This window comes from Acetobacterium sp. UBA5834 (assembly GCF_002435675.1).
GTDB classification, from domain to species: domain Bacteria; phylum Bacillota; class Clostridia; order Eubacteriales; family Eubacteriaceae; genus Acetobacterium; species Acetobacterium wieringae.
The window spans coordinates 1-55781 of sequence record NZ_DJGY01000048.1 but is presented as its reverse complement, the minus strand read 5'-3'; the positions used below and the strand labels follow the sequence as shown (position 1 = coordinate 55781).

The 55781-nt window shown below is 42.9% G+C and carries 69 protein-coding genes, 1 tRNA gene, 2 riboswitches and 1 other annotated feature (1 of these 73 running past the window's edge); of the genes, 12 read left to right on the top strand and 58 right to left on the bottom strand.

The window, feature by feature from the left end; translation table 11 throughout:
• Together B3F51_RS09980 and B3F51_RS09975 are read left to right on the top strand one after the other, a co-directional pair.
• Positions 1–80, top strand: partial view of a Holliday junction resolvase RecU gene (locus tag B3F51_RS09980; protein ID WP_070372492.1) — the final stretch only. The gene continues 457 nt to the left of window position 1, outside the view; the window shows 80 of its 537 coding nt (coding positions 458–537); the start codon falls outside the window, past its left edge; its stop codon occupies positions 78–80.
• A gap of 2 nt (positions 81–82) precedes the next feature.
• On the top strand, positions 83–562 hold the full coding sequence (locus B3F51_RS09975) for an S-ribosylhomocysteine lyase (RefSeq protein ID WP_286946850.1): 480 nt from the start codon (positions 83–85) through the stop codon (positions 560–562).
• A 194-nt stretch (positions 563–756) separates the two neighbouring features.
• On the opposite strand, the gene B3F51_RS09970 is transcribed toward B3F51_RS09975, so the two are convergent.
• Entirely contained in the window at positions 757–1620 is an 864-nt protein-coding gene (locus tag B3F51_RS09970) for a hypothetical protein (RefSeq protein WP_070372490.1), read from the bottom strand.
• Positions 1621–1682: 62 nt separating this feature from the next.
• Positions 1683–2453 carry an FAD-dependent thymidylate synthase gene (gene thyX, locus B3F51_RS09965; RefSeq protein WP_228882642.1) on the bottom strand — a complete coding sequence of 257 codons (771 nt, stop codon included), beginning with the start codon at positions 2451–2453 and terminating at the stop codon, positions 1683–1685.
• Positions 2454–2688: 235 nt separating this feature from the next.
• Between thyX and B3F51_RS09960 the strand changes: the two genes are divergently transcribed.
• Entirely contained in the window at positions 2689–3222 is a 534-nt protein-coding gene (locus B3F51_RS09960) for a M48 family metallopeptidase (protein ID WP_070372488.1), read from the top strand.
• A gap of 54 nt (positions 3223–3276) precedes the next feature.
• On the opposite strand, the gene B3F51_RS09955 is transcribed toward B3F51_RS09960, so the two are convergent.
• From B3F51_RS09955 to B3F51_RS09930, 6 genes are all read right to left on the bottom strand, one after another.
• The gene (locus tag B3F51_RS09955) at positions 3277–4500 is read right to left on the bottom strand and encodes an L-lactate MFS transporter (protein WP_286946847.1); all 1224 of its coding nucleotides are present in this window, start codon (positions 4498–4500) and stop codon (positions 3277–3279) included.
• Positions 4501–4521: 21 nt separating this feature from the next.
• The gene (locus tag B3F51_RS09950) at positions 4522–5175 is read right to left on the bottom strand and encodes a 3-oxoacid CoA-transferase subunit B (protein ID WP_263992683.1); all 654 of its coding nucleotides are present in this window, start codon (positions 5173–5175) and stop codon (positions 4522–4524) included.
• 11 nt (positions 5176–5186) lie between these two features.
• Complete coding sequence (locus B3F51_RS09945) at positions 5187–5897, bottom strand: CoA transferase subunit A (RefSeq protein ID WP_286946846.1); 711 nt, start codon at positions 5895–5897, stop codon at positions 5187–5189.
• A 490-nt stretch (positions 5898–6387) separates the two neighbouring features.
• Positions 6388–7107 (bottom strand): hypothetical protein, encoded by a 720-nt coding sequence (locus B3F51_RS09940; protein WP_286946844.1) that lies wholly within the window; start codon positions 7105–7107, stop codon positions 6388–6390.
• Between the two features lie 4 nt (positions 7108–7111).
• Positions 7112–8407, bottom strand: coding sequence for a hypothetical protein (locus B3F51_RS09935; RefSeq protein ID WP_286946842.1), 1296 nt, complete (start codon positions 8405–8407; stop codon positions 7112–7114).
• A gap of 2 nt (positions 8408–8409) precedes the next feature.
• Positions 8410–8712, bottom strand: a complete 303-nt coding sequence (locus B3F51_RS09930) for a hypothetical protein (protein WP_263992688.1) — start codon at positions 8710–8712, stop codon at positions 8410–8412.
• 368 nt (positions 8713–9080) lie between these two features.
• A riboswitch (THF riboswitch) is annotated at positions 9081–9173 on the top strand.
• 138 nt (positions 9174–9311) lie between these two features.
• Between B3F51_RS09930 and folE the strand changes: the two genes are divergently transcribed.
• The 4 genes from folE to folK are packed head-to-tail and all read left to right on the top strand — an operon-like array spanning position 9312 to position 12000.
• On the top strand, positions 9312–9869 hold the full coding sequence (gene folE, locus B3F51_RS09925; RefSeq protein WP_175440967.1) for a GTP cyclohydrolase I FolE: 558 nt from the start codon (positions 9312–9314) through the stop codon (positions 9867–9869).
• Positions 9870–9879: 10 nt separating this feature from the next.
• Entirely contained in the window at positions 9880–10362 is a 483-nt protein-coding gene (locus tag B3F51_RS09920) for an HD domain-containing protein (protein WP_070372480.1), read from the top strand.
• Between the two features lie 10 nt (positions 10363–10372).
• Complete coding sequence (folP, locus tag B3F51_RS09915) at positions 10373–11200, top strand: dihydropteroate synthase (RefSeq protein ID WP_070372479.1); 828 nt, start codon at positions 10373–10375, stop codon at positions 11198–11200.
• Positions 11182–12000 (top strand): 2-amino-4-hydroxy-6-hydroxymethyldihydropteridine diphosphokinase, encoded by an 819-nt coding sequence (gene folK / locus B3F51_RS09910; protein WP_286946839.1) that lies wholly within the window; start codon positions 11182–11184, stop codon positions 11998–12000. The genes folP and folK overlap by 19 nt, the downstream gene beginning before the upstream one ends.
• 60 nt (positions 12001–12060) lie before the next feature.
• Here the strand turns inward: folK and B3F51_RS09905 are convergent, their stop codons facing one another.
• From B3F51_RS09905 to B3F51_RS09770, 28 genes are all read right to left on the bottom strand, one after another.
• Positions 12061–12639 (bottom strand): hypothetical protein, encoded by a 579-nt coding sequence (locus B3F51_RS09905; protein WP_228882630.1) that lies wholly within the window; start codon positions 12637–12639, stop codon positions 12061–12063.
• Positions 12640–12658: 19 nt separating this feature from the next.
• Positions 12659–14110, bottom strand: coding sequence for a proline--tRNA ligase (proS, locus tag B3F51_RS09900; protein ID WP_286946836.1), 1452 nt, complete (start codon positions 14108–14110; stop codon positions 12659–12661).
• A gap of 80 nt (positions 14111–14190) precedes the next feature.
• Positions 14191–14574 (bottom strand): 50S ribosomal protein L7/L12, encoded by a 384-nt coding sequence (rplL, locus tag B3F51_RS09895; protein WP_228882626.1) that lies wholly within the window; start codon positions 14572–14574, stop codon positions 14191–14193.
• Positions 14575–14621: 47 nt separating this feature from the next.
• Positions 14622–15143, bottom strand: coding sequence for a 50S ribosomal protein L10 (rplJ, locus tag B3F51_RS09890; protein ID WP_286946834.1), 522 nt, complete (start codon positions 15141–15143; stop codon positions 14622–14624).
• Between the two features lie 24 nt (positions 15144–15167).
• Positions 15168–15288, bottom strand: a sequence feature (ribosomal protein L10 leader region).
• 75 nt (positions 15289–15363) lie between these two features.
• The gene (gene rplA / locus B3F51_RS09885) at positions 15364–16053 is read right to left on the bottom strand and encodes a 50S ribosomal protein L1 (RefSeq protein WP_070372473.1); all 690 of its coding nucleotides are present in this window, start codon (positions 16051–16053) and stop codon (positions 15364–15366) included.
• Positions 16054–16114: 61 nt separating this feature from the next.
• A complete protein-coding gene (gene rplK, locus B3F51_RS09880; RefSeq protein WP_070372472.1) occupies positions 16115–16540 on the bottom strand; it encodes a 50S ribosomal protein L11 in 426 nt (141 codons plus the stop codon).
• Positions 16541–16610: 70 nt separating this feature from the next.
• Positions 16611–17147 carry a transcription termination/antitermination protein NusG gene (gene nusG / locus B3F51_RS09875; RefSeq protein WP_070372471.1) on the bottom strand — a complete coding sequence of 179 codons (537 nt, stop codon included), beginning with the start codon at positions 17145–17147 and terminating at the stop codon, positions 16611–16613.
• A gap of 13 nt (positions 17148–17160) precedes the next feature.
• A complete protein-coding gene (secE, locus tag B3F51_RS09870; protein ID WP_084633762.1) occupies positions 17161–17538 on the bottom strand; it encodes a preprotein translocase subunit SecE in 378 nt (125 codons plus the stop codon).
• 18 nt (positions 17539–17556) lie between these two features.
• Positions 17557–17706 (bottom strand): 50S ribosomal protein L33, encoded by a 150-nt coding sequence (rpmG, locus tag B3F51_RS09865; protein WP_014355470.1) that lies wholly within the window; start codon positions 17704–17706, stop codon positions 17557–17559.
• Positions 17707–17962: 256 nt separating this feature from the next.
• The gene (locus B3F51_RS09860; protein ID WP_242871638.1) at positions 17963–18460 is read right to left on the bottom strand and encodes a GNAT family N-acetyltransferase; all 498 of its coding nucleotides are present in this window, start codon (positions 18458–18460) and stop codon (positions 17963–17965) included.
• Between the two features lie 76 nt (positions 18461–18536).
• Positions 18537–18722, bottom strand: coding sequence for a hypothetical protein (locus B3F51_RS09855; protein ID WP_070372470.1), 186 nt, complete (start codon positions 18720–18722; stop codon positions 18537–18539).
• 179 nt (positions 18723–18901) lie between these two features.
• Positions 18902–18978: transfer RNA gene (locus B3F51_RS09850), tRNA-Arg, on the bottom strand.
• 142 nt (positions 18979–19120) lie between these two features.
• Positions 19121–19954 carry a M15 family metallopeptidase gene (locus B3F51_RS09845; RefSeq protein ID WP_139142397.1) on the bottom strand — a complete coding sequence of 278 codons (834 nt, stop codon included), beginning with the start codon at positions 19952–19954 and terminating at the stop codon, positions 19121–19123.
• Positions 19955–20170: 216 nt separating this feature from the next.
• Positions 20171–20389 carry a hypothetical protein gene (locus tag B3F51_RS09840; RefSeq protein WP_286946829.1) on the bottom strand — a complete coding sequence of 73 codons (219 nt, stop codon included), beginning with the start codon at positions 20387–20389 and terminating at the stop codon, positions 20171–20173.
• The gene (locus B3F51_RS09835) at positions 20390–20812 is read right to left on the bottom strand and encodes a DUF3842 family protein (protein WP_070372467.1); all 423 of its coding nucleotides are present in this window, start codon (positions 20810–20812) and stop codon (positions 20390–20392) included.
• 3 nt (positions 20813–20815) lie between these two features.
• Positions 20816–21013, bottom strand: coding sequence for a CooT family nickel-binding protein (locus B3F51_RS09830; RefSeq protein WP_070372466.1), 198 nt, complete (start codon positions 21011–21013; stop codon positions 20816–20818).
• Between the two features lie 157 nt (positions 21014–21170).
• On the bottom strand, positions 21171–21818 hold the full coding sequence (locus tag B3F51_RS09825; protein WP_286946828.1) for a hypothetical protein: 648 nt from the start codon (positions 21816–21818) through the stop codon (positions 21171–21173).
• A gap of 177 nt (positions 21819–21995) precedes the next feature.
• Entirely contained in the window at positions 21996–24164 is a 2169-nt protein-coding gene (gene acsB, locus B3F51_RS09820) for an acetyl-CoA decarbonylase/synthase complex subunit alpha/beta (RefSeq protein WP_286946864.1), read from the bottom strand.
• A gap of 72 nt (positions 24165–24236) precedes the next feature.
• Positions 24237–25022: an AAA family ATPase gene (locus B3F51_RS09815; protein ID WP_148636695.1), complete on the bottom strand. Its 786-nt coding sequence runs from the start codon at positions 25020–25022 to the stop codon at positions 24237–24239.
• Between the two features lie 26 nt (positions 25023–25048).
• Complete coding sequence (cooS, locus tag B3F51_RS09810; RefSeq protein ID WP_286946826.1) at positions 25049–26947, bottom strand: anaerobic carbon-monoxide dehydrogenase catalytic subunit; 1899 nt, start codon at positions 26945–26947, stop codon at positions 25049–25051.
• 284 nt (positions 26948–27231) lie between these two features.
• Complete coding sequence (gene acsE / locus B3F51_RS09805) at positions 27232–28017, bottom strand: carbon monoxide dehydrogenase/acetyl-CoA synthase methytransferase subunit (RefSeq protein ID WP_070372462.1); 786 nt, start codon at positions 28015–28017, stop codon at positions 27232–27234.
• Between the two features lie 73 nt (positions 28018–28090).
• Entirely contained in the window at positions 28091–29431 is a 1341-nt protein-coding gene (gene acsC, locus B3F51_RS09800) for an acetyl-CoA decarbonylase/synthase complex subunit gamma (protein ID WP_286946824.1), read from the bottom strand.
• A 19-nt stretch (positions 29432–29450) separates the two neighbouring features.
• On the bottom strand, positions 29451–30386 hold the full coding sequence (gene acsD, locus B3F51_RS09795) for an acetyl-CoA decarbonylase/synthase complex subunit delta (RefSeq protein WP_250933428.1): 936 nt from the start codon (positions 30384–30386) through the stop codon (positions 29451–29453).
• 185 nt (positions 30387–30571) lie between these two features.
• Positions 30572–31228: a DUF3786 domain-containing protein gene (locus tag B3F51_RS09790; protein WP_286946822.1), complete on the bottom strand. Its 657-nt coding sequence runs from the start codon at positions 31226–31228 to the stop codon at positions 30572–30574.
• Positions 31228–31875 carry a DUF3786 domain-containing protein gene (locus tag B3F51_RS09785; protein WP_286946820.1) on the bottom strand — a complete coding sequence of 216 codons (648 nt, stop codon included), beginning with the start codon at positions 31873–31875 and terminating at the stop codon, positions 31228–31230. The genes B3F51_RS09790 and B3F51_RS09785 overlap by 1 nt, the downstream gene beginning before the upstream one ends.
• 15 nt (positions 31876–31890) lie before the next feature.
• The gene (gene acsV / locus B3F51_RS09780) at positions 31891–33816 is read right to left on the bottom strand and encodes a corrinoid activation/regeneration protein AcsV (protein ID WP_286946818.1); all 1926 of its coding nucleotides are present in this window, start codon (positions 33814–33816) and stop codon (positions 31891–31893) included.
• A gap of 59 nt (positions 33817–33875) precedes the next feature.
• A complete protein-coding gene (locus tag B3F51_RS09775; protein ID WP_026394536.1) occupies positions 33876–34661 on the bottom strand; it encodes an AAA family ATPase in 786 nt (261 codons plus the stop codon).
• A gap of 577 nt (positions 34662–35238) precedes the next feature.
• Positions 35239–36042, bottom strand: coding sequence for an ATP-binding protein (locus B3F51_RS09770; RefSeq protein WP_228882597.1), 804 nt, complete (start codon positions 36040–36042; stop codon positions 35239–35241).
• A gap of 99 nt (positions 36043–36141) precedes the next feature.
• On the opposite strand from B3F51_RS09770, the gene B3F51_RS09765 reads away from it, so the two are divergent.
• On the top strand, positions 36142–36798 hold the full coding sequence (locus B3F51_RS09765; RefSeq protein ID WP_148636679.1) for a Crp/Fnr family transcriptional regulator: 657 nt from the start codon (positions 36142–36144) through the stop codon (positions 36796–36798).
• 26 nt (positions 36799–36824) lie between these two features.
• Here the strand turns inward: B3F51_RS09765 and B3F51_RS09760 are convergent, their stop codons facing one another.
• The 13 genes from B3F51_RS09760 to B3F51_RS09700 all read right to left on the bottom strand — a co-directional run bounded on the left by B3F51_RS09760 (position 36825) and on the right by B3F51_RS09700 (position 47045).
• Positions 36825–38156, bottom strand: a complete 1332-nt coding sequence (locus B3F51_RS09760; RefSeq protein ID WP_286946815.1) for an HdeD family acid-resistance protein — start codon at positions 38154–38156, stop codon at positions 36825–36827.
• A gap of 124 nt (positions 38157–38280) precedes the next feature.
• Positions 38281–39036, bottom strand: coding sequence for an ABC transporter ATP-binding protein (locus tag B3F51_RS09755; RefSeq protein WP_070372452.1), 756 nt, complete (start codon positions 39034–39036; stop codon positions 38281–38283).
• Positions 39023–40105: a FecCD family ABC transporter permease gene (locus B3F51_RS09750; RefSeq protein WP_286946812.1), complete on the bottom strand. Its 1083-nt coding sequence runs from the start codon at positions 40103–40105 to the stop codon at positions 39023–39025. The genes B3F51_RS09755 and B3F51_RS09750 overlap by 14 nt, the downstream gene beginning before the upstream one ends.
• Positions 40105–41202, bottom strand: coding sequence for an ABC transporter substrate-binding protein (locus B3F51_RS09745; RefSeq protein WP_286946810.1), 1098 nt, complete (start codon positions 41200–41202; stop codon positions 40105–40107). Before B3F51_RS09745 ends, B3F51_RS09750 begins: the two co-directional genes overlap by 1 nt.
• Before the next feature lie 47 nt (positions 41203–41249).
• Positions 41250–41774: an FmdE family protein gene (locus tag B3F51_RS09740; protein WP_286946808.1), complete on the bottom strand. Its 525-nt coding sequence runs from the start codon at positions 41772–41774 to the stop codon at positions 41250–41252.
• 350 nt (positions 41775–42124) lie between these two features.
• Positions 42125–43018 carry an Mrp/NBP35 family ATP-binding protein gene (locus B3F51_RS09735; protein ID WP_084633759.1) on the bottom strand — a complete coding sequence of 298 codons (894 nt, stop codon included), beginning with the start codon at positions 43016–43018 and terminating at the stop codon, positions 42125–42127.
• Positions 43019–43117: 99 nt separating this feature from the next.
• Positions 43118–43489 (bottom strand): DUF134 domain-containing protein, encoded by a 372-nt coding sequence (locus B3F51_RS09730; RefSeq protein ID WP_070372441.1) that lies wholly within the window; start codon positions 43487–43489, stop codon positions 43118–43120.
• A 38-nt stretch (positions 43490–43527) separates the two neighbouring features.
• Positions 43528–43896, bottom strand: coding sequence for a NifB/NifX family molybdenum-iron cluster-binding protein (locus tag B3F51_RS09725; protein WP_286946805.1), 369 nt, complete (start codon positions 43894–43896; stop codon positions 43528–43530).
• Positions 43897–44011: 115 nt separating this feature from the next.
• Complete coding sequence (locus B3F51_RS09720; protein ID WP_286946803.1) at positions 44012–44881, bottom strand: ATP-binding protein; 870 nt, start codon at positions 44879–44881, stop codon at positions 44012–44014.
• Positions 44859–45713: an ATP-binding protein gene (locus B3F51_RS09715; RefSeq protein WP_286946801.1), complete on the bottom strand. Its 855-nt coding sequence runs from the start codon at positions 45711–45713 to the stop codon at positions 44859–44861. The genes B3F51_RS09720 and B3F51_RS09715 overlap by 23 nt, the downstream gene beginning before the upstream one ends.
• Complete coding sequence (locus tag B3F51_RS09710; protein ID WP_286946799.1) at positions 45710–46012, bottom strand: BMC domain-containing protein; 303 nt, start codon at positions 46010–46012, stop codon at positions 45710–45712. Before B3F51_RS09710 ends, B3F51_RS09715 begins: the two co-directional genes overlap by 4 nt.
• A gap of 3 nt (positions 46013–46015) precedes the next feature.
• Positions 46016–46384 (bottom strand): NifB/NifX family molybdenum-iron cluster-binding protein, encoded by a 369-nt coding sequence (locus B3F51_RS09705; protein WP_286946796.1) that lies wholly within the window; start codon positions 46382–46384, stop codon positions 46016–46018.
• A gap of 136 nt (positions 46385–46520) precedes the next feature.
• A complete protein-coding gene (locus B3F51_RS09700; protein WP_286946793.1) occupies positions 46521–47045 on the bottom strand; it encodes a C-GCAxxG-C-C family protein in 525 nt (174 codons plus the stop codon).
• A gap of 263 nt (positions 47046–47308) precedes the next feature.
• Between B3F51_RS09700 and B3F51_RS09695 the strand changes: the two genes are divergently transcribed.
• Entirely contained in the window at positions 47309–47683 is a 375-nt protein-coding gene (locus tag B3F51_RS09695; protein WP_286805111.1) for a hypothetical protein, read from the top strand.
• A 155-nt stretch (positions 47684–47838) separates the two neighbouring features.
• On the opposite strand, the gene B3F51_RS09690 is transcribed toward B3F51_RS09695, so the two are convergent.
• The 7 genes from B3F51_RS09690 to B3F51_RS09660 all read right to left on the bottom strand — a co-directional run bounded on the left by B3F51_RS09690 (position 47839) and on the right by B3F51_RS09660 (position 52369).
• Positions 47839–48210 carry a NifB/NifX family molybdenum-iron cluster-binding protein gene (locus tag B3F51_RS09690; RefSeq protein WP_286946791.1) on the bottom strand — a complete coding sequence of 124 codons (372 nt, stop codon included), beginning with the start codon at positions 48208–48210 and terminating at the stop codon, positions 47839–47841.
• A 28-nt stretch (positions 48211–48238) separates the two neighbouring features.
• Positions 48239–48757: a C-GCAxxG-C-C family protein gene (locus B3F51_RS09685; RefSeq protein WP_286946789.1), complete on the bottom strand. Its 519-nt coding sequence runs from the start codon at positions 48755–48757 to the stop codon at positions 48239–48241.
• Between the two features lie 182 nt (positions 48758–48939).
• Complete coding sequence (modD, locus tag B3F51_RS09680; RefSeq protein ID WP_286946787.1) at positions 48940–49782, bottom strand: ModD protein; 843 nt, start codon at positions 49780–49782, stop codon at positions 48940–48942.
• Positions 49783–49797: 15 nt separating this feature from the next.
• Positions 49798–50016, bottom strand: coding sequence for a heavy-metal-associated domain-containing protein (locus B3F51_RS09675; RefSeq protein WP_286946785.1), 219 nt, complete (start codon positions 50014–50016; stop codon positions 49798–49800).
• The gene (locus tag B3F51_RS09670) at positions 50013–50750 is read right to left on the bottom strand and encodes an ATP-binding cassette domain-containing protein (RefSeq protein WP_286946784.1); all 738 of its coding nucleotides are present in this window, start codon (positions 50748–50750) and stop codon (positions 50013–50015) included. The genes B3F51_RS09675 and B3F51_RS09670 overlap by 4 nt, the downstream gene beginning before the upstream one ends.
• The gene (locus B3F51_RS09665; RefSeq protein ID WP_286946782.1) at positions 50744–51568 is read right to left on the bottom strand and encodes an ABC transporter permease; all 825 of its coding nucleotides are present in this window, start codon (positions 51566–51568) and stop codon (positions 50744–50746) included. The genes B3F51_RS09670 and B3F51_RS09665 overlap by 7 nt, the downstream gene beginning before the upstream one ends.
• 9 nt (positions 51569–51577) lie before the next feature.
• Positions 51578–52369: a substrate-binding domain-containing protein gene (locus tag B3F51_RS09660; RefSeq protein ID WP_286946780.1), complete on the bottom strand. Its 792-nt coding sequence runs from the start codon at positions 52367–52369 to the stop codon at positions 51578–51580.
• A 193-nt stretch (positions 52370–52562) separates the two neighbouring features.
• Between B3F51_RS09660 and B3F51_RS09655 the strand changes: the two genes are divergently transcribed.
• From B3F51_RS09655 to B3F51_RS09645, 3 genes are all read left to right on the top strand, one after another.
• Positions 52563–52772: a TOBE domain-containing protein gene (locus B3F51_RS09655; protein ID WP_070372426.1), complete on the top strand. Its 210-nt coding sequence runs from the start codon at positions 52563–52565 to the stop codon at positions 52770–52772.
• A 168-nt stretch (positions 52773–52940) separates the two neighbouring features.
• Positions 52941–53115: riboswitch (cobalamin riboswitch) on the top strand.
• A gap of 174 nt (positions 53116–53289) precedes the next feature.
• The gene (locus tag B3F51_RS09650; RefSeq protein WP_286946778.1) at positions 53290–53937 is read left to right on the top strand and encodes a hypothetical protein; all 648 of its coding nucleotides are present in this window, start codon (positions 53290–53292) and stop codon (positions 53935–53937) included.
• Between the two features lie 12 nt (positions 53938–53949).
• The gene (locus B3F51_RS09645; protein WP_148636633.1) at positions 53950–54411 is read left to right on the top strand and encodes a EutP/PduV family microcompartment system protein; all 462 of its coding nucleotides are present in this window, start codon (positions 53950–53952) and stop codon (positions 54409–54411) included.
• A 254-nt stretch (positions 54412–54665) separates the two neighbouring features.
• On the opposite strand, the gene B3F51_RS09640 is transcribed toward B3F51_RS09645, so the two are convergent.
• Together B3F51_RS09640 and B3F51_RS09635 are read right to left on the bottom strand one after the other, a co-directional pair.
• Complete coding sequence (locus B3F51_RS09640; RefSeq protein ID WP_070372424.1) at positions 54666–54998, bottom strand: energy-coupling factor ABC transporter substrate-binding protein; 333 nt, start codon at positions 54996–54998, stop codon at positions 54666–54668.
• Positions 54998–55762 (bottom strand): energy-coupling factor ABC transporter permease, encoded by a 765-nt coding sequence (locus B3F51_RS09635; RefSeq protein ID WP_286946861.1) that lies wholly within the window; start codon positions 55760–55762, stop codon positions 54998–55000. Before B3F51_RS09635 ends, B3F51_RS09640 begins: the two co-directional genes overlap by 1 nt.
• Positions 55763–55781 lie beyond the last annotated feature (19 nt).

The following is a 55781-nucleotide window of genomic DNA, read 5'->3' as shown; positions in this document are numbered from 1 at the left end:
TGCGGATTTATCCCTACCATAATATTCTCCTTCATTATCTGGAGGCTATTAACCATTATCTTACCAGAAAGGAAAAATAACAATGAAAAAAATTGCCAGCTTCACCATCAACCACCTGGATTTACTACGAGGAGTCTATATCTCCCGAAAAGATTATTGCGGCGACCACTGCATCACCACCTTTGATATCCGGATGAAAGAACCCAACCGCGAACCAGTAATTAACAACGGCGAACTCCATGCTATGGAGCACCTGGGTGCAACCTTTCTGCGCAACGACCCGGTACTCAGTGACGAAATTGTCTATTTTGGACCAATGGGCTGCCGCACCGGCTTTTACCTGCTGATGAAAGGCGAACGAAGCCCAGCTGATATCATGCCCTTGATCATCAAACTCTTTACCTTTATGGCGGATTACCAGGATGAGATTCCCGGTGCCTCACCCCGGGACTGTGGCAACTATCTGGATATGAACCTCCCCATGGCCCGCTATGAAGCCCGGAAGTTTCTTACTGAAATTCTTGAAAAAATCCAACCAGAAAATATGATTTATCCTGAATAGAATCCATAAAAAAAAGCCCGATGGGCTTTTTCAGTTTGTCAAAAAAGATAACCGAGTACCGACAATTGTTACATCATGTTGTACGCATCGGAGCGGACACGGCATCGCCTGTCCGATTCCGCAGCGTACAACAGATTAACAATTGGTCGGTACGGGAGTTTAGCAAGCACCTCAAAAAGCCCGTCGGGCTTTTTTTATTTGCGGGCTTTTGAATCTGTTGCCTTTTCTAATTTTTTGTTGTCATTTTTGCCTTTACCAAGCATTTTTTCAAACAATTTTTCTGATCCTGATTTGCGTTCACTCATTTGCTTTTCATGGAGTCGCGTGAATTTATTGATTCTGCCAACCCAAGTTTTTGCATCTGCAATCATCCTGCTGTCATCAGGATTTGGGATAACGGCAGTCCATTCCTGAAACAGCTTGCCGTTTCGGGTTAAGGCTTCATAATTAATCGCCAGGACCTTGTACATTTTTTCACCGTTGTCATAATTCTTCAGCTTGGCCTGCGCTTTCGTCCATTTATGAAACCGTCCCATAATATAAGCGCTGTCTTCGTGGATAATCGTGACATAGGGTTTAACCAGGGCCCTATATTTAAAGCTCTGCGGAAAGACAATGGTGAACAATACTGACATGGTAGCAAAGAATCCAAAAAAAACAAATCCCAGCCACTTTGATCCTTCAGACAGCATGATTACCAGTAAAACCGAGATAACCAGTTCGATTCCCAATAAAACCCAGATCTTTTTCTTTTCAGAATTTTTCTGAATCTGGTTTAACTCGCCGATAAATCCCTCATATTGAGCTTCATCGTATTCCCAGACCAGCGCTTCGTCTTTTTTTGCCATAAACGTTTCAAACTGGCGATAGCGGCGGTAGAAAAAGATGGCATAACCCAGCGAAAAAACAATAATCACCACACCTACATAGGTAAAGTAAAACTGATAGCTTACCACCGCTTTTATCACAAATGGAACAAAAATAATAGCGATCCCTAAAACAGCGACGATTAAAGCAATAATAATATTCTGTTTTTCAGGATTTTTAATTTCCAACATACCTTTTCACGACCTTTTCAATTTTTAGTTTATTTTTATTGGACAAGACGTATATCGATGTCCTAAATGTGTTTGAATTTTTCTCTGACCTCAACGATTTGGCCACACGTCATACTGCCTTCTGGGCAGGGGCCTTCGACACAGCGGGGTCCGCCATTTTTAAAGAGTAAGGGGGCCACTTTTTTACATTCTTTAAGCATTTGGGTAGCCAGTTCCCGAATTTCCCATTGGGCCCGATTGCAACAACGCTGATTAAAGAAATGCAGCAGTTCCCGGGTATTCATGGTGGTCACAATTTTCGTTTCACAGGCATTGGGCAAAACAAATCGGGCATCTTCGATTCCCTGTTTTTCGGCCGCCATCGCAGCCTGTTTTTCTGAAAGCCCTGCTGCCATCAACTCTATTGTGTATTTTTCAATAAGTCTTTGGGCCAGTGAGTCGTAGGTCTTCTGAGCATTTTCCATTCCTTCCACAAAGATCTTTTCGCCATCCGGCAGAGCTTTAATTTCCGGAGGAATCACATAACTAAACTGACCTTCAGCTACATAGCGTTGCGATTTCTGACTGAAGCTGGCCATCCGATGGCGCACCAGCTGATGGGTTAAGGCCCGGCTAACCCCTTCAATGGCAAAGGTAAAGCTGGCATGTTCGATGGGCGATGCGTGGCCCATGTCCATCAAACGGGTTAAGAAGCGCTCCACATTATCATCGGTCAAGTCATCCATGATCTCACCGGCACCGGCTTTGGAATAACATAGTTTGGCCGCTGCCGCCACTAATTTCTCAGGATCCGGGGTGTGTTGAATCAATGTTACACTTAATCTTGTCTCCATAAGATTCTCCTTTCATTTAAAAACACTTCTGATTATTTTCAACATGTTTGGGAACGATAATATCTCATTATAACATTTTTCCAGTGAAAGTACAGTTCATAAACGGCATCTTAAAAATTTGCAAGTTAATCACCAATTCTTTCCCTATGGTGACAACTATTTCTATTCAGGTTTGGCTTCTTCTTGGATATAATTGTCAAAATGAATTGTTCAACCAGAAGATGGAGGTACCCCTATGTTTGGCAATCTTGATACCGTCCCTGAATTATTAAAAAACTATCAGTACAAAACTGGTGAAAAACATAAATTTCTGGGTGATTATTATCGCCTGATGATTGAAGAATCCCCCACCACCGGAGTGGTGATCAACAACTATAACATGGTTCTTAATGTCCAGGATGTTTCGTCCCTTTCCCATAAAGAATTTGTTCTGGATATGTGGTACCGGGAGCAGGCCCGGGAAATTTTTGTCGAGGCCATGGCCGCTGCCATCATCAAAGCGGCGCCCTATCAAATCCGTTTTCCCGACCTGAAAATCTATCGGCTGGACAACCGCTGGGGCGCCTGTTCACCCAAAAGTCAGCGGGTGATCCTGAATCTGGAGCTGATTAAGACCCCCAAGGAATGTATTGAATACATTGCTCTCCACGAGATGCTTCACTTCCGTTTTCCCAATCATAATCTTTCCTTCTACGGGGCCCTAGGCACACTGATGTCGGACTGGAAAGAACGGGAAGACATGCTCAACCGCAAATATCGCTTAACTTAAACCAAAACAAGATCTGTCTCGTGCGACAGATCTTGTTTTTTTACCTTTTAATTTTTAGTGCTCCGTTGCCAGCATCATTTTGTGTTTGGCATTCATCCGTTTAGCAATCAATACCAGAATAATCGCCGCGATGTTAATGCCCAGGGTGATGATAAAGGCCAGGTTATAACTGCCACCGCTTTTTTCTACAGCGTAGGCCGCAATTTGCGGTCCAATAAAGGCCCCGATTGATAGGCCGGTCATGACCACCCCATAGTTCATACTCAAGTTTTTGATCCCAAAGTTATCAGCGGTAATCGACGGGAATAATCCGAAGACACCGCCATAGCTGGCTGCTATCAAACAGATCCCTACCATAAAAAGCGGTAAGTCTTTGGTAAAATACAAGGCCACCAAACCGGTACCACTTAAAGCAAACATACACATCAGGGTATTGTAGCGTCCAATTTTGTCCGAAATGGTTCCCCAGACAACCCGTCCGGTGGCATTAGCCAAGCCGATAAAACCAACCGCAAAAGCCGCCTGTTCGGGCGATAAGCCAACCATCACCTGACCAATCGGTGACGCCTGACTGATAATCATTAATCCCGAGATACAGCCCAGCACCATTAATCCCCAAATCACATAAAAGTCAACAGTTTTTAACATCTCCCGGGTGGTGACATCACCACTACTCTGATTTGCTGCCGCAGTGGTCGCCTTGTTATCAACCGCCGATGCTGGCGGAGCCGCAATAAAGATCCCCAACACCAGAATCACTCCGGCAAAGATCAATCCCAAAGTCTGGAAGGCCCCCAATACGCCTTGGGCAGCAATAAACTGTACCGCCACCGGAGCAAAAATCAGCGAACCGGCACCAAAACCGCCAGCTGTCAGGCCCCCAGCCAATCCCTTGTGTTCGGGAAACCATTTAACGGTATTGGAAACGGTAATGGAGTAGATCAGTCCAATTCCCGATCCGGCAATTAAGCCATAGGTAATATAGATCTGATAAACGGTGGTGATCATTCCGCTTAAGTAAAGGCCCAAACCGAACAGCACCCCACCTAACAAGACGACCACCCGAACACCGAAACGTTTTACCAGCGGCCCGGCAAAAATCATCGCAATCGGCAAGACAAATAAGTTGATGGTAAAGGCCATTGATGCCTGGGAGGGCGTCCAGCCAAAATCGACCTGTAACGGTTTTGAGAAAACACTCCAGGCGTAGGCAAAGCCGATGCACAAGTTAATCACAATGCTGACAGCCAGGATCAACCATTTTTTATTGTTATTCATATTCTTTCCTCTTCAATCTTTCTAAGTAATTTCGATATGTTCCCATTCGATGATGTTTAAAATTGTCCCTTCGGTGAGTTGCTCAATCTCAGCCGCAGTAACCCCTGGTGCCAGTTCTTCCAGATACAAACCGTCTTCCGCTACCCGAAACACTGCCTTATCGGTGATGATCATATCCACCACCCCAGCGGCGGTTAAGGGCAGGGTGCATTTTTTCCTGATTTTCGGGTTGCCGTGCTTGTCGGTATGGGTCATCGCCACAATCACGCGCTTGCAACCATACAGCAAATCCATGGCGCCACCCATTCCCGTTAACAGCTTCCCGGGAATTTTCCAGCTGGCGATATTACCCGTTTCATCAACTTCCAGAGCTCCGACCACCGTCATATCAATATGTCCACCCCGAATCATCGCAAACGAGGTGGCCACATCAAAGACAGCGCCACCAGGCAGCATGGTAATCGGCTCGGCACCAGCATTGGCAATATCCGGATTGCTTTCGCCCCGTTTTGGTTTGGGCCCAAACATCAGGCCGCCATTTTCAGTCTGGAGAAACACCCGGGTTCCTTCCGGAATATAATTGGCCGATTCCGTCGGAATGCCGATTCCCAAATTGACATACATTCCGTCTTTAAATTCTTTAGCGATTCTTCTGGCTATATAATTTCTAGGCATCTTGGAACCTCCTATAATTTATTTGTGGCAATCCACATTTTTTCATAAATCGTCTTACGTGCTTCATAACGATGTCCTTTAACAATATAATCCACAAAGATTCCCGGTGTCCCAATTTGTTCACAGGCAATCTCGCCAATCTCGACAATCTCATCCACCTCAGCAATGACAATGTCGGCAGCCGTGGCCATAATCGGATTCGTATTACTCATTCCCTGATATTGCAAATTTCCCAAAGGGTCAGCCCGATAGGCTTTAATTATCGCCACATCAGCCCGGATCGGCTTAAATAACAGGTAAGGTTTTCCATCGACGGTAATTTTTTGTGCCATCGCTTCAACCTCTGTTCCCATCCCCACCGGTGTGACAACAGCACCCAATCCGGCACCACCAGCCCGAACCCGTTCCACAAAAGTGCCCATCGGGCTTAACTCCAGCTCGACTTCTTCCCCCACAATCTGTTTGATCAAATTGGGATCAGTGCCCACATGTGATGTCACGTATTTGATAATCTGATGATTCACAACCAATTTGCCGACATCCACACCGCCACCCCGATACCCTGCGCCAATACTGATGACGGTCAGGTCCTTAACGCCAGCTGCTGCTATTTCATCGATCATTTTTAGTGGAACAGCAGCCCCTAAAAATCCTCCGATCATAACAGAAGATTGATCAACAATTTTTTTTACGGCTTCTGCTGTCGTAATTTGCACTGCCATTTCAATGACCTCCTTTGTACGTGATAATTACCCAAATCATTTAAGATGGTTCCTCAATTTAACACGAAACCGCTCAATTGAAACGAGAATTTTTTGACTGATAAATGGAATTTTTCATACTATTTCTCTAGGGTTAAATCCAATATATTTTAAGCGTGTCTTTGAGATATTAATGTTACCCTTATATTCGTATTTGGAGTGTCTTTAATCCACTTCAAGAACTATCTTATAAGTAAGCATTCGCTGAATAATATCTGTTCATTAAGACTTATTAAGTATTTTAAAGATTTAGTTCGATTATTTAAAATTTTATGATTTTTTTACAATTTATATAACGATATTTTACTCATGTATGTCTTATTTAGTCAAAAAAAAGAAGAAGACTGGATAAAATAGCGATGCTATCTTTTCCAGCCTTCTTTTGGGAAACTCTTTATTTTCACTTATTAAAGTCAACATTAATCACATCAATTGACTGATCCGTTACCGATCATACATGCATTTTCTTTTTTAGCATTCTCCGGGTTTTTTCCGGAATCCGATGATAAATCGTCTGGAGCAGGCCAATGATGCAAAGGCCCGAGACCGCTACAATCAATGACCAGGTTAATTGGACTTCCCCCAGTACATTTAAGCTGACAATTCCATCAATGCCGATTGCCAGTACAATCACAAAAAGAATCAGGTTGGTGGGAATAAAAATGAACTGACTTTTATGCCGGGTGTGTTTCAGAATAAAGCGAAACAGGCTGACATCCAGATAAAGCAGGGTGGCAATCGGAAAGGCATAACTTAAAAACCAGTTGGTTTGGCTTCCACCAATCATATAAACAAACAGGCAGGTAATCACCACGGTAATATAGGCTCCCAGAAAATTATAGTTCGGTTTGAGGTAACCCATGGCAAAAAAGACAATGGCAAAAATGCTGAGATCCGCCAGGGCGATATATTTCAGCAAAACATGATTCCAGGGATAAACCAGATAGATGACGCCAATAATCACCATAATGCTGGCCGCAATAATCGTAATCGAAAAAAACGCCTGATTCTTTTTTCCCAGATGATCTTCTTCATAGGTATTGATCGCCTGAGGATATTTACTGTCCTGAGGATAGTTCTCTTCATTGACGTCCGGGATGGGGAAGTCGCAGAGCGGACAGTTTTTTACATCAGCTTCAACCTCAACACCACATTTTGGACAATAAGCCATTTTCTCACCTCTTATTCGTTTCTATTTTTACCGGAATCCCCAGCTGTCTGATTTTTCCAAAAAAGATCTTTTCAATGACCGTTTCTCCAGTGGTTTTGCCAAAACACAGGGCCAGCCGGTTCTCATAACTGACCGTTACCATCTTTAAGCGACTTTCAGCGCTGGGGGATGGGAACACTTCAAAACTCTTCACATAAGGACGCAGCTCTTCCGGAACCGTGACCACCCCCAAATTGGATAAACCACTGGTATAGCCCCGCTCGCCATAACGTTTATAGACAAGAGGCATCAGCAGCTTTTTTACCCACAGGGGAATGATCCGAAGAAAGATCAGTTGTTCATTGCGTACATTACGGGAAATATAGCGGTTAATATGCTTCCGATTCATATATAAACCCATATAGCCTTTGATCTGCTCAATAATCTCCGCCCGGGTATAATAGCCCAGGGCCAGATCAATCTCCGGATTAAGACTGATAAAGAAATTTCGCAGTGTAATCGAAGGAAACATCTTTCGCAAATCGACCGGTACATTGATGGCAATCCGTTGGCGCCGCTTTTTTTTCTCACTGATTGGCAGCTCCATAATATACTCCTGGATACTTTCAAAGTAAAGAGCCAAAATGAACTGGGTCAGGGTACAGCCATGCCGCTTAGCCAGGGCCAATAAAGGTGCCACCGGCACAAAGCCCGTCAACAACAAATACTCCCCCTTATCCAGCAGTTCAAAGGGAAAATGAAAGACCTTTTTACTGCCGGGGGGAGGCGGTACGTTTTCTTCATAATAGACCTTAAAGGAGTCTTCAAACTCTCCCGGATCCACGTCCGAGTGGATATCCATGGCTTTACCCAGATCTTTTGGGACAATCTCCTTTAGCAACTTAAAATACTCGATGATCAGCGTTTGCAGAAAAGCCAATCCACCGCTACCATCACAAATGCTGTGATTAAATTCGACATGGAGGTATTTTTTATAATAGAGCACCCGAAAGGGAAAGGTCTTGCCCTGCCGCTGTCGCATTGTTTTACAGGGATAATAGGTTTCTTCCTCTACCTTTGGTATCGCCTCGGTGTGTTCATAGTAATACCAGAAAAAACCACGTTTTAACGTCACCTGAAAATAGGGAAACCGGTGAATAATCTGTTCCAGTGCATTTTGTAACGTCACTGGTTGGATTTCTTCTGATAACTCCACGGTCATCCGGTATACGGTGGTGATCCGTGATGAGGCAATGGCCGTGTAGAGGACACCCGCGTTATCCAGGGAATAGAAACTCTTCTTGTGATTCTTCTCTTCCATGGTCAACCTCCGCCTCGAAGAAAGTTCTTTCGAAAGCTGCGCAAAAAGTCGTCAAACTGATCCTTTTCCACCACCAGGGTAACATCCACTGCCACCAGTGAACAGACCCCAATACTTTCCTGTCGCTCTGGCGACAAGGTTACCTGCCAGCCCGCACCGGCATAGCAATCTTCCCCAATTGTTTCGGCTTTCTTTCTCAGATAACGGTCAAATTCCCATTTGGGAATCCCCCGCATGTATAACGTTTTTTTGATAACTTGATCGCCACTTGGCACGTTGGCTGTTAGTATATCTGATTCGGTCATCGTTCCACTCATTTCTAACTATATTTCAATTTTCTGATTATTTGGCAGAGTTATTTTACCATATCCGGCTTAAGTAAACGATGTAATTCTTAATTATCACCGCTTTCTGTTATCAACTTTCGCAAATATATTTCATCTTTCAGTGACCGACAAGTAAAAATATTGCCAATCGATTACATCAACTGAGCGACTTTGTTAAAAAAATGGTTAAATTTTTTCTCTTTACTTTTTTTGTTGATTTCACCAACTTTTTTTTGATTTTTTTATCCGCAAATTTCCAGCCAATCGATACTTAGAACGTTTAAGAATACGTTATATTACCCTTGTAACCTGCCCCGTCCCATGTTAAAATACACCCAATTAAATATAACAGAGTAGACAAGATGCGTAAAGTGTTAGAGGATGGGAAGTTGCCTTTAAACGAAATGAACTCATTGCGATATCTTGTTGCTTCCGCTGGACCCCTTAACAACCAATTAAGGGTTGCGGAAGCATTGCTTAAAACATTTTGTTTTATTTAAGTAATGCTTTTTTTATTTGGTTTTAGTAAAAACCATTCCGGATCAAATTGAAGTTGATTCGGCGATAGGAGAAAAATGATTGATCAAAAGAAAATCCAAGAAGCTGTCACAATGATTTTAGAAGCCATCGGCGAAGACCCCACCCGGGAAGGCCTGGTTGAAACCCCTGCCCGGGTTGCCCGGATGTATGCAGAAATTTTTTCAGGTCTGGGCCATACTGCCGAAGTTCACCTGGCCAAAACCTTTGCCGTAAAATCAGATGATATTGTCATTGAACGGGACATTCCCTTTTATTCGATGTGCGAGCATCACCTGTTACCCTTTTACGGTAAGGTTCACATTGCCTATATTCCCAATGGTCGGGTTGCCGGACTGTCTAAACTGGTTCGAACAGTTGATGTTTATGCCAAAAAACCACAGCTTCAGGAAGTATTAACCACCGAAATTGGTGAAGCCGTTATGGAATACCTGCAAGCCCGCGGCGTCATGGTTATCGTTGAAGCCGAACATCTCTGCATGAATATGCGCGGCGTCAAACGTCCCGGCACCCGTACCGTTACTGCGATGCAAGCCGGTATATTTGAGCATAACAAGGAGCTCAAAGACGAAGTCCATAAACTTTTAAGCATCAAATAGGACGTGGTTAATGGATCAGTTAAAAAATACCAACACCCTTTTTCACATGAATGATTATCAGAATTATCTAAAAAAAATAGAAACCTGTGAGGTCAATCGACCGTTTTGTCGTCATGACATCGACCATTTTTTATCAGTCGCCCGCATTGCCAGTATCAAAACCATGGAAGCCGGACTAAACTTCTCCCGGGATCTGATTTATACCACCGCATTGCTCCACGACATTGGTCGTTTTGTTCAATATCAGGACAAAACACCCCATGAAATCGCCTCTCACCAGTTGGCAATTCCCCTGCTGAAAACCCTTGATTATACTGACGATCAGAATAATCTAATCCTCGAGGCAATCCTTAATCATCGTAATCCAAAAGCCCAGGGATTCAGTAAACTAGTTTATCAAAGCGACAAATTATCCCGGGCCTGTTTTTGCTGCCCGGTTGAAACCGAATGTGATTGGTCACGTGAAAAGAAAAACCTGACCATTGTTTATTAAAGGAGTATTCATGCGAATTGGCAATAAAAATTTTGACTTAAGCAATCAGGTCCTCATTATGGGGATCTTAAACGTTACCCCCGATTCATTTTCTGACGGCGGCAAATTCAATAACCTGGATGCCAGCCTGAGGCAGGTAGAAAAAATGATCCTCGATGGTGCTGATATTATTGATCTTGGCGGCGAATCGACCCGTCCCGGTCATACTAAAATCAGTGATGCCGAAGAAATCGAGCGCGTCGTTCCAATGATCGAAGCAATCAACCAGCGCTTTGACATTCCCATTTCCATTGATACCTACAAGGGGCCTGTTGGGGCAGCGGCCTTAGCGGCTGGTGCCGACATGGTCAATGATATCTGGGGCTTTAAATATGATCCGACCCTGGCCGACATTACCGCCCAATACCAGGTTCCCTGCGTCCTGATGCATAACCGCACTAATCAGAATTATCACAACCTGATGACCGATATTAATAGCGATCTTCAGGAATCCATTAATATCGCCTTAAGCGCCGGTATTTCCAGGGATGCCATCATCCTTGACCCCGGCATTGGCTTTGCCAAGGATTACGCCCAGAATATGGAAACAATGCACCATCTGGAAGACCTGCAAACTCTCGGCTACCCGGTTCTTTTGGGTACCTCCCGAAAAGGCTTTATCGGCCTGACCCTGGATCTGCCGGTAACCGAACGGGTGGAGGGCACTGTGGCCACCACGGTTATCGGGATTATGAAAGGCGCCTCGATTATTCGGGTTCATGATGTCCTGGAAAATAAACGGGCGGCACAAATGACCGCCAGTATTCTGAAAGGAGCACCATGGACAAACTCTATATAAAAGACTTTGAGGTCTTTGCCTATCACGGGGTTTTCCCCGAAGAAAAAACCCTGGGCCAGAAATTTCTGATTTCTGTGACTCTATCTCTGGATATGCAGGAAGCAGCCCTTACCGGCGATTTGACAAAATCCGTTCATTATGGCGAACTCTGTCATGCCCTGGAGATCGAATTTAAAAAAGAAAGCTACGACCTGATTGAAACCGCTGGCGAAATGCTGGCGACCTATGTTTTAAAACACTACCCGATGGTTAAACATGTCAGCCTTACCATTAAAAAGCCTTGGGCCCCGATCCTTAAATCGATGGATACCGTCGCCATTGAAATAAACCGCGGTTGGCACCAGGCCTTTATCGGACTGGGCACCAATATGGGCGACCGCAATCTAAATCTAACCGAAGCCATTACTGCCATAAAAAGTACCCCTGGCATTGAAGGACTGATCCAATCCACAATTATCGAAACCGAGCCCTGGGGCTTCACCGACCAGGATGCTTTTCTCAACTGTGTGTTGAAAATTAGAACCACCCTGCCGCCTCCTGTCCTGATGAACCGGCTGCTTGAGATCGAGCTGGAACTTAAACGGGAACGTACGATCCACTGGGGCCCCCGGACTATTGATCTGGATATTTTATTTTACGATAATCTGATCAGTGATGATCCCCATGTGATTCTCCCCCATCCCCGGATTCAGGAACGGACTTTTGTAATGGAATCAATGGCTGAAATTGCGCCGTACTTCGTCCATCCCTTGCTCAATATACGAATGATCGAATTGTTTAACAATTTAAAAAATGCATAAAAAAAGAGGCCATCTAAGGATAACTTAGGGCCTCTTTATACGTTTTATCGATTTAATTGATTAGCCAAAATAAATTGCGTAGGCTGTTCGACTCGGGGTGGTCAGCCCCATCTCAGTGACTGTAACACCAATTTGGTCTTCGACATTTTCAAATAAATCAAATATTTTTTTACCTGATTCCAGACGAAATCCATCTTCACCCGGATAGATACAATCCGTTATCGACACACCATAGCGATTCCTAACATCACGTATCAGCGCTTCTCTGGCAAATTCGCAGGCGAAATTGCAGAGCTCCATGATAATGTACTGATCCAGAACGTTCTCCCGGGAAAGACAATAATTCTCAATTTCCCGACCAGCCGTGACAATATTCGGAAAAACATAGGTAGACTTGGCAATTTTTTCCACTCCAGCTTCACTGACAAATTCAACGCCATCCAGGGTGAAGTGCGTAGCATCAATGATTTTCGCTTCGGATACCCGATAGAGCACCTTTGGCTTCGGAATATTTCTTGCTGACTCAAGAATTCGCTCAATGGGCAGGGCCCGTCTTGATCCTTTTTTCATCCGGATATGTTCATAAAATTCGCCTTCATTCAAGAAAAATCCCAGGTTGGTCATTGCAATGCTGCTCATTTTCACACACTCATGCTTCCTAATAAGCTCGGGCGAAGTAGGCCATTTTTTGTGCCGGCTTACCACAACAGACACATTTGCCTGCGTACAACACTTCCTGTTCATCTTCAAATGGGATACAACGGATCGATGCGCCAGTTTCTTCTTTTATCTGATCTTCACAGCTCCGCTCACCACACCACATCGCTTTTACAAACCCCGGATTTTCTGATAAATTCTTTTTGAACTCATCAATGTTTTCCGCTGTGGAGGTTTTTTCTTCCCGCATTTTCAGCGCTTTATTAAACAGGTTAGCCTGAATTTCGACCAACAAGTCCGCCACAGCCTGGCTGACATTATCCAAACTGACCTGAATTTTTTCACCCGTATCCCGTCGGGCCAGTACACATTGACCATTTTCAATGTCCCGAGGACCAATTTCCAGACGGATTGGCACACCCTTCATTTCCCACTGGTTAAACTTCCAGCCAGGGGAATAGCCATCAAGATCATCAACCTTAACTCTGAAATCTTTCCCAAGGGCTTTGCTGATTTCCCAGGCTTTATCCAACACCCCTTCTTTATGTTGAGCCACCGGAATGACCACCACCTGAATCGGGGCAATTTTCGGAGGCAGAACCAGACCATTATCATCACCATGAACCATGATAATCCCACCGATTAAGCGTGTCGATACCCCCCAGGAAGTATGGAAAGGAAAGGACTGCTCATTATTGCGATCCAGGTAGGTAATTTCAAAGGCCTTGGTAAAATGCTGGCCAAGATTATGAGAAGTCCCTGATTGCAGGGCCTGACCATCGTGCATCAATGCTTCCATGGTATAGGTGGCATCGGCACCGGCAAATTTTTCTTTATCACTTTTTCGACCAACGACCATCGGCATGGCCAGGTGGCTTTCGGCGATTTCCCGGTAGATCCCCAGCATTTGCATGGTTTCTTCCTGAGCTTCTTCCGGAGTTTCATGGAGGGTATGGCCCTCCTGCCATAAAAACTCAGAGGTTCTAAGGAACGGTCGGGTGGTTTTTTCCCACCGCACGACTGAACACCATTGATTATATAAATAAGGCAGCTGGCGATAAGAATTAAGCCACTTGGAGTACATACTGCAGATAATCGTTTCTGATGTGGGGCGCACTGCCAGTTTTTCTGCCAGTTCTTTACCACCACCATGGGTAACCCAGGCAACCTCCGGCGCAAATCCTTCGACATGCTCCGCTTCTTTTGTTAGCAGGCTTTCTGGAATCAAAAGCGGAAAATACATGTTCTCATGACCGGTTTCTTTAAAGCGTTTATCGTAAGCACCCTGGATCAGCTCCCAAATCGCATAACCATAGGGTCGAATCACCATAAATCCTTTTACCGGAGAATAGTCCACCAATTCAGTTTTAGAGATAACATCGGTATACCATTGGGGGAAGTCTACCGCCATGGGGGTGATTTCTTTCACTTGATTTGTCTGTTTTTTTCCCATTGTTCTTCTTTCTCAGACTTCGTCTGTTAAACAAAAAAATCACCTGCGCAAGCAAGTGATTTTTAGTGGTTATCGAGTAATTATTTTACTTCGACGCTTCCGCCAACTTCTTCAATTTTAGCTTTAATATCATCAGCTTCTTCTTTTGTAGCGCCTTCTTTTAATGGTTTTGGAGCTTCGTCAACTAATGCTTTTGCTTCTTTTAAGCCTAAGCCTGTTAATTCACGAACAACTTTGATAACTTTGATTTTTTGATCGCCAGCAGAAGCCAGGATTACATCAAAATCAGTTTTTTCTTCTACTTCTTCAGCAGCACCACCAGCAGCTGGAGCAGCCATCATAGCCATTGGAGCAGCAGCGCTAACGCCGAATTCTTCTTCTAATGCTTTAACCAGTTCAGATAATTCTAATACTGTTAAACCTTTTACGTCTTCAATTAATTGTGTTACTTTTTCACTTGCCATTTTATAAATCCTCCAAATATTCTTTCTTTAATTTAGTTTTTTTCGAATTATGCTTGTTTTTGTTCTGCGATCGCATTTAATGCGACAACCAATCCACGCATGTTTCCGTTAAGTACGTTAACAAAACCTGAAATTGGTGCGTTTAAGCCACCCAGAACCTGGGCAACCAGTACTTCTCGTGGTGGTAATTCGGCTAGCTCTGAGACACCTTTGACATCTAAAACCTTACCATCTACCATACCTGCTTTAATTTCTAAAGCCTTATGTTTTTTTGCAAACTCGCTGATTAGTTTTGCTGGTGCAACTGGATCTGTATCACAGAAAGCAATTGCAGTAGGTCCAACCAAAACATCAAGTAAACCTTCAAAACCGGTTTCTTTTGCAGCGAACCGCATCATTGAATTTTTATATACCTTGTAGTCGATACCTGCTGCTCTCGCCAGGGAACGTAACTCAGTTACTTCTTCAACATTCAAACCACGATAATCAACGAGAACCGCTGTTTGGGCGTTACGAAGTTTTTGAGCAATTTCCTGGACAATCACTTGTTTTTCTTCAATTTTTGGCATGTATTATCTGCACCTCCTTTATAAAATCGTATCAAAAAAGCTCACTCCACAGCGTGAAGAGAGCTTTATTATTCATAAGCGTTTATCTCTTCAACCTCGGTAGGATTTACAAACCTACTGTCTATGGATGAATGCGTCTTTTACAACGACGTTATTGTATCATTTGTCATTTTCTATGTCAAGTCGTTTCAAAGTTTATTATTTATAAAGTAATAAACTTCTAGATTTTTCCTGTATTGACTTTAACTCCAGGACTCATGGTGCTTGCCAGGGTTACACTGCGGAAGTATTGACCTTTGGCAGCAGCTGGTTTTGCTTTTTTAACAGTTTCCAATAATACCATCATGTTTTCTTTTAAAGCTTCTTCGGTAAACGATGCTTTTCCGATGATCACGTGGATGATATTGGTCTTATCCAAACGATACTCAACCTTACCGGCTTTGGTATCGGCTACAGCTTTGGCAATATCCATGGTTACCGTTCCTGATTTAGGATTTGGCATTAACCCTTTAGGTCCCAATACCCGACCTAAACGACCAACCTTACCCATCATGTCTGGAGTAGCAATCATTACATCAAAATCAAACCAGTTTTCTTTTTGAATTTTATCGATCATATCGTCTTCACCAAAGAAATCAGCGCCAGCTTCTTCAGCTTCTTTCAGTTTATCGCCTTTGGCGATAACCAGAACTTTAACTGATTTACCAGTACCATGTGGCAGAACGATTGCTCCACGAACCTGTTGATCTGCATGACGTGAGTCAACACCCAATTTAACATGCAATTCAATGGTTTCATCAAACTTTGCGGTCGCCAGTTTTTTGACTTGTGCAATTGCTGCATCAATTTCAAAAAGCTCTTGCTTGTCAAAGCTTTTTACCAAATCCTGATATTTTTTTCCTTTTTTCATCTTTGCCTCCTTGTGGTAATAGCGGTTTCCCTCCCACTTAAGGTGTTTCTACCTTCTAAAATTATTCTTCGATTGTGATACCCATGCTACGGGCAGTTCCAGCGATCATTCTCATCGCTGCTTCAACAGATGCTGCGTTTAAGTCAGGCATCTTTAATGTTGCAATTTCTCTTAATTGTTCAGTTGTAACCTTAGCTACCTTGGTTTTGTTAGGTACCCCAGATCCAGACTCAATACCAGCAACTTTCTTTAATAGAACCGCAGCTGGCGGTGTTTTTGTAATAAATGAGTAAGATCGATCCTGATAAACAGTGATTACAACAGGAATAATCATCCCTGCTTCATTTGCAGTTTTTGCGTTGAATTCTTTACAGAATCCCATAATATTAACCCCATGTTGACCTAATGCAGGACCAACTGGTGGTGCTGGTGTTGCTTTACCGGCAGGAATTTGTAATTTAATCATACCAATTACTTTTTTTGCCATGATAACACCTCCTTCATTTTATTATAGTTTTTTTTCTCCTAATGGAGTAGCATGAAGAATAGTTTTTTCCTTAAGTGTTTATTTTTTCTATTTGTTCAAATCCCAGTTCAGCGAGGGTATCTCGACCAAACATGGAAACATTGACCTTGACCTTTGATTTCTCGGCATGCACTTCTTCAATAACACCGGTGAACCCTTCTAGTGGTCCTTCAATGACCTTCACTTCTTCACCAACGTGCATACTGATTTCCACACGCTGCTGACGAATGCCCATACTCTTAAGTTCTGACTTTGAGAGCGGAACAGGTTTTGAGGCAGGACCAACAAACCCGGTTACACCACGGGTATTTCGGACAACATACCATGAATCATCTGTCATGAACATTTTAATCATGACATAACCTGGAAATAGTTTTTTTTCCTTAACGACTTTTTTGCCGTTTTTACTTTCCACTATTTCTTGTACGGGAACCTGAACCTCAAGGATCACGTCCTCCATATTTCTGTTTTCGACGGTGGCTTCAATGCTTGCCTTCACCTTATTCTCATAACCGGAATAGGTATGCGCAACAAACCATTGGGCCTGTTCCTGTTGATTAGTATCCATGGTTCTCCCTTACCTAAATGTTCATAAATAACGCGGCAAGTGCACCTAATCCTGAATCAACAACCCAAACGAGAAAAGTGAATATCCCAACAATTCCGGCAACAACGCCAGATTTCTTTATCAATTCATCTTTAGTTAACCAAGTAACTTTTCGCAGTTCATGATGAACGCCTTTTAAAAAGCCGACCATCTTCTGAAAAATATTCGGTTCCTTGCTTTTATCGCTTGACTTCTTTGCTGTTTTTTTCTCATTTTTTGCCGTTGACTGAGGCGCTTTCTTTTCCTCTTTTACAAGGTTTGCAGCCTTATCATCGGTTTTTTGTGCCTGTTGTGGGGTGTTATCTTTTCCTTGTTTACTACTGGCATTTTTACTTTTTTTGTTAGTTGCCATGATATTCCTCTTTATCCATTATTTCGTTTCTTTATGTGGTGTATGCTTCTTGCAAAACTTGCAATATTTATCCACTTCTAAACGATCAGGGTTATTCTTCTTGTTTTTCATGGTATCGTAATTTCTTTGCTTGCATTCTGTACATGCTAAAGTAACTTTTACTCTCATTCCAGCACCTCCTACATCCTTATATCAACACCCGCAGGAACATGCAGGCACACGTTCCCTATTTTCATAGTCACTAACATAGAATACCATAAGACCCCGATTTTTGTCAATGAAAACATTGATAATCATCCATGATTTTCTTTATCGGTGACTGCCTGATTAATTACTATTGCGGTTCAAATAAAAAAAGGCATATAGCCTTTTGAACAACATTAAAATTATATCAGCAACGCCGAAAATAATCAAGCAGCATTTACTATTTTTCTATTTTTAATCCCCAATAATCACAGCCGATTAAGTTTCCGTCGATATCAACCGCCTCCGGCATATGCCCCCATAACCTGAACCCATGTTTTTTGACAAGCTTGCGGCTGCTGATATTGGTGTCAAATACGACTGCCACCAGGTTTTTGAATCCGATTTCCCGGGCCGCTTCTATCGCTCGCTGCATTAACATTGAACCAATGCCCTGGCGGTGAAAATGGCTGTCCAGGTAATAACTTATTTCTGAAGTAAAGCGAAACCCCTCTCTGCCAGCGCGAAATTCAGTGAGCGTCACCCAACCAACCACCTTGCCATCGACTTCGGCCACATACATCGGATGTCGTGGCGCCGAATGATGAATGAACCAGTCTTTGCGCATCTCCATGGTTGCCGGCGAAAGCTGGGCCGTAAATTTTCGGGCCGCAATGGATTCGTTCAGAATTTCCAGCACTCTGAGGTAATCTCTTTCTTCTACTAATCGTATTTCCAATGTGTCAATTATCTCCTGTATCATTCAGATTGTTTTTTTGTGTTCGGATGATTTTTTAAAACTCGTTATCAACCGTTTATTTGCGACCAATTTTCCCAAACCAGGCAATTATCACCGTTGCGATAAAAATAATGGCAACGACCCCTACCGTTGTAATCAGCGGAGAGAGGATCACACTGATCCAGGCAATAATGATCGGAGAAATGAGCGCAAACAATAGAAGCAGTCCACAGACAATTAAATACTTTTTATAATTTTCCATCAGCATTCCCCCGCTTTGTGGCATTGCTACCGCTTAATAACTCTAAGAAGTATAAGCCTTGTTGTCACACTTTGCAACCGTTTCTTACTTATTTAATTAATTATTTACATCCATCTGTATTTTAAACACCGATAGTTAATTCCGCCAATAAAAAAACGGCCATCGCCGCCACATTCAAATGGTGCACCCGAGAGGATTCGAACCTCCGGCACGCAGTTTAGGAAACTACTGCTCTATCCACCTGAGCTACGGGCGCACAAAATACTTGCTTATTATATCAGACAATTAATTCTTTGAAAATAGTTTTTTTATCCATTCTGTCTCAGGAAACACACTGAAATTTCACAAAAGGATACCCTAGGATATCCTTTTGTGCATTTATATTTTTTAACCAGACCCTAATTAGTGCCATAGTATTCTTCCATGGTTTTTCCGCTATTGTAAATCGCCGTCGCCACATCCACACCCAAATAGCGCAAATGCCAGGGCTCGTAGGCGTAACCGGTAATATCGGTTTTACCCTGAGGATAACGGACAATAAACCCGTACTTATGGGCGTTATCCTTAATGAATTGTCCTTCAGGTGTTGCACCAAAGCTCTCTAACAGATCAAAACCAACAGTCGCACTGGTAACATCCATGGCTAAGCCCAATTGATGCTCACTCATTCCCGGTCGGGCGCTGACCAGTTCGGCCCCGTCAACCCCATACGTGTCCACATTCCAGGCATACAGCTCGGACTGGGTTTCATATGAACGATAACCCGAGCAGCAGTATAATTCTAAACCAGCGCTCTCTGCCGCTTTAAACAGTTTTGTCAACCCGTCAGCAGCGACACTTCTCAGCTGGGTATCCCGGGTTGATGGTAAGTCAACAGTGACCAGATCGCTGGGGATATAGCTGGCTGAAATACTATGGTTTTTATTAACCAGTGTCGTGATACTATCTGTGCCGGTTCCACTTTCTGCGGCGTTGTTTTTTTCTTCTTCTTTTGTTTCGCTCTGTGCCGGTTGTTCGGTTACAGCCGCCTGATTTGTTGTCACCGGATCAGACTCTGTTTTTGCATTCGTTGTTTGCGCCGTTGATGCCTGTGAATTTTTCTGGTTGGTGGTTTCTGACTGGGTTTCGTTCCGATGCCAAAAACCGAGCGTTAAAACTGCAATAGCCAGAATCAAAATAGCCGCCAGACCACCACATGCAACGATAAAACGTTTTTTATCTTTGATTCGCATTTTTAAACCTTCTTCTTTTTTGATAATTTCATTATACACCAACTTTTAAAAGTTCGCATAATTTTTTATGAAAAAATCCCCGGTCGAACATTATATGCTTCCGGGGATTTGTCACATTAACAGGTTTAATTCGATGCTACAATAAAAAAAACAGAACAAAAAGTCCTGCTTTCAAGCATGGCAATAATCATTATGATGCGATTTATTATTCTGTTATTAAAAGCGCATTTTCGCTTCCATAATCTTCTTTTGAGCTTCTCGCATTTTAGCGATCGCTATTAAAATCTCCTGGGACACATTGTCCTTTGATGTTCCCTGCAATTTATCGGCCCATTCCTGATAGCCTGCAATATGGTCTCCGGTGTGATTAATCCAATGAGCAAGAAACACCTTGAAAATATCGGCTTCTTTATCCATATTTAATTTTTCATCCATCTATACGTCTCCCAAATTGAGTTCTTTTTTAATCAAGGATACTGCTTCACGAATTTGAAGTAGTAATGGTTTTTCCTCCAGTGAAACAATATGGTGATTTTCCGGTAGAATCGGAATATAGATTTTAAATCCATCACTATTTCCAATGGCTTCAACCATTTTCGGAGTGACTTCTCCCATCATCGAGTTTGGAATGGTCATCGCAATTGAACTGATGATAAAATCAGCTTTTTTCACGGTAACAGCAATGGCATTTTCGCCAGTAGCACCTTTATTGGCGCCTTTTTTTAACATCGCCGCAGTGGCCAGCGCATTGGTTCCCAAACCATATATTTCAATATATGGTGGTATTTCATCTTTTAAAATACCGACAATTCGAGAGCCAATGCCTCCTCCCATGCCGTCTAGCACTACTATGTTCATCGTCTAGACCGTTGTTCCTTCAATAATAATTTTGTGGTTAAGAAGCTTGACTTCTTTTAATTTGCCTTGAACAATTTTTGTACCGCCCAATAAATCCGACAGGGTTAAACTGCCATCTTCATTTGGAACGATATCAACAACGTAGTCCATAATTTTAGTTTCTCCTTCAGGAGTGATCATATAAGCTGAAGATTCACACATGTTCTCAGTCTCCTTTCTTCTAATTGAGGTTATTTTAACATAGTCTGCCCCCTAACACAAGTCAGGGGGCAACTGGTTTATTATAAGTTTTTAGACGACTTTCATCGCTATTCGTATCATCCGCACTGGTCGAGTAATGTGCAAATTTTAGAATTGCTTAACCTAACTCTTTTTTTGCTGCCACCAAATGCTTATCGGCTTCGCTCATCAGTGCAATTGCTTCGATTAAGGACTCGGCAACATCATTTTTACCCAAACGATTCATTTTTTCAACCCAGGTGTTGTATTCCATGGCATGATCCTGATTGTGCGCCACCCAGTGATCGAGTAGCAATCCCAGGATTTCAACATCCTTATTTTCGACATCACCACCATGGCAACAACCGGCGCCGTTTTTATTGTGGTGTCCACAATGGCCATCACCGTGAACATGGGGGTGGGGATGATCATGGCCGTGTGTGTGATCGTGTCCATGCGAATGATCATGGCCATGGGCATGGGCTTGACTTTCATGACCATGGGGATGCTCATGTTTATGAGGGTGAGGATGGGCATGCTTATGGGTATGTTCATGCTCGTGCTCAGCTGTATGGGCATGTTCGCTCCCGTGGTCGTGGTCATCGCTATGAGGATGACTATGAGTGTGACCATGTTCGTGATTATGTTCATGAATGTGTTCATGACCTTCATCCCCGGTATGCGGATGCGAATGTTGATGTTCATGTTGGGCTCCGCCTAAATGCGGATGGCCTTCTTCGTGGTCATGATGTTCGCCATGGCTGTGTTGTTCTTTATTGCTACACATATTGTTTCCTCCTGTTGATCTGATTTTTTTATAATTATAGCATCCTTTTCTTAATAAATCGATAGCTATTTTGAATTATTCTAAACTGCATAAATTTATGTTTTGGGTTAAAAAAAGGCAGAACACGTCTGTGTTCTGCCTTCAGGCATGTCTTTATTTTGACGGGGTCAAAATGTATTACATAATTGGATCCATTGCAAGTGCTGGATGTCCTTTTGATTCTAGGAATTCTAAAACTGCTTCAGAATCGCTGGCAATTGTTTCGTCACAAACCATGTCTGCAAAGTTTTCAATGCCGGTCATTTCTTTAACTGCTTTATTTAAACGTTCTGCTACATCATCTTTTAATTCTTTTGGCATCCAAACGATTCGTTGTAAACCGCCTTCAGCTGACATGAATTTTTTAGAACCGATCAGGAATCGACCATGACCCATGAAGCCTGGAGTTTGAACCCCACCACCGGTCATTGAAGCCAATTCACCGAAAGTCATACCAACTGGTGAAGTATCACCGAACTCACGGTTTACAATGATAACACCGTTTGCTTCTGGCATGATACCACAGATACATTCGAAACAACCACATGATGTCATTGGATCTTCAAGGATTGAGTACAGTGTAACTGCTTCAACAGCGCCTTGAGAATCTCTGGCTACTACTTCATTTACAGAATCCCAACGTCCTAAACGTTCGTCAGTAGCTTCGCCTTTAACGATTGGTTGGTTAGGTCCGGTTGGATCCAATTCTTTAGTTGCTTTAGCATCTAACCAGGAAACAGCACCACAAAGACCTAAACGTTCTGGTGTTACAACACAAACGTGGCTTGGAGCAAATGATTGACATAACAGACAGGTATAGAATTCATCAACACTTTCATCTGTCAGAGCGCCCATTCGTTCGTCACGTTCAGCATAGATCGGTTTAACCAGTTCTTCGCCAAGACGTTTTACATCTTCTGCATTGGTGTAAATGGTAACTTCACATTTGTCAACAACTTTATCAAAGTCAGAACGCATTTTTGCATATAAAACTTCACCGATGTGTCTTAAACGGAAGCCTTTTTCAAATGCTTCTTTTGTTAAACGGATCCATGCAATATTTCTTTGACCAACATGCATTGCGCCTTCAATATAGTTTGTGAAGTAATGGATACGTCTTTCCAGTACGGTTTCAAAGTCTTTTTGCATTGCTTTGCCACCAACTTTAACAACAACACCCATTGGCAGACGAACAACGTCTTTACCTTCGAACATAGCGTCATCAATGTCAGGTCCTACCACAGTAATTTTGTGGTCTTCCATTTCAGCAACATCACCAGTTGTTACAAGTTCCCAACATTCCGTTTTGTTTCCACCGAATTCAGCAAACATGGTATCTTTACGAACACGTTCACCTTCGAAGGCTGAAGAAACAGCAACTGGACAGTCGATTTCAGTAACTTTGATTTTGATGTTACGGGCTTCTAAAGAAGTAGCAACAACTTTGCTGTTGTCTGGTTGGTTTAATAATAAGGTTGGTACTTCGTTGATGTATGTTTCAGTTACAGCTGGGAAGCCTAACTCGATAGCAGCAGCTCCGGCAGCAATAATTTTGTTATCCCATGGTCCAAATACGTTAACAAACGCTTTAACACGGTTTTTGGTATAGGTACGGTGAGCCAGGAAGTCGCCAGGAGGTGTCGCACCAAAGATTAAGCTGGCACGAAGCGCTACTGATACAACGTGGATAACAGATTCAATTTCGTATCCCAAAGGAATAACGCGAAGGTCGATACCCATTTTGATTTTTTGTTCGATAGCCTGGTCGATTACTTTACCAACCATGAAGGTTAATAAACCTTTGCCCTGGTAATCTTTAACGATGGTAGCCAGCATTTCAGCATCTTTGCATTCACCGATAATAACAGCAACACCTGGGATGTCGTCGGTAACCAGTGGCACACCGAAGTTACGAACTTCAGCATCAGTGATATGTCCTAAGTAACGAACATCAGTTGTATTTAAATCTTCAACTGCACGACCTGCGTATGGAAGATCTTCATAAACATATTTAACTGCTTCAATGATTTCCGCACACATTGCAGCAGAAGTTCCGGCATCTAAGCCTTGTTGCAGGTAATTTGTACGGTTGATCTTAGCTTTTGCAAGTTCTAAGGCTTCTTCTAATTCACCTACGTTGGTAACTTTTTTACCGGTGATGGCATAGATACAAGGCAGTGCGTAAGCAGTACCGGGGAATTTTACTGGTGTTTCTTTTCCCTTTTCAGCAACGACTTTGGCAACCATTTCTTCAGCACGTTGCTGATACTGGGCTTGACCGTCGTAAACAATATCAAAAAGATTCATATTCATATGGACTTTTTCCTCCTTAGATTCGTTCAATTAACATTAGATTTTTGTTGCTTTATTTAAAACTCGTTATTTCTTTTTTTCCTGTACAATTTCCAGAATCCGCTTACCTAAATTGGCAATGTCTTCTTTCATGACAGGATCGTCATAGGGTGATTTGTTGTTTCGGTCAGATTCTGAAATCGCATCACGGTAGTTTAAGAAACCAATAATGTTTTCAGCTCCGATTTTTTCGGTAAGAAAGGCGATATCTCCATCATTGCGGATTTTATTTCCAATAACATAAACCTGTTTAACACCAATATCCGTAGCCATGGATTTAACTTTATGATAAGTTTGAATACTGCGAACGCCCGGTTCAACGACGACGATAAAGGCATCGACGGCACCAGCGGTTCCACGTCCCAAATGTTCAATGCCGGCTTCCATATCCATGATGACCACATCTTTCTGGTATAAAACCAGATGGCTCATCAGCATTTTTAAAAGCACATGCTCCGGACAGACACAGCCGGATCCACCCGTATCGACCGTCCCCATCGTCAGTAATTTGACACCATTAAATTCCTTGGCATAACGGTCAGGGATATCAGCAACCTCCGGATTCATTTTAAACATTGATCCAAAAGAACCGGTATCGGCAGCAGTACGTTCTTCAATCATGTCTTTCATTTCAGAAATGGGAACAATACTGGCAATCATTTCTTCGCTCATGCCCAGGGCAAGGCCAAGATTGGCGTCGGGGTCAGCATCAACTGTTAACACATTATATCCCTGGTCGGCAAAATATCGGCTCAAACTTGCTGAGATGGTTGTTTTTCCAACCCCGCCTTTTCCTGTTAATGCTATTTTCATTTTATCACCTGTCTATCTTTATATAATTAGATACCTAATGCAACTCGTTTTGCTTCAATATCTTCCATGATTTTATCAACCATGACAATTGGATCTTTTTCGAATACGAAGTGGGCACCGATGAATTCCTGAACATCTTCAGTCATCAGTTTTGTGAAGTTTGGTGAACCCAATACTTGTGGAATAACACCCAGATAAGTATTGATACCAGAACCAACTACGTAGTTAGCGATCGCAACGGCTTTTTCTGACATCCATTCTGGAGCGATACCAACAACTGGTAATAAAGCTGGATCGATTCCTTTTAAATCTGCACACAAGTTTACTAAGTGAAGGATACGGCTGATATCTACACAAGAACCCATATGAAGAACTGGTGGAATGTTTACACGTTCACAAACTTCTAACAGTCCACGACCACATTTTTCTTTTGCTTCTAATGTTAATAAACCAGCTTTTGCAGCAGCTTGAGCAGCACAACCAGTAACAACACAGATGACGTCACGTTTGATCAGTTCTTCCATAACTGTGATATGTGCATAGTCATGTGTTTGTTTAGGATTGTTACAACCAACAACACCAGCAGCTCCACGGATAACACCGGCATAGATAACGTCGGTTAATGGTTTAACTGTTCCCAGACCATCTTCTAACTGAGAGTTAACAACTTTGTCCAGATGATCAATGATGGTTTCTACAGAGTAACCAACCATTGTATCTTGTTTAATGTCTGGAATTTCTACTTTGGAAGCATCTCGATTTGGGAAGTTGTTGATCGCAATTTTTACGATTTCAGCAGCATTTTCTAAACCAGTAGCTTCAGAGAATTCGATGTACATGTCACCAGCGATTTTTGCTTTTTGTGATGTACTGATGAATCGGGTATGGTAAGTTTTAGCCAGTTCTGGAAGAGCTGGGAAGATACATTGAACGTCAACAACAACAGCCTCCATTGCACCAGTAATAACACACATTTCTTGTTGGTAGAAGTTACCAGCAATTTTGATACCATGACGCATGGTCATTTCATTACCAGTACAGCACATCCCGACGATGTTAATGCCTTTAGCACCAACAGATTTAGCCATATCGATCATTGCTGGATCTTGAGCAGCTAATACAATCATTTCTGAAAGGTTAGGATCATGACCATGGATCATGATATTTACCTGTTCAGCATCAATAACACCTAAGTTAGAAGAAGATGCACGAGCGGTTGGTGTTCCGTAAAGAATGTCAGAGAATTCGGTACCGATCATAGATCCGCCCCAACCATCGGCCATACCAGTTCTCATCCCACGTCGGAAGATGCTTTCGTAGTCAGCAGCACAACCCATGTGTGTTGTATGAAGCAGGGTTACAACTTCCTGATCGATTGCTCGTGGTGCAATATCTTCACGTGCCCAGATTTCCTGACGAGCTTTTGGTGCTCTTTTTAAGAAACGTTGAGTTCCAAAAGGTTTACCAAATTCTTCCAGAGCGATTTCAGCCATTTCATGGGCTAATGCGTATGTTTCTTTAGTTTCAGCATCTGCAATTTCCCATTCTTTGGCAATTCGTCGTAATTTAGCTTCATCACGTACTTTAAAAGGACCTTCAGCTTTTGCATGATGCATAGCATGAACGATATCACGGGCATGATCCGAGTGAGCAGATGTACCTGCAGCAACCATTCTGGCAAAGTTTCTGGCTACAATTGTGTCAGCGTTTGCTCCACAAATACCTCTTTCAGCACCTTTTCCAGGAACTGGACTGACTCGACATGGACCCATTGCACAAATTCGGCAACATACCCCTGCTTCCCCAAAACCACATTGGGTTTTTTGTGCAGCACGGCGATCCCACATTGTTTCTGCGCCATCTCTCTGAGCTTTCGCAAGGGAAGCTTCAGCGACCTTATCGTAGTTTAAAATTTCATTGCTCATATTTTTTCTACCTCTCTAAATTTTATAATTTATATCAAAGCACCTGTTTCGTATAATAGATAATTTTTACGGATTTGCAAAAAGTTTTATCATATCGAAAAAAATAATCAAATTACCCTTTACAAACATTGTTAAATGTTATACAATGTAGGTGAGTGATACATTATACATAGTTGTTTGCTCCTGACTTTCATCGTAACTTGTGCGGCAAGTGATGAATTATGGTCGGGGGCTTTTTTTTATGAGTATTTTCAAATACCTGTTATTAATTTATAAAGGTATTTCTAGAACTCAAGTACTGAATCTGCATAAAGGATATTATTTTTGATAATATCGCAGGCAACAATGGTTTCCATTAATCGTTTGTCGCAAGGATTAACGATAGCAGAACTGAATCCACATTGCATTGCCATAGCAACTGTAGCGCTATCTAATAATGGACGGATGTGTTTTGGTGCGCCATTCGATACGTTACTTAAACCACCAGTTGTTAACAGACCCATGTCAGTGATCATTTGAATTGCTTCTAATACATCCCCTAATTGATCTTGCATTCCTTTGATAACAATGAATAATGGGTCAAACAGTAAATCTGTTGGTTCCATTCCTCGTTCCATACCACGTTCTAATAATTCTGAACAGTATGCAATACGTTCGTCATTGCTTCCTGGTACACCTTCTTTAGAGCAAAGAGCGATAACCATTGCATCATTAGCAGCTGCTAAATCAACGTATTCAATACGATCACCTGCATCAGCAGAGTTTACGATTGGTTTACCTTTTGATCGGTTATAAACCTGAATACCAGCTTCAATGGCTTTCATGTTAGCTGTATCAAGTGCGATTGGCACATTATCAAAGTTTTCCTGGAGTAATTTTACACCCCATTGCATTAATTCTTCGCCGCCTTTTTCAGCAGGTCCGATGTTTAAATCAAGATAATCTGCACCAGCATCTAATTGTTCTTTTGCTCTTAAAAGAATTGGCTCTGGATTTCTATCTGCGAATGCCTGACGAATTGCTGGAGAAATACAGTGAATTCTTTCACCAATAACCATGAATTTTGACATATTGTTCCCCTTTCAAATTGAAAAAAATATTTTAGGTGTGCCCGAAGCTATTCCGGGCACAGATTGATATTATTTATGCTTGCATGTCTCTTAAGAACTTAGGTAATTGCATTGCTTCGTTTGGTCCAACGATAACTTCCCAATCTGGCAGTTCTTCCGCTAAATCGCCTTGAAGAACAGCAACCTTACCAGGTAAGATTAACTTACGAGAAGTAGTGATGCTGGCAACGTCTGCTTCTTTAATGAAGTTAGCGATAACGCCAGCGCCAAATTTACCAGCAGCCCAAGCAGTAAGTACTGAGTATCCACCAGCATCTGGAATTGCCAGGTAAGCAGGAACTTTAGATCGTTCGATTTCACCGGCAACAACGAAGTAAGAGAGTGCGAAGTCAACGGTAACAAGAACTGGATCGTTGCCTGTTGGTTTGTTGAATTCATATACCTTCGGTTCAACACGCATTGGTTTTTGAGGATCGGTAAAGATGTTTTGTCTTAAACCAAACAGTGGTAAAGCAGCGTTGAAGTCCATTTCGTCCATAACGATGATTGAACCGTAACGAAGAACGAAAGCTGATGCTAAAGCAATTTGCAGGTTAGTATTAGCTGGTGCCAATTTGTTTGCAAATACAACTGAAGGATATCCGAAAGTACGGTCATTGCCTTTGATTGCTGCTGTACGGATATCAACTGCATTTGCGTAAGCTTCTTTGATTGAAGCTTCGCCAACATTTAATACCAGGTTTTTGTAACCCATTTTTTCGATTTCTTCAACTAAATCGTGTAATGCTTCAATACTGTCTGCAGAAACACCAAGAACAGCATCTGCAGCTTTAGCTACGTCTACCATTGCTGCGGCATTATCTTTGGTTGCACCCATGATAATTGCGCCAGCGCCAGCACCTGCAACCGCTGCTTTTGCTACTTCAGCATCAGTTGTCACGATCATTGGAATTTTGCCACAGTCAGCTACTTTTTTAACAAGTGCTGCAAATTTAGCTGCATCAGCTGCAAAACGGACAGCAACTACTTCAACGAACATCATTTCGCCGATACGATCATAGTTAACTTTCTGTAATGTAGCACAAGCTGCATCCACATCAGCGTCACTCATAGCATCTGATAATTCAACGGCAAACAGGTTTTTGTTAACCAATGTTTTTTCGTGTCTGAATAATACAGTTTCGCCACCAAGAGCTTTTTCAGCATCACCAGAACCAACTTTGATGGTTTTCATTGGAGGAGCTGTAGCTTCTGATAATAATTCTTTAGATTCTTCTGAGATGTATGGACATTTTTCTACAGGTACCCCGCCAGTAGCAGCTTTCATTGAGAAAGCCATACATGTTGGGAAACCACATTCTTTACAGTTTGTTTTTGGTGTGAGTTTAAAGATATCTAAACCTTTTACTGCCATTTGTATTCGCCTTCCTTTCCTAACCTATGATTCCAGCAACTAAAGCTTTAACGGTTTTAGCTGATTCTGGATGTCTTACGATGATAGCGTTTGATCCGCCAACAACACAAGCAGAAGCTGTTGCTACTTCCATACCAATACCACGTGCTTCCTGATCGCCCCATTCTGGTGCATCTTCAATTGTGGAAACCGCTTCTTTTACGCCCCATGCTTCATTAGAAACATTGGTCATAATTGGCATTTGCAGGGATTCATCGTTTTGACCTAAGCCGGCTAAACGAATACGATCCATGGTTGAAGCAACATATTCAAAACCGTAACCGGCTGCTGCTGTTCCAACATCCATGATAATATCTTTGCTCTTAACACCAAGTTGTGTTAATAAGATGTTTAATTGTTTTGCAAGGTTGATATCTACTGCAGATTCAGCTGATACTTTTTGTCCGTAAGCCATTCCGCCAGCAGCACCGATTGTTTTGTAATTGTCTTCTACTGCAGAGAATAAAACGACATTTTTTCCTTCAAGAGCTTTTGCTACTTCTTCTAATAACTTAGCATCTTTTTCGCCGTTTTTACATCCTTCTACTACTAAAGGTACGTCGATTGCAGCTTCTACTGCTACGGCTGTTGCAACACAGCTTTCAACTGATGCATCTGCGCCGTTTGGATCTGCACTTTCAAGTTTAACTAATAGGAAATCAGCACCTGATTTTTCTACTGCTGCTTTTGCTAACGCTGCAGGGTTTTTCAAATCATCTCCGTAAAGTGCTTTGAAGCAATCTGCCCATTCGTCAGTTGTGTCTGAAATTGCGATACCAACCGCAGTTTTAAACCCTTCAGTACCTAAAAATGGTAATGAGTTTTCTCCACCTATGCTGATAGCTGCATCTCCAACACCTATCTCACATACGTTGATCTTGCCACTAAATTTTTGTTCTGCTTTTTTGTATGGCATTCTTTGTTTCCTCCTAACCTGTTACCTTTTTTCAAAATATTTATTTCAAAGTTCAAGACTTTAAAACCAAATTAAAACCATTACATATTCTACAGCTTTTTACCTGTATATATAAGTATACACAGATTGTACTATATTAGTTAAAAGTTTGTCAATTAATTTTCGGCATTTTTCTAAAATTTATCCTATTTTTTTTTAGAGTTTAAAGAGAAAGTAAAGGTTTTCAACGAAATCATCAAAACATCCCCTAAAATTGCCAGATCTTTGATGTTAAAGACGTCTGTTAATTTCTTGTCGAACAAAATTTGAGCTTCAGCTTCGAACTCATCGTCACCAAACCACAAAATCCAGACAATATCCACTCCGGGAGTTACCTTGAACTGCCAGGAAAGATCCCCTTTATTATAGGGAAGCGCTTGCAGTCCATTCATGTATTTTTTTAGTTGCTCCGGCATTTCGTTGCCTATTTGTGCAAAAACTTGAATGCAGCGTTTGTGAAAATTGGAATAATATAAGGGGCCATCCGGAAATTCTTTAAAACTAATCCATTCGTTGGTCGCTTCTTTTCCGTTGGCATTCATTAAATATCTGAGAATAAAAATTTTGATTGAATAATTGTCAAATTCTTCACCGTAAGCGTTTAGCACCACCCCACTGGGATGTTCGACAAAATACGTTTCTCCCAGAACCATTATTTCAAACCGTCCATTTTTCGGATCATAGGGGCAAGAGGCGTTTCTACTCATCTCGCCAGGATCGTGATTTTTAAATAAATCACGATTAATAACATAACTACTCTCCGAAAAATGGGGGTCAATATCCATAAGCTTTGATTGCTTCATTATTTCTTACTGAGTTCTTTAAGTGCCGGAATAAAAATATCGCCCATAACGGCCATATCTTCAGCACTGAAGGCACTGGGGAAATTGGCATCAAACAAGATTTGTGCTTCGGGTGGGAACTCATCATCCCCAATCCATAAAATTACGGTCATGAACATATTGTTAATAACCTCAAAGCGCCACGAGAGATCGCCAATACTTTGGGGTTCTGCGCCCAGAATCGCCATCGCTTTTTTTAACCCCTCAAGATTGTAATTAAAGGTGAAGGCAAACCGTTTTAAACAACGTCCCTCAAAACAGGGATAGTAAATGTTTCCGCCGGAAACATCCCGATAGGCAATGTTTTCGCCGGTAGCCTTGACCCCTTTGGCATTGATCAGATAACGCAGTATCATGGTTTTTAGTTTATAGTTATCAAAATCCTGTCCGTCCATATCCGTCACATCACCCTGAGGATAGGCAACCTTATACGGGGTTCCCATCAGCGTAGCCGTAAAGAAGCGCCCTTCTTCATCATAAGGACAGGTGCTGTTTTTGGCAACAGTCTGGGGATCCAGGTCTTTTAACAAGCTCTTGTAGTGTTCGTAGGGTATTTTATCTTTTCTTTTTTCTTCAATCGCGGTTTCATCCCGTAAGGTATTTTCCATTTAAAATCTCCTGTTTCAGTTTTCCAGAGACGGAAATAAATTCATGTTGGTATGCGGAATAAAGCAAGCTGAGATAAACTCATCCATATAGGTCGGGTGGACGCTCAATTCCATGTAAGTCATATTTTGAGAGATCTCACGGATCTTATCTTTTCCTTCACTGAGGGTCAGAGCCAGATAACATCCCTGCATCGAACTGTTGCCGATATAAAAATATTTTTCCACTGGGATATCTGGCAACATTCCCAAGGCTATGGCATTGGTGATATCCAGGTTAGTACCGATTCCGCCGGCAACATAAATGTTTTCGAGGACGTCAATGGGCATATCCAGGCTTTCCATTAAAATATAAATAGCCGAGAAAACTGCTCCTTTGGCCTTGATAAAGCTATCGATATCAATTTCGGTAATGTAGATATCTTTGGAGCCATTATCCAATTCTTTGGAATAGAGATAGTATTGGCCAATCCCGTATTCATCAAATTTGATCCGGGGATGATCAAGATCCCGCTCCATTCGACCCTTACCATTAATAATACCGGTTCGTTTCATTTCACAAATTAAGTCGATAATCCCGGAGCCGCAGATTCCCACCGGACTGACATGACCAATGGTATTATAAAAAGGTCTTAAATCTTCTTCATTGATCGTGACTTGTTCAATGGCACCTGGTACTGCTCGCGTACCACAGCTGATTTCTCCGCCTTCAAAAGCCGGTCCGGCCGAACAGGCACAGGTCATCAGAAAATCTTTGTTCCCAAAGACAATTTCACCATTAGTACCCAGATCCACCAGCATCGTAAAGTCTTCCCGCATCCATACCGGCACGGCAAAGACGCCGGCAGTGATATCGCCACCAACGTAGCTGGCAACCGATGGGGCCAGATATATTTTTCCTTCCGGATTAACATTGATACCCAACTCAGCACATTTCATTTCGGGAATGTCATTGATGGCTGGGATAAATGGCTCACGCCGTAAATAATCGGGATTTAATCCCAATAACAGGTGGTTCATGGTGGTATTACCAGCGGCACAGACCTCGTAGATGTCTTCTTTTTTAATCCCAACGGTTTTAACCATCTTTTCGATCAGGTTATTGATACTCTCATCGACGATGGCATGACGAAGGTTTTCCAATCCGCCGGGTTTTTCTGAATAAACAATCCGATTGATCACATCAGCCCCGTATTTAACCTGGGCATTGCCCATCGAAGCCTTTGTTAAAATCTCATTGGTATTCATATCCACCAGACAGGCTGATACAGAAGTTGTACCAATATCCAGGGCGATCCCGTACAGCACTGATTTTTCGCTATTGGCCGGTTTGACATCGAGAATTTCAGCTACTTCCCGACGTTTCAAATAAACGACTTCGATTAAAAAATCATTTTTTCTGAAAGCATCCGGCAGTTTTTTCATCACATTCAAACTGATGGTTATATCTTGATAACCAAGATTCTGTTTGAAATAGAGCTTCAGCCGATCTTCATCGGCACAATTGTCTTCAATAGTGGGGCATGGCAACTGAATAATTTCCGACCACAATCGGCTCTGATTAGTCATGCCTTCTTTGATCATTTTTTTTCGAACATACTTGATGTTTTCATTTTCATTGTTTGATAGATCGGTAATCTGCATTTCGTTTACAAAAGAAGACGCCAAATCAGGTACTTCCACCTCGATATCTTCAATGATCGTTGCATTACAGGAAAGAACGATCCCACTGGCCATTTCTTCCTCAGAAATATGTCTGGTTTTTTCGGTTTTAACCTGACCCGATACAATCTTCACCTTGCACTTACCGCAGGTCGCATTCCCGCTACAGGGTGAGTCAATCATGACACCGGCTCTTCTGGCTGCTTCCAGTAAGTTTTCTCCATCGCTTGCAATTAAATCAACCGTTCTTTTTCCTTTAATATTAAATCGTACCTTTTTCATATAACAATCTCCCCTTTTTCTAAAAGGGCTGGATACCAGCCCCGTTTGTTATTTCAGATCTATTTTTTGCCGTTTTTGATGATTTCCAGTTTATTGACAATATCTCTTAAGGCAACCTTGGCTGGTGAATCAGCGGGCAGCTGAACCAGTGGTTTACCATAAGCGTCATATTCAAAAACATTTTGATCCAATGGCACGACACCAATCAGGTCGAGGCCCTGGTTTTTGATTTCTTCGGCGGTTCCTTCGTTTAAGACGCCGTCAGGTGCCCGGTTGACAATCAGTTTGATCACTGGTACTTTTAGTTTCAGTTCACTAACCAGCTCTTTAATTCGGCCAACCGCCTGAATACCACGACGTGAACAGTCACTGACCAGAATCAGCATATCAATTTTGCCAAGAGTACCACGGCTCAGATGTTCCATCCCCGCTTCGTTATCGACGATGATATATTGATAATTTGTTGCCAGCATATCAATTTGCGTTTTCAGAATTCCGTTAACGTAACAGTAACAACCGGCTCCCTGGCTGCGACCCATAACCAGCAGGTCATAACCATTTCCTTCAGCAACTGCCTGATTTAAACGAAGTCTTAAAAAGTCTGTTTTCGTTACACCGGGAGGCAGTGGCACACCTTCCATTTCAGCCCGATTTACTTCTTCTTTGATCTCACCGATGGAAAGATCAACTTCTTCCCCCAGTACTTCGTTAAGGTTTGCATTGGCGTCCGCATCTACTGCTAAAATAGGACCCAGACCTTCTGCAACTAAATATTCAATAAGCATACCGGTAAGACTTGTTTTACCAACGCCACCTTTACCTGCAACTGCAATATTAAAAGCCATAATGTTTTCCTCCATTATCGTTTCTCCGGTCAATTTTCTTTAAACAGTGTATGTTATTATCACTGATTTTTCAACAGGAAAAATTCGTATTTTGTCAACTTGTATATATATGTATCGACAGGGCTATCATATCATAATCATTCTGATTTTACAACAGGACTTTATCACCTAAAGCTCAATTTAAGGCCTTTGTAAAATATTTTTTTCTATTTTCTGCAAAGGTTTACGAAACCTTGAAGACACCTATGTTTTTTTGTGATTAATCATTGCCAATGTATTTAAAACGCATTTGATTTTCATTGCCGGAAAGACCGCTATTTTTGATTTTTTTTTTAAAAAAGCCATATCCCCGGAGATTTGGGATATGGCCCTATTTTTTAGGTAACAAATTTGAGGACAAATTTTTATCGGTAGGTCTGTTTATGGAAATTAATTGTTATTCACATTTTTTAAAACAAACCCTCTCTGAAAGGAAAAATATCAATTAGAACAGCACCGATAGTTCTTTTACTGAAACAGTTGGGCTGATATTTCTACCCTTTCCTGTAATTAAATATTTTTTACGATGTTTTTGTTTTTAGACATTTTCCAATACTTTTCCATCAGTGGTGACGGTTAAGACCTGCCAGGGGATCATTTTTCCTGAATTCTGGAGCGCCGTAGTAACCGCTGCTGTGATGCCTCCGCAACAGGGAACTTCCATCCGCACCACTGTCACACTTTTGATGTCATTAAGCTTTATTATTTCCGTCAGCTTGTCAGCATAGTCAACGGCATCCAGTTTTGGACATCCAATCAATGTGATTTTATTTTTAATAAAGCGATTATGGAAATCCGCATAGGCATAGGCGGTACAATCTGCCGCAATCAGCAGATGTGAACCATTGAAATAGGGGGCATTAACCGGTGCTAATTTAATCTGCACTGGCCATTGTCGCAATTGTGACTCCGGAGCAGCCGATTCCGTTGATTCCGGCGCTGTTGCTGACTCTCGAACAATCGCCTTGGACGAGGAGCCCGGACACCCACAGGCCAGTGGTTCCAAACCATCATCCGCTGCTGCACTTTCCCGGACAATCGTTTTTGCATGCGTTCCGGGGCAACCACCAGCTTTTTTCTCGCCACTGTTTTGAGCCATTTCTTTCTTTTTCATATTTTCCAGCACGGCAGCTTCGTCATAGGCAGCTGCTTCCCGTTCCACAAAGGTAATCGCCCCAGTGGGACAGCTGGGCAGGCAATCCCCCAATCCATCGCAGTAGTCATCGCGCAATAGCTTGGCCACCCCATCCACCATGCCAATGGCACCTTCGTGGCAGGCTTCGGCACATAAGCCACAACCATTACATTTTTGTTCATCTATCGAAATTATTTTTCGGATCATCTTTTTTTCCTCCTTGAAATATCATGTATTGATTTCTTGAGCTAATCATAATATAATCTACCCAAAACTACCGTTGCATATGCAACACAAAGGGAAAATATGGATAAAAATATCGAAGTCTTAAGAAAAGTTAAACTATTTGATGGCATTGATGAAAATCTCGAAGCCATGCTGCAGTGTCTCGGCGGTGAGGTAAAAACCTACGATCGGGGTGAAATCATCCTGTTGACCGGCCAGCCAGTTCCCGCAGTCGGGGTTATTTTATCGGGAGAAGTCCAGGTTATTCAAGAGGATTATTATGGCAATCGCTCGATTCTTACCGAACTGAGCCCCAGCCATATTTTCGGCGAAGCCTTTGCCAGTGCCGGGGTTAAAGAAAGCCCCGTAACTGTGCTTGCCAAGACCAACGCCAGTGTTATGTTTCTGGGCATCGAACGGATTATCAATACCTGCCCCAACTCCTGCGTTTTTCACAATCACCTGATCGAAAACCTGCTAAAAATTCTGGCCCGAAAAAACATTCTGCTGAGTAATAAAAATCAGCTGCTATCCCGTCGAACCATTCAGGACAAGGTCCTCTCCTATTTGTCGCTGCAGGCCGAAAAAAAAGGAAACCTCGCTTTTGAGATTCCCTTTAGCCGCAATGAGCTGGCCGATTTTTTATGTGTGGATCGCTCTGCCTTATCCCGGGTGCTTTCCAAGCTTCAGAAAGAAGGCATCATTGAATACACCAATAACCATTTCAAACTGCTGTAACATTTAATTGCACGGTTTCACAACTTTTACACCGAACTGACACGGTTATCTTTTGCCATATTATTTTCGATATCCTGATAAAGCGTGCGGGAAACCACAATCGAATCGCCGCGGTCATAAAGCCGATCCAGATAGTCGAGATAGGCGCCGGGGGTGATGATGCCATTGACCTTGATCAGGTCAATCCCGGTTTTACCGACAATGGTATCGACCAGTTTAACACAATTGGTTCCCAGGGCATAATAGGTTTTAAATTCATTGCCCTGTTTGAATTTATAAAAACTTGCTTTGGCATCATTATAAAGCTGACTGGAAACATCGGAAAAATCTCTCGGCTCGCCTGCTATTTCACCTTTATCGGCCTGTTCTGCTTTGGGTTCCCAGGGCATTGTTTGCGAAAGCAATTTTTCCAGTTGTTCCTGAACCCCACTTTTTTGTTCCAGAGTCAGCGACAAACCATATCCCATTAAAATTTTCTTTTCAACTTTCAGGGCTTGTTTTACATGTTCCTCTTTAGGCATCTCCACCAACACACCATCAGCTAAGAATCCTCCTAATTTCCAGGTGGAATCATCATAATTGCCATAACTGTAAACACACTCCCCCATTGAGGCATCCACATGACCCATTCCCGGAATCAACCCTTCTCGGGTGTGGATAAATATTTCCATATCGGTAGTTCTTTCTATGCTGTGGTCTTCCAATAACAACAGCGCATCCGGTTCTTCTTCAACCAGTTGATTGACCTTTTTTAACATCCGCATCGGTAAAAAAGCCGCAAATACCAGAGGCAGGGTGACCCGCATGTGCTTCTTGGCTTTTTGAGCGCCGCTATTGTGTTTCATTAAACTGACCAGTGCATCGCCGAAGATATTAAAAGCGAAGAAAATCAGATATACTCCAAAAATGATGCCAAAAATCCGGCCGGTGGTGGCAAAAAAGGCCATATCAATCCCCAACCCGATATAAACCAGGGCCACCAGCATGGTCCAGCCCCAGGAGGCTCCATCGCTCTTAAGTTTCAAACTACTGATTAAAACAAAACAACCGATAATGATTCCCAGCATACCAATAGCGAAACTAAACGGCACTTTCAAAAATTGCGGGTTGGCGTAGGTAAAAATGCCCCCAAACAGGCACAATAACCCGATTCCCAACTCTTTTAGCTTGCTTTCATCTTTTTTTAAAAAAATGGCTGACAAGTACATCACTCCAACGACGACTAACATAATCGATATGCCGGTGATAATAATATCCCAGGCCAATTTCACGTCCAAAAGCATAATCATGCCGCCAATAAATACGGCAATGGATATCAATAACCAGACGACCGGTGCGGTGTTTTTGAATGCTGACATAAAAAGCCCTCCTTTTGGTTTTTTATTCATTTTATCAGAATTCTTCAAAGGCGACAATCGTATTATTTAGCTCAACGGCAATAAAAAAAACTCTGATTCAACATGCAAACCAGAGCTTTTCTTTTTACGTTAAAGGGATCACGACTTTCTGATTTTGATAGGATTCCACAACCACCGGCACCTGATAGACTGCGCCAATGTTTTCGGAGGTCATTATGTCCAAACCACCGTAACAGAAAATTTCACTGTCTTTTAAGAAGAGAAACCGGTCACAGTATCGCAGCGCCAAATTTAAATCGTGGATGACAATGACCACCGCTATCTCTTTTTCTTTGGTAATATTCTGAATCAGCTTTAGTACCTCCAGCTGGTTCTTTAAATCCAGGCAGCTGGTGGGCTCATCAAGCAGCAGCACTTTCGGTTCCTGGGCCAGAGCCCGGGCAATCATCACCTTTTGCAGTTCACCGCCGCTTAACTCATCGATATAACGCAGTGATAATTGTTCCAATCCCATACTGGCAATAATCGTTTCAACTATTTCGTAATCTTCTTTTTTCGGCGCCAGTTTAATATAGGGTTTGCGCCCTAATAAAATAGCATCATAAGCCGTTATTTGACTCCCTTCACTTTTCTGGGCAACATAGGCAGTATTTTTGGCAATGTCCAGGCGGGTCATCCTGAGAATATCGACCTCATTGACGACGACCCGGCCTTTTTGAGGTGCGATAATCTTATTCAGACACTTTAGCATGGTGCTTTTGCCCGCCCCGTTATTGCCTAGAATCGCGACGCATTCGCCATTAGCAACATCAAATTCAATGCGATCCAGAATTTTTCGGTTGGATCGATAACCAAATTCCAAAGCATCAATTTTCAGCATTGTGACTCACTCCTTTAAATATCAGATATAAGAATAGCGGAGCCCCCAGGAATGAGGTAATGGCTCCGATGGGCAGAATGATCGGTGAAATAATTAACCGGGCAAAGGTATCGCTAATCAATAGCATCAGCGCCCCCATCAGGGCTGATGCCGGCAGCAGATAACGGTAATCATTGCCAACAAAGCGCCGCATGATATGGGGAGCAATCAGACCAATAAAGTTGATAATCCCCACAAAAGATACAATCGTCGCCGCCGTCAGCGAAGCGACCGTCATCCCAATCAGCCGTACCCGGGAGACATTAACCCCCAGGCCGGTGGCGGTATGTTCGCCACATTCCAGGGCGTTGTAGTTCCAGCGGTTAAACATGAAATAAATCAGCGCTCCGGCCGTCACTATTGCCGCCACCTGGATATTTTGCATACTGGCCCGGCCCAGATCGCCAAAAGTCCAAAAGACAATGGCGGCCATCTGAACATCTGAGGAAAAGTACTGCAGTAGCGCCGTAGCACCAGCAAACAAGGAACTGAGGGCCACCCCGGCTAGAATCATAGTTTCAGGAGATGCCTTGCGGGCTTTCGATAAACCCAAAATCACAAAAGTGACAAACATCGAGGTAATAAAAGCGCAGATACTGGTTAAATAGGGGTTGTTGACGGTCACCGCATCGGCAGTGTTCCCCATGACGGTGCCCCCACCCAGGAAGGTAATGGCAATGGCGGCCCCGAAGGAAGCACCCTGGGAGATCCCCAGGGTGGATGCTGATGCCAACGGATTTTTTAAGATACTCTGCATGACACAGCCAGCCGCCGCCAAGCCAATCCCGCCGACAATGGCCATCAGGATTCGAGGCAGACGGATGTTGACTGTAACCAGTACATTTTTTTCAGCACCCAATCCGAATAAGGCCTTTAACACTTCGGTAACCGGAATGTCGGCCGAACCGGCGGTGATCGCAAAAAGTGCGGTTAGAAATGTCAGTATCACCAGAATCACGATCGTCAGAATCTTACGGTAGATGTATTGATCATAGTTGACGCCGCAGGCTGTCTTTTTTTGATTAACCATTATTTTCCAATTGTCAGTGGACCAAAGCCCTGTCCCGCTGCCGTATATTTAGCACATAATTTTTCGCCCAGCAGAAACTCAAAAATTTCATCGGCTTTCTTTTCAATATTGACATCTTTAAATTTATCGGGATAAATAATGGTACCGGCATAATAGGCATCGGCCAGGGCAATTTCGACATTGGTGTAGTTATTATTATATGCCAATTGGGTGTAAACCTTGTTATTCTGAACCGCCTGCAAGGAATTAAAGAAATCCGGGTTCTGGGTGTATTGTTCGTTGACCAGATCCATATTTTCCGGATTCAGGAAAATGATCTCCGGATTCCAGGCCAGAACCTGTTCAAGGTCAATGGAGAAGGCTGATTTTTGACCGGTTTGGTCGACCACGTTATTGGCATTGATGGCCACAAAGGGGCCATAATTCCCGCTGGTGCCGTCAAAGCCGTGTTTGCCTTTGAAATTCAGAGCGCCATTATAAACACTGGGTCGACTGGCTTCCGGAATATCTTTGGTGCGGTCATTGAGATCTTTTTGTGCCTGATCCATATACTCATTGACTTCCTTGGCCCGATCTTCTTTGCCCAATACCTGACCAATTAGATCCATGGAGGCACTCATTTTTCCATCAAATAAGCCGGGGCTGGCTACGGCCACCACCGGAATACCGGTTTTTGCCTGCAACTCATCAGACTGGGTATAATCCGACACGACAAAAATGACATCGGGTGCCAACTTAACGATTTCTTCGTCAAAAGGAACAATACCACCGGAACCACCCTGCCCAATTTGCGTTAAACTGGCAAAATTTGGATTAACCAGGGTATAAGGACGGGTTAACACCTGAACATTGTCCATATCAGTTCCACCTTTAACCAGATCAACGGCATCCATGTAGGTAAACAGCCGCATCACCCCAAGGGAACCAACACTGTCAATTTCGGCTGGCACTTCCACCTGACGGCCGAGGCTGTCGGTTACTACCTTTGTGGTGGCCTCTGCTTCTTTACTTTTGGTATCCTCTTTTTTTGCACTACTGCAAGCTGCAAAAGATACCATCATCACTAAACTTAACAAAACTACCCATATTTTTTTCATTACTTTTCTCCTCTTTCAACTCACTGCATTTCCCACTCAAAAATTAATTAAAAACCTCGGGTGTAGGGATTCGAGCAATCAACACAAACTTTCTTGCCGTTTTCCAGCCGGATCATATGCTCGGCCGTTTTTTCACCGCATTCCTCGCAGATCACACTTTGAAAAATCCGGGCCCGTTCCGGCAGGTCATAATCCGGGGTTTTAAAGTCAAAGATCTTGCTGGCGTCGGGCTCATTTAAAATGAACCCTTCCATTTCATCCCGTTCCATTTCCGGCAAAGCTTTTAAAACCAGACGGATTTTTTCGCCACTGTTGCGATTAAAAAAAGTAAAAGCCTGTTTCCCCCGATTTCTAAACAACAGATTGCCTTTTCCCACGCTGCAGCCTAAAATAACCTGCACCCCATCAACACCGCAGGCATCGTTTTCGGTGATACACACCACATCTTCATCTTCTGAAAAAGAGATGTTGAGTGCCTTAATCGCTTCCTGTGAAGCTCTGACGCCAATGGCCAACCCAGGACAATGATGTCCGTGAAATTCAACTGATTTTTCCCATAATTCCTGATTCATTTTTCTTTTCTCCTTAAATTTTCAAAAAATAAAAGACCCACATAAGTGAGTCTTCAGACACATAGTTGATATCATATTAAACTGTTTTTACCAATACTACAAAGACACTTTACTCCTACGACACTTTTCAAAAGTGACAGCCCTTTTTTCAAATCGAGTCTGAGCAATTTCCTTAAGATTCTGTTAATTCGCCTGTGCAAAAAAAGCCAACAAAACACAACTCCTTTCAAGGAGAAAATGCCTCATTGGCTTATTTTTATTCAATACGATTAATCTAACAGTAGTTTACATTAATTATTAACATTTGTCAATAACCAGTTTATCTTATTAATAATTTTATAAACAGTTTATTAAACCCGGCTCCCCGTCTGAGCTGGGACATCCTGATTGGCAAATTCCGGCACGAACAACGCATCTGCTTGTTCACTTTTTTCCAGTGTCTTAACGATCGGATCCAGCCAATTATTCTCAAATAACTCAATCAGACCTTTATCACAGCCGCCAGCCAGCGAAGAATCAATCGGCATTTTGGCGACAACCTCGATACCATATTGTTTGGCCACTTCTTCAATCCGACTTTCGCCAAATAAGTAGTGCTTTTTGTCGCAGTCCGGACATTCAAAGTAAGACATGTTTTCCACCAGACCAATTACTGGTATGTTCATCATCTTGGCCATGTTGACGGCTTTGGCAACAATCATCGAAACCAACTCCTGGGGTGAGGTGACAATAATAATGCCATCTACTGGTAACGATTGAAAGACCGTTAATGGCACATCGCCGGTTCCAGGTGGCATATCGACAAACATATAGTCGACATCGCCCCAGATCACATCGGTCCAGAACTGCTTAACCGTGTTGGCAATAATCGGGCCGCGCCAGACTACCGGATCGGTATCATTTTCCAGCAACAGATTAATTGACATGATTTCAATCCCGGTTTTACTGGTGATCGGAAACAATCCCAATTCTGAAGGCATGGCTTTTTCTTTGATGCCAAAGGCTTTGGGAATCGACGGACCGGTAATATCGGCATCAAGAATGGCGGTATTATATCCCTGTCGCTTCATGCTTACCGCCATCAGCGAGGTTACCATCGATTTACCAACGCCACCCTTGCCACTGACGACACCAATAACTTTTTTTATCTTACTTAGTTCATGAGGCTGCTCGGAAAAATCAACTTTTCGATCGGCACATTCTTCGCCGCAAGTCCCACAGGATTGACTACAATCTTCACTCATAAAAATTCTCCTCTTTCAATTGTTTGCTACAGGCAATTCCAAAATAGCGTGAACTTTGCACCCAGTTTCGCAATTGCCTATTGTTTGCTATATTGATTTTTAAATCTGCGTCTGATCACAACGGCCATTGCCCCGACGTTTGCGGCAGCGGCTACAGCCGTAGGTTTCCTGGCCTTCTTCGCACAGCTTATAATTTCCGCCTTCGATCTTTAAGACATTGCCGTTAACCAACGCATCGGCCAGTTTTTTGCGGGCATCGTTATATATTTTTTGAACCGTTGTTCGTGCCACATGCATACTTTCGGCACATTCTTCCTGAAGCAGCCCTTCCAGGTCAATCAGACGGATGGTTTCATACTCCTCAACCGTCATAGTGATGACACCCTCTTCTGTATTTTTGGCGTTAAGGGGTCCAAATAAATCCGTTTCCGGCAGACAACAGACTTTTTTCCATTTTACAGGTCTGGGCATCGCTTAATACTCCTTATCAAAACTGTTTTTATAAGGGCTTAGTGCTGACATTCATGGCCCGCTTCGTGGGCATGACACATTTCGCCAGAATCCATTACGGATCCGGCCAACCAGCTCAATGCCACTTCTTTGACATCCCCGGAACATCCCCGAACCACTTCGATGCCCGCTCGACGCAAGACATTGACTGCCCCTTCACCCATATTGCCAGCAAGCAACAGACTGACACCCATTTCGGCCAGCGTGGTAGCAATATTGGATTTACAGCCGCAACCTTGTGGCGAGGCAATGATCTCCTGACTTAATATCTCTTTGCTGTTGTCATCAATGGTAAACACCGTATAATACTCACAGTGACCAAAATGGCCATCAATATAATTCTCACGCGTTGGTAATGCAATTTTCATAATCTTCCTCCAAATTATCGTTACTGATTGATTCGCATTGTTACTGACATATGCGATTAACAAAAACATTATAATACATTAACAGCATATGTCAATAACTATCTTAATCTTCAAACTATTTCTTCAATAATACTTCTAAGGTATTGTTAAATACTTCCTGGGCTGCCAAACCCGCATCACAAACGATGTCCACAATGGTCAAGCCCTGATTGATAGCTTTAACAGCATTTTCATCATAAGGAATGTTACCCATATAGGGAATGTCCTGTTCTTTACAATAGGCCATAATCGCTTCAGTTTTTTTCAAATTGGTATCGAATTTGTTGACACAGACAGCGGTTTTCGTATGAAAGGTCTGTGCCGTTTTAATGATCCGTTCCAAATCACTGATCCCGGAAACCGATGGCTCCGCAACAATCAGCACCAAATCCACCCCACTGATCGATGCAATCACCGGGCAGCCAATTCCCGGCGATCCGTCAATGATTGCCAAAGCAGCGCCAACATCAACCGACTTCATTTGCTTCTTCACTTCGGTGACCAGCATCCCCGATGTTCCACTGCCCATTTTAAGCAAAGCGGTGGAAAAGAGACTCTCTTTATTGTCATACAGCATCAGTTCACCGGCAATATGCGGTTTTAGACTGATCGCCCGGACTGGACAAACCATTTCACAGACACCGCAGCCTTCACAGGCGAACGAATCAACCCGGTAGCTACCATCATTGACTGTGATCGCCTCAAAACGGCAATGTTCCAGGCAGCGATGACACTTGGCACACAGCGTTGGATTTATTTCGGCCTTTGGCATCCCGAAAAAATCGTTTACCTGCGGCTTTACCGACTGCCTTAAAACCAGATGCAAATTAGGAGCATCGACATCACAATCCGCGCATACTTTTGCCTGGGCCATCTTTATAAATGCACTGGCCAGGGTTGTTTTTCCGGTGCCACCTTTACCGCTAAGAATGAGTAACTGTTTCATGTTCCACCTCCTTAACGACTGTTTTTAGCAACTCCGAGAATAAACCATAGTATTTTTCGCTTTTTGCCGCAATTTCCCCATCAGAATTAATTGTTCCCAGTTCACTCTCAAAAGGAATTTTGTCTAATACCGTGATCTGATTGTCGCTACAAAACCGTTCAATCAGATTTTCACCGGCCATCCATTTATTGATGACAACACCATGGGGTTTATTAAACAGCTTCACTAGCTGATAAACCAGGGCCAGATTGTGCAGGCCAAATACTGTCGGTTCTGCCACTAAAATACAATAATCAACGTCCCGGATGCTTTCCATCACAATGCAGGCACTGCCAGGCGGACAGTCGATCACTGTCATCTTTTCTTCCGCTGATATTTTACTCAGCAATTCTTTGATAATGGGTATTCCCGATGCTTCACCCGTATTTAAAATACCGGAAATCACCTTGACCTCTTCGGAAATACCGCTATTTATTTTTCCAATGACCTTGTCCTTTTCGGTCAAAGCGTGGCTTGGACAAAGCATGATGCAACCCCCGCATGAGTGACAAATATCATCAAAAACAATTAACTTGTTGATAATGGCGGCGAGGGCGTTGAATTTACAAAAGTCAACACATTTCCGGCACCCCAGACAAAGATCTTCGTCAACAACAGGTATTTTGATGCTGACCTTTTCCTTCTTTATCTCCACCGGTTTAAAAAACAAATGTCCGTTTGGTTCTTCCACATCACAATCGACATAAACGGAATTGTTTGCCACAGCTGCCAGATTAACCGATACCAGCGTTTTGCCGGTTCCGCCTTTGCCGCTGAGCACTGCTAATTTCACTTACTCATCAACCTACTTTCTATGGCTTTCAAGGCTGCTTCCACTGAGGTTACATCACCCAGAATTGCCAGACAAATGATATGTTGTGGACAAACCCCTGAGATTTCAGTGACAACAACGTCAGACGTTTTTTCGGCAATGTCACTGGCTACCAGCATTCTGACCACATCCCCTTGACACAAACCAACCGTTGTAAACTCATTCTGAAGGATTTGCGCAACGATTTTCTTGTCACCAACTTTGCGTGAAATAATACCAAGGGTTCCCTGGGATACACCGTTAATCAATTGCGTTTTCATGACTTAGCTTCCGCCAACGCCATGAAACCCTGCGTGAAACTGGTCGAGGACAGCCAGTTTGTTATCCATATACGCATCGATGTTATTCTGAATCGAGCCCAGCGTGCTTTTATAAATTTCCAGTTTCGTCGCTTTAAAAACCTCAGCGGCGTTTTCACCACATCGTGGAGTGATTAAGATATCAGCGTGGCTATCGACAACGATCTGGGCCGCTTTAACCCCCGCCCCGCCAGGACTTCTGGCGGCAGCATTTTCAATGAAATCACCCATTTTTGTCGTGGTCTCATAAATGTAAAAATAGGGAGCTCTTCCGAAAGACATGCATACTTCGCTCGCCAGAACTTTTTCATCTGCAGGTATTGCTATTTTCATTAAATTCTCCTTTTTTATTATTGACATATGTTTTTATCACTTATGATTATACCTCTTTAAAAACATATGTCAATAACTATTTGAATTTAATTACTCGCCTTGAGCTTCCCGATTTTGCTAACCTAAGTAAGTGGTGTCATTCCTGTTGGTGCAATTTTTGTCCTTCAATATATGCTGCCATTATCGCTGCTGCATTCCCCACCAACGCTTCACAGGGCCGATTTTGATAGTATGCTGCGGTTCGCTGCTCCGGAACCGGACTATCCTTGCCTGCTCCCAGTCCCAGTAATTCCCGGCAGATGATCGACTGGTTTTTGTCCTCAAATTGTTTGGCTAGCTCCTGAATCCGCTGATAATGGGCGGTTTTTCCGGACTGATCCTGGGGATCGCTGTAGCCATAAAGCAGACCTGCCACCATAAACATCCCGGTCACTGCACCGCATACCTCTCTAAGTCTTCCCATTCCCGCACCGAAGGATGAGCTAAGCCTGGCGGCCGTTTTAAAGTCCAGGCCACACTCATCGCTAAACGCCAGCAAGACAGCTTGTGAACAATTATATCCCTGTCGGAATAAATCCTTTGCCAACTTGCGATGTCTTGTATTTAAATTTTGATGTGATTTTGCCCCTATCAACTCGGCTTGTTGATTCTCTTTTTCCATTTCAAATTTTTCCTTTCTCGCCTTAACACTGATCTTCGATCAACGCTGTATTCCGCTTTTTATAAGTATTATATGCCATAATAAACATATGTCAATAACTGTCGCCGTGATTTCTCATCATGATAAAATTATTCAACGCTATAGCAAGCCCGCCGCAAAAATGATATGATATGTAATTAATCAGGCTGTCGATTAAAATTATTTTTATTTTGATCAGTATGTTACAATAACCAGAATATTTAGAAATGCCAGGGAGAGTAGCTATGCAAACATGTTTTAGTTGTGGAATCAGTCTTGAAGACGATGATGTTTATGAAGTCAAAGGAAAAATTTTTTGTGATGATTGTGCCATGGGCCAACATAAGGTGACCCAGACCTGCGACCCCAGTGCCGTTCACAGTGCCAAACTCGATCGCAAAAATTCCGGCCAGACCGGCATTGACGGTTTAACCGATCCGCAAAAGAATCTCTATTTATTTATGAAAGATTGTGGTGGTGTAACCATGCCGCAATGCGTCGAAAAATTCGGCTTAACGCCGGATGAAATCAGCACCAATATGTCCGTCCTGCGACATCTCGAACTGGCCAAGGGGCAAAAGCGAGCGGATGGGGTCTATTTTGTTGTTTGGGAAGCCTGATTATTTTAGAGCCCCATCTTTTTGCGTTGCGGATTTCGAATAAGCGATCCGCTGACCGGATTACTCGAAATCCGGCTTTTAAGACAGTAATTAAAGCATCCTTATATGCAGAAAAAACCCTATATTTTAGGGTTTTTTCTGTGATAAGCTATTGTTTAATGGTGATGGTCATGATCGCCACCACAACCATCGGTACCTTCAATGTTTCTGATGAGCTTTAGGTCACGTTTCTTCATTAAATCAAGGGCTTCCATGCCCGTCTTGCCAGACCCCAGAAAACGGGTAATACAGGCATCAGCCAGGATCTCAAAGGCCTGCGGATCACTGATTGCTCCGGTGATGATCCCTTCGCAATTCAGGTCAATTACTTTTTGCGCCAAGCTTTCTGCCGAAAAATCATGGCAGTTTTCAATTGCACTCACACTTAAATTCGTGGTATCGACCACCAATAAATACTTCCCCGTCTCAAACTGCTGCGAAACCTTGCTTTCCAGCGTTTTACCGTCCATCGCCATTGCTAAATACATTTTTACGCCACCCTCCTTTTTCCAGCTCTCATTTTTTGTTGTTATCACTCATTTTTTCGCCATATGGCAGCTCGAAGGCTTCGTTTTGCGGAATTTGCAGATATTTGTACGCTAATTGAGCGGTTGTTCCTACCATTTTCATACAGTGAAGCCGACGGTCTTTTCCATTCCAATCTTCAAACGGCTCACAGATTCCACGACAGGTTGCCCCACCATTGGCTTTGCAGAACTCGCCAACCAGATTGTTATAACGTCGGTAATATTTTTGTCCGACTTCCGGGCCACGTATCTCAGCATCGATGCTCCAGGGATCCTTGCGCCCATAAACCGCACTGTTTGCCATCACGGCAGCTGACAAAGCGCCACAGGTTTCACCGACAAGGCCGATGCCACCACCAAAACCGGTACACATCGCAATCGTTTCCCGGGGAACATCCAGAACCCCCCCACGAAGTAAGGCATCGTAAACACTTTCTGCGCAATTTAAGCCACTCTTGAAATTCTCGATTGCATAATCATTGACCAATTGACTCTTATTTTCTTCCATCTTCATTTCCCCCGCTCTTTCCTTATTTTTTGCATTGCGTAACTGAATTGATCCTGCTATACAATATTATATGCTATAAATAGCATATGTCAATAATGGAATTGATTAAATCGAAGTCCATCCCGTATTGATCACTTAACAAAAAAAGATACAAGTCACCACGCTTGTATCCTGAAATGATGCTATTGATTAATTCTAACTCCAACGTCAATGGGTTTGGCACTGTAGAGACAGGTTGTCACAATACCATTGACCTGGGTGCTGGCATAAGCGGAAATATTCGTCTCATTGATGCCGCCCGCTGCCAGCAGCACAACGCCAGGAAATTCACTGCGCAACTGCTTAACCGCTGCGCTCAGATCTTCGACCGTCAGCTTATCAAACTGGATTCCATCTACCCCGGCCTGGCAAAGATCAATTGCCTGGGCCAAAGTGGTGGCTTCGACAATAATTTTCTTTTCGCAGCATTCAGCTTTCAGCTCCGGCATTTTTTTTAGCAAACCATCAAACCCACCAATAAAATTCAGATGCTGTTTGAATACCAGAATGGTTTCTGATAAACCCAAGCGGTGAGGCATGGCCCCACCGGACATGATCGACTTGATCGCCAATGCCTTGGTTCCGGGAAATCCCTTCCGGGTCGTCAAGATCGACGTGTTCGGGCTTACCTGCTTGGCCATGTCGACCATTTTTCGGGTTTTGGTGGCGATTCCCGAACAATTATCGAGAATGTTCTGGCCCACTTTCCAGGCCTTATGCAAATCTTCGGCCCGTCCCATGCCGGTAATCAACTCAGCGCCGGCACTGACTTTCTGCCCTGAGGCTACCATCAATCCTGTCTTGATGTGTAAGCGCTCAAAGATCGAACTGACTTCTTCGGTGCCACAGACAACCGCATCTTCCCGGGTAAAATATGAAATTTTCCCCGGCTGTTCCCTGACCCCCAAAACCCAGCTGGTCAAATCAATATAGGGAACGTCCTCATTAATTAACTGGTCAATCTCGTTGATCGATATAAATGACATCTTTTTTCCTCCGTTTCAGGTGATTATTTTGAATTCTTTGCCTTCGATTGTTTCGATGCTGTCTTTGATAGTATCGGTGATGATCCGCTGCTCGTCAAATAGAATTGTAACGGACTGATAATCATCGCTGACCTCAACCTGACTGATACCATCCTGTTGTAGTAATACTTCCGTAATTTTCTTGACACATTTGGGGCACATAATCCCCTCTACCTCAAATACCTGCTCTTTCACTCGTGAATACTCCCTTCATCATTCCGGCCCAGAAACTGATTGATTTCTTCATCCTGACACCGCTCAAATAAGTTGGCACTTTTTCTAACGGCTTTTAATTCACCATTTACCATAATGCCGATTCGGTTGGCCATGCGCTGGGCTTCATTGAAATCGTGGGTCACAAATAGAATCGTACACCCGAAAACTTCATGAATTTTATTAATCTGATCATACATGTTTTCTTTAGTTGCCGGATCCAGAGATGAAAAGGGTTCATCCATCAAAAGCAGCTGCGGGTTTAAAATCAGCGCCCGGGCCAGTGCTGTTCGCTGTCGTTCGCCACCACTTAAGGTTCCTGGATATTGTTTAAGAATATGGCCGATTGATAATATTTCTGCCATTTTATCGACCCTTTCTTTTTGAACCACTTTATCTATCTTGCGGATTTTTAATCCATAGGTAATATTATCAAAAACAGTCATATGGGGAAACAAACCAAAGTCCTGATAGACAAATCCGATATTTCGCTTTTCCAGCGGTACATCGATGACGGGGATCCCCTGAATCATTACTTTCCCGGAAAATTTTCGGTAAAATCCTGCGACCGATTCAAGCAAAACGGTCTTGCCCGATCCGGTTCTGCCTAAAACCGCAAAGATCTCTTTCTCACTGATGTTTAAGTTGATTTGATTCAACTTAAACTTTCCCAATTGTATCGAATAATTGTTAATTTCAACCATTGCATTTACCATCTATTCACATCCTTCATCCGGCTTTCTTGCTTATTTTTTCGACCGATCCAATTCGTCAGAAACAAAGACAGCAGCGAAATGATCAGAATCACCGTCGCCGAAGCCATTGAGGCTCCGGTATCACCAGTCGCCAGATTCAAATATATCGATGTCGTCAATGTTTCGGTTTTCATCCGCGTCGCACCGACTAGCATCAGGGTCGCGCCAAACTCGCCTAAGGCTCTCGACCATGTCAGAACAATCGTTGAAAGAATACCATTTCGGGCGAGCGGCAGGGTAATGGTGATAAAGCGCTCCCACTTTGTCGCTCCCAGACTACCGGAGATAAATTCCAGCCGCTCATCAACTTCTTCAAATGCCGTGCGAATAAAGCGAATGGCAAACGGTAAATTGACAACTGTCTGGGCGATAATAATCCCATTTTTATCAAATACGACTTTAAATCCCAGCTCTTTTAAGGCTTTCCCAAAATCCGAGGAGAAAACAATCAACAAACTAAGCCCCAAAACAAGATAGGGCATCGACAGCGGCAGTTCAATTATCATTTGACATGCCTTTTTAAATGGAAATACGGTCCGGGTTAATGCGTAAGCAGTCGGTATCGCCAGCAACATACAAATAAGCGTCGCAATACTGGCGGTATATAAGCTTAGCCTGATGGAGAACCGTACTTCCTCCGAATAAAACGCGGCCCCTAAATAGGGGATCCCTTTAAGTACAATTGCCAATAACAAAGCCGTCGTAAAGATAATGACAATAAAGGTAATAATAATGGTTAGTATTTCAAAAAAATCAAAGGTTGATATTTTCCCTCTCATACCAACAATCTAGTTGAGTACTTCATAACCGTTATTTTCCCAAATCGTCTTGACCGGATCCGAATCCAGATAGGTCATAAACGCCGCCAGCGCTTCTGTATTGGCACTTCTGCTTAATTTGGCTGCCGGGACTGTTTTTACATAGGCATTGAGGTCTGGGGTATTGACAATTTCAGCATTGGCTGGCACATTTTCTTTCCAGATAATAATTGCATTGCATTCGTCTACTGACAGGGCATTGGCTATTTCCGGGGCGGTTGCGGCCCGGGCGACGACATTCACATTGTTTAAAATGCCCAGGTCGGTTAAGGCCTTATTGGCGATCTTGCCGATTGGTGTCGCTTCACCATCCCCCAACACAACTTCGACCCCGGCCCCGGTTAAGTCGTTTAAGCCGGTGATACCAAGCGGATTGCCGCTTTTTACCGCCAGCACCGGAATGTGTTTAACCAGATCGATGCTTTCGCTCACCTTGTCCTGAACCGGTTTGAGCTCATCAGCCGAGCCAGCAATAAAGAGATCTCCTTCACCGGTTGTCTGAATCTGATTCTGGATTTGAGCGGCGTTGGCATAAACCACCTGGATATCACAACCGGTTTCTGCTTTAAACTGATCGGCAATCTCACCAAAGGGTTTGGTCATCCCGGCTCCGCAGTATACAAACAGTGTTTGACCATCAAGACTTTTTGTCATATCAACCTTTTCTTCGGCCTGACTTGAATTACTACCACAACCCGACACCAAACCGAGTAGTGTTCCCATTACCAATAAAATCGCTAACCATTTTCCTCTACGTTTCACTCAATTTCTCCTTTTGATTCGCTTAGTATTGTTTTGTTTTGTTATGAATGTTATTATATTGCATACCCTTCTTTTATGTCAAGAAATCATTTCGGTTAAATGCACTTCGCTGTTTAACACTGTTTTGTCTAGCTTAAAATGGGTAAAATTAAAAAGGTAGTATTTAATACCTTGTGGGAAAGGGGGTGTCAAAATGAAATTAAGTGCAAGAAACCAGTTGAAAGGAAAAATTGTTGCAATTGAAGATGGTGCGGTGAGCGGGATCGTGAAAATTGATATTGGAAATGGCAACATTATTTCAGCAACAATTTCCATGGCGGCAATCAAAGATCTTGGATTAGTCGTCGGCGGTGATGCAACTGCGGTCATCAAAGCAACATCGGTTATGGTTATGGTTGACTAGACGAATCTCAATTCAAAACACAGAAGCGGATAGCAATTCCGTTTCTGTGTTTTAGCGTAGCTGAGATCTCCGGCTTTGCAAATAGTATTTAAGTCAGTTATTGTCTCTAATCCAAGGACGTATTTTACCTTCATCTTGAAAAAAACAATAATAGACTTGATTAACACCCATTTTTAGTTTATTATTGGCATAGAAAAGCATTTACAAAAGGAACGCGGTGAAAATCTGCGACAGTTTCTTTGCTACTGTAAGGAGAATATGGACGTATTCAGTCATTGGGAAAACCGAGAAGGCTGGGTGCAGGGAGTCCCTCCAAGTCAGGATATTTTTGTAAACGCATCATCTGTTTGAAGCTTCAAAGAAGGCTGCAAAATGTGAGAAGAAAACGAAATGACGTTCTCCTTTAATTAAATGACGTCACTGAAATAGTCCCGCATTTGTAAACCTTTTTTTGAAAAGGTTTTTTTATTTTTTTGCAGAAATAAAAAAACTGAACACTCAAGAAAAGAGGAAAAAAATGAAAGACGTTGTTATCAAAAAGATTCCCATTGGAACAGATATTGAAAAATTGCTGGGAAAGAAGCCCCTTGAGGCGGATTCCTCTGCTTATGAAGAGTACAGCCATGCTGCGAATATTTTAAGCCAACGGTTTAAACCCCGGGCCATTCTCAAAGAATGTTCGGTCAAAACAACCACCGGCAACACGATTCTGATCGGCGGCCACGTATATAAAAGTAAAATCCTGAAACATCTCTTGTCGGACAACCAAAAGGTGTTTTTGTACCTGTTGACCATCGGCGACATGCCAACCAACCTCAATCAGACCGAAAAATATCTGTTAAATTCGCTTAAACTTCCCGTTATGACTTCAGCAATGCGATATCTGAAAAATACGATCCAGCTGGAGCAAAGCTTTGATAAAATCGGGATGGTCAATCCCGGACTACTCCCGGACTGGTCGATTAAGGCCAATCAAATCATCTTCAATACCTTTAGCAACTCGACCAAAAGCATCGGCATGGAAATAACCCCCTACAGCACCATGCGGCCGCTTTACAGTTCTTCAGGCATTCTTTTTGAGGATTTATTGGATTACTGCGATTGTCAAACCTGCCCCATCGATGCCTGTATCGGTCGGGAAGCACGTTTTGTCCAATCAGCCTAACGGAGAATTTTCATGGCAAATAATAAAAACCGCGTCGCCCTGATCGGACGGATTGGCAGTGGAAAAACCACCTTATTCCAACGGCTGACCAATGAATTGATCACTTATGGCAAAACTCAGCAGGTCAGTTATTCTGACCATTTTATTGATACCCCCGGTGAGTTTATTGAACTGCCCTGTTTTCGACCCCAGGCCATCAATGTGACCTGTGACGCTGGACTAATCGTCCTAATTAATTCCAGCACCGATCACCAAAACTCGGTGCCCCCAAATTTTGTCTGTACCTACAACATCCCGGTGATCGGGGTCATCACCAAAATCGACCACAGGCATAGCGATTTGAAACGCAGTCGGCGTTACCTGACTTATGCAGGTATCCATCCGGATAAGATTCATCCGGTCAGTGCCATTACCGGGGATGGGATCAGGGAGCTGAAAGCGGTTCTTCAGAAATATATCACTTTTGAAATCTAAGTGAGAAAGCACACAATCACTTGAATGATAAAGCCACCCACTGATATTACCCCAGGCAGACAAAATCCCTATTTGACCAGCCAAATAGTATTTTCTGCCTGAACACAAACGATTCAAAGACACTGATTTCTTGATATCGTTTAAAAAAGCGCGTTAATTTCATTGTGAAAATAACGCGCTTTTTTATAGACGCACGCAAATAAAACCTAATTTAATTTTTCGTTTCTTAAAAGGATCTGCCGCTAAACTGCAACCTATTTCGTTTTTTTCTTGCCGGTCTTGCCTTCTTCCTGCTTCTTGCGTTCAACAAAGCGACCCATCACAAAAGCAATAATACCGACACCGATACCGGTTTGGATGCAGAAAAACAAGCTTTCCACTTCGCCGGGGATTTCACCATTAATGGCTGTTTCAAAAATAGGGGTAAACCAGGGTTCATATTCGGTTCCGGTAATCTCTGAAACCACCCCGCTACCGGCATCATCCGATCCGCCAAATTCCGCATCCTGCAGGATAAACAGGGGCACCAGAGCAATCAATACCACCAATACTAAAAGACCAATTACCGTTTTTCTTGTTGCTGTCATTATTTTACACCTCCGGTAAGATATCCCAAATCATTAAGTTCTGGTTGCGCATAGGTTTCCAGGCCGATAATGATGACCACGGTCAGAATCCCTTCAATAATCGCCAACGGCAGCTGAGTTGGTGCAAATACTGCCAGAAATTTTACCATTGAGGCCGCAACTCCGCCGCTTTCAGAGGGATAGGCCAAGGCCAACTGGAAAGCGGTGATACAGTAAGTAAACAAATCCCCAATTGCCGCTGCCAGAAAAACCCCGACATGGCGATTGATCTTTATTTTTTTACAAAGAATGAAAATACCATAGGTTACAAATGGTCCGGCAATCGCCATTGAAAAGGTATTGGCTCCCAGCGTCGTCAAACCGCCATGGGCCAGTAAAATGGCCTGAAATAACAGAACAATGATGCCCAGAATGCTAACTGCTGCCGGTCCAAAGAGAATTGCTCCCAGCCCGGTTCCGGTCATATGGGAACAGCTGCCGGTAACAGATGGAATTTTTAACGATGACAACACAAATACATAGGCACCGGCCATGGCCAGCAGGGTGATGGTTTTAGGATTTTCCTTGAGGGTTTTCTTAATTGACAGATAACCGGCAATTAAAAAGGGAATGCAGATTACCCCCCAGGCGATACTGAAACCAACGGGCAGATACCCTTCCATAATGTGCATGGCACTGGCCACCGGGGTAAATCCGAAAACCAGGGCAATGGCTGCTACCACGGCAACAAATCTTTTTTCTCTAATGTTTAAACGTGTGTTCATAGTTTTATACATTCCTTTC

Excerpts from the sequence above, each read along its gene's own strand:
- B3F51_RS09975 (WP_286946850.1), top strand. The coding sequence starts at position 83 with ATGAAAAAAATTGCCAGCTTCACCATCAACCACCTGGATTTACTACGA.
- B3F51_RS09970 (WP_070372490.1), bottom strand. The coding sequence starts at position 1,620 with ATGTTGGAAATTAAAAATCCTGAAAAACAGAATATTATTATTGCTTTA.
- thyX (WP_228882642.1), bottom strand. The coding sequence starts at position 2,453 with ATGGAGACAAGATTAAGTGTAACATTGATTCAACACACCCCGGATCCT.
- B3F51_RS09960 (WP_070372488.1), top strand. The coding sequence starts at position 2,689 with ATGTTTGGCAATCTTGATACCGTCCCTGAATTATTAAAAAACTATCAG.
- B3F51_RS09955 (WP_286946847.1), bottom strand. The coding sequence starts at position 4,500 with ATGAATAACAATAAAAAATGGTTGATCCTGGCTGTCAGCATTGTGATT.
- B3F51_RS09950 (WP_263992683.1), bottom strand. The coding sequence starts at position 5,175 with ATGCCTAGAAATTATATAGCCAGAAGAATCGCTAAAGAATTTAAAGAC.
- B3F51_RS09945 (WP_286946846.1), bottom strand. The coding sequence starts at position 5,897 with ATGGCAGTGCAAATTACGACAGCAGAAGCCGTAAAAAAAATTGTTGAT.
- B3F51_RS09940 (WP_286946844.1), bottom strand. The coding sequence starts at position 7,107 with ATGGCTTATTGTCCAAAATGTGGTGTTGAGGTTGAAGCTGATGTAAAA.
- B3F51_RS09935 (WP_286946842.1), bottom strand. The coding sequence starts at position 8,407 with ATGGAAGAGAAGAATCACAAGAAGAGTTTCTATTCCCTGGATAACGCG.
- B3F51_RS09930 (WP_263992688.1), bottom strand. The coding sequence starts at position 8,712 with ATGACCGAATCAGATATACTAACAGCCAACGTGCCAAGTGGCGATCAA.
- B3F51_RS09920 (WP_070372480.1), top strand. The coding sequence starts at position 9,880 with ATGGATCAGTTAAAAAATACCAACACCCTTTTTCACATGAATGATTAT.
- folP (WP_070372479.1), top strand. The coding sequence starts at position 10,373 with ATGCGAATTGGCAATAAAAATTTTGACTTAAGCAATCAGGTCCTCATT.
- folK (WP_286946839.1), top strand. The coding sequence starts at position 11,182 with ATGGACAAACTCTATATAAAAGACTTTGAGGTCTTTGCCTATCACGGG.
- B3F51_RS09905 (WP_228882630.1), bottom strand. The coding sequence starts at position 12,639 with ATGAGCAGCATTGCAATGACCAACCTGGGATTTTTCTTGAATGAAGGC.
- proS (WP_286946836.1), bottom strand. The coding sequence starts at position 14,110 with ATGGGAAAAAAACAGACAAATCAAGTGAAAGAAATCACCCCCATGGCG.
- rplL (WP_228882626.1), bottom strand. The coding sequence starts at position 14,574 with ATGGCAAGTGAAAAAGTAACACAATTAATTGAAGACGTAAAAGGTTTA.
- rplJ (WP_286946834.1), bottom strand. The coding sequence starts at position 15,143 with ATGCCAAAAATTGAAGAAAAACAAGTGATTGTCCAGGAAATTGCTCAA.
- rplA (WP_070372473.1), bottom strand. The coding sequence starts at position 16,053 with ATGAAAAAAGGAAAAAAATATCAGGATTTGGTAAAAAGCTTTGACAAG.
- rplK (WP_070372472.1), bottom strand. The coding sequence starts at position 16,540 with ATGGCAAAAAAAGTAATTGGTATGATTAAATTACAAATTCCTGCCGGT.
- nusG (WP_070372471.1), bottom strand. The coding sequence starts at position 17,147 with ATGGATACTAATCAACAGGAACAGGCCCAATGGTTTGTTGCGCATACC.
- secE (WP_084633762.1), bottom strand. The coding sequence starts at position 17,538 with ATGGCAACTAACAAAAAAAGTAAAAATGCCAGTAGTAAACAAGGAAAA.
- rpmG (WP_014355470.1), bottom strand. The coding sequence starts at position 17,706 with ATGAGAGTAAAAGTTACTTTAGCATGTACAGAATGCAAGCAAAGAAAT.
- B3F51_RS09855 (WP_070372470.1), bottom strand. The coding sequence starts at position 18,722 with ATGGAAAATTATAAAAAGTATTTAATTGTCTGTGGACTGCTTCTATTG.
- B3F51_RS09845 (WP_139142397.1), bottom strand. The coding sequence starts at position 19,954 with ATGCGAATCAAAGATAAAAAACGTTTTATCGTTGCATGTGGTGGTCTG.
- B3F51_RS09840 (WP_286946829.1), bottom strand. The coding sequence starts at position 20,389 with ATGGATGAAAAATTAAATATGGATAAAGAAGCCGATATTTTCAAGGTG.
- B3F51_RS09835 (WP_070372467.1), bottom strand. The coding sequence starts at position 20,812 with ATGAACATAGTAGTGCTAGACGGCATGGGAGGAGGCATTGGCTCTCGA.
- B3F51_RS09830 (WP_070372466.1), bottom strand. The coding sequence starts at position 21,013 with ATGTGTGAATCTTCAGCTTATATGATCACTCCTGAAGGAGAAACTAAA.
- B3F51_RS09825 (WP_286946828.1), bottom strand. The coding sequence starts at position 21,818 with ATGTGTAGCAATAAAGAACAACACAGCCATGGCGAACATCATGACCAC.
- acsB (WP_286946864.1), bottom strand. The coding sequence starts at position 24,164 with ATGAATCTTTTTGATATTGTTTACGACGGTCAAGCCCAGTATCAGCAA.
- B3F51_RS09815 (WP_148636695.1), bottom strand. The coding sequence starts at position 25,022 with ATGAAAATAGCATTAACAGGAAAAGGCGGGGTTGGAAAAACAACCATC.
- cooS (WP_286946826.1), bottom strand. The coding sequence starts at position 26,947 with ATGAGCAATGAAATTTTAAACTACGATAAGGTCGCTGAAGCTTCCCTT.
- acsE (WP_070372462.1), bottom strand. The coding sequence starts at position 28,017 with ATGTCAAAATTCATGGTTATTGGTGAAAGAATTCACTGTATTTCTCCA.
- acsC (WP_286946824.1), bottom strand. The coding sequence starts at position 29,431 with ATGGCAGTAAAAGGTTTAGATATCTTTAAACTCACACCAAAAACAAAC.
- acsD (WP_250933428.1), bottom strand. The coding sequence starts at position 30,386 with ATGCCATACAAAAAAGCAGAACAAAAATTTAGTGGCAAGATCAACGTA.
- B3F51_RS09790 (WP_286946822.1), bottom strand. The coding sequence starts at position 31,228 with ATGAAGCAATCAAAGCTTATGGATATTGACCCCCATTTTTCGGAGAGT.
- B3F51_RS09785 (WP_286946820.1), bottom strand. The coding sequence starts at position 31,875 with ATGGAAAATACCTTACGGGATGAAACCGCGATTGAAGAAAAAAGAAAA.
- acsV (WP_286946818.1), bottom strand. The coding sequence starts at position 33,816 with ATGAAAAAGGTACGATTTAATATTAAAGGAAAAAGAACGGTTGATTTA.
- B3F51_RS09775 (WP_026394536.1), bottom strand. The coding sequence starts at position 34,661 with ATGGCTTTTAATATTGCAGTTGCAGGTAAAGGTGGCGTTGGTAAAACA.
- B3F51_RS09770 (WP_228882597.1), bottom strand. The coding sequence starts at position 36,042 with ATGATCCGAAAAATAATTTCGATAGATGAACAAAAATGTAATGGTTGT.
- B3F51_RS09765 (WP_148636679.1), top strand. The coding sequence starts at position 36,142 with ATGGATAAAAATATCGAAGTCTTAAGAAAAGTTAAACTATTTGATGGC.
- B3F51_RS09760 (WP_286946815.1), bottom strand. The coding sequence starts at position 38,156 with ATGTCAGCATTCAAAAACACCGCACCGGTCGTCTGGTTATTGATATCC.
- B3F51_RS09755 (WP_070372452.1), bottom strand. The coding sequence starts at position 39,036 with ATGCTGAAAATTGATGCTTTGGAATTTGGTTATCGATCCAACCGAAAA.
- B3F51_RS09750 (WP_286946812.1), bottom strand. The coding sequence starts at position 40,105 with ATGGTTAATCAAAAAAAGACAGCCTGCGGCGTCAACTATGATCAATAC.
- B3F51_RS09745 (WP_286946810.1), bottom strand. The coding sequence starts at position 41,202 with ATGAAAAAAATATGGGTAGTTTTGTTAAGTTTAGTGATGATGGTATCT.
- B3F51_RS09740 (WP_286946808.1), bottom strand. The coding sequence starts at position 41,774 with ATGAATCAGGAATTATGGGAAAAATCAGTTGAATTTCACGGACATCAT.
- B3F51_RS09735 (WP_084633759.1), bottom strand. The coding sequence starts at position 43,018 with ATGAGTGAAGATTGTAGTCAATCCTGTGGGACTTGCGGCGAAGAATGT.
- B3F51_RS09730 (WP_070372441.1), bottom strand. The coding sequence starts at position 43,489 with ATGCCCAGACCTGTAAAATGGAAAAAAGTCTGTTGTCTGCCGGAAACG.
- B3F51_RS09725 (WP_286946805.1), bottom strand. The coding sequence starts at position 43,896 with ATGAAAATTGCATTACCAACGCGTGAGAATTATATTGATGGCCATTTT.
- B3F51_RS09720 (WP_286946803.1), bottom strand. The coding sequence starts at position 44,881 with ATGAAACAGTTACTCATTCTTAGCGGTAAAGGTGGCACCGGAAAAACA.
- B3F51_RS09710 (WP_286946799.1), bottom strand. The coding sequence starts at position 46,012 with ATGAAAACGCAATTGATTAACGGTGTATCCCAGGGAACCCTTGGTATT.
- B3F51_RS09705 (WP_286946796.1), bottom strand. The coding sequence starts at position 46,384 with ATGAAAATAGCAATACCTGCAGATGAAAAAGTTCTGGCGAGCGAAGTA.
- B3F51_RS09700 (WP_286946793.1), bottom strand. The coding sequence starts at position 47,045 with ATGGAAAAAGAGAATCAACAAGCCGAGTTGATAGGGGCAAAATCACAT.
- B3F51_RS09695 (WP_286805111.1), top strand. The coding sequence starts at position 47,309 with ATGCAAACATGTTTTAGTTGTGGAATCAGTCTTGAAGACGATGATGTT.
- B3F51_RS09690 (WP_286946791.1), bottom strand. The coding sequence starts at position 48,210 with ATGTATTTAGCAATGGCGATGGACGGTAAAACGCTGGAAAGCAAGGTT.
- B3F51_RS09685 (WP_286946789.1), bottom strand. The coding sequence starts at position 48,757 with ATGGAAGAAAATAAGAGTCAATTGGTCAATGATTATGCAATCGAGAAT.
- modD (WP_286946787.1), bottom strand. The coding sequence starts at position 49,782 with ATGTCATTTATATCGATCAACGAGATTGACCAGTTAATTAATGAGGAC.
- B3F51_RS09670 (WP_286946784.1), bottom strand. The coding sequence starts at position 50,750 with ATGGTAAATGCAATGGTTGAAATTAACAATTATTCGATACAATTGGGA.
- B3F51_RS09665 (WP_286946782.1), bottom strand. The coding sequence starts at position 51,568 with ATGAGAGGGAAAATATCAACCTTTGATTTTTTTGAAATACTAACCATT.
- B3F51_RS09655 (WP_070372426.1), top strand. The coding sequence starts at position 52,563 with ATGAAATTAAGTGCAAGAAACCAGTTGAAAGGAAAAATTGTTGCAATT.
- B3F51_RS09650 (WP_286946778.1), top strand. The coding sequence starts at position 53,290 with ATGAAAGACGTTGTTATCAAAAAGATTCCCATTGGAACAGATATTGAA.
- B3F51_RS09645 (WP_148636633.1), top strand. The coding sequence starts at position 53,950 with ATGGCAAATAATAAAAACCGCGTCGCCCTGATCGGACGGATTGGCAGT.
- B3F51_RS09640 (WP_070372424.1), bottom strand. The coding sequence starts at position 54,998 with ATGACAGCAACAAGAAAAACGGTAATTGGTCTTTTAGTATTGGTGGTA.
- B3F51_RS09635 (WP_286946861.1), bottom strand. The coding sequence starts at position 55,762 with ATGAACACACGTTTAAACATTAGAGAAAAAAGATTTGTTGCCGTGGTA.